37 protein-coding genes (2 of these 37 only partly in view) are annotated in these 57,671 nt (G+C 67.6%); 23 read left to right on the top strand and 14 right to left on the bottom strand.

Going from position 1 to position 57,671, the window contains the following annotated elements; genetic code table 11:
• Positions 1-830, top strand: the 3' portion of a protein-coding gene (locus BS329_RS15910) for a methyltransferase domain-containing protein (protein WP_076161465.1). It extends 397 nt beyond the left edge of the window; the window shows 830 of its 1,227 coding nt (coding positions 398-1,227); the start codon falls outside the window, past its left edge; the stop codon is at positions 828-830.
• Between the two features lie 128 nt (positions 831-958).
• Here the strand turns inward: BS329_RS15910 and BS329_RS43385 are convergent, their stop codons facing one another.
• The 3 genes from BS329_RS43385 to BS329_RS42585 form a co-directional block, all read right to left on the bottom strand.
• Positions 959-1,591, bottom strand: a complete 633-nt coding sequence (locus BS329_RS43385) for a DUF3558 family protein (protein ID WP_158075795.1) — start codon at positions 1,589-1,591, stop codon at positions 959-961.
• The gene (locus BS329_RS43380) at positions 1,588-1,725 is read right to left on the bottom strand and encodes a hypothetical protein (protein ID WP_158075794.1); all 138 of its coding nucleotides are present in this window, start codon (positions 1,723-1,725) and stop codon (positions 1,588-1,590) included. Before BS329_RS43380 ends, BS329_RS43385 begins: the two co-directional genes overlap by 4 nt.
• A 132-nt stretch (positions 1,726-1,857) precedes the next feature.
• Positions 1,858-2,217, bottom strand: a complete 360-nt coding sequence (locus tag BS329_RS42585) for a hypothetical protein (RefSeq protein ID WP_076161463.1) — start codon at positions 2,215-2,217, stop codon at positions 1,858-1,860.
• 1,282 nt (positions 2,218-3,499) lie between these two features.
• Here BS329_RS42585 and BS329_RS15895 point away from each other — a divergent pair.
• Entirely contained in the window at positions 3,500-4,885 is a 1,386-nt protein-coding gene (locus BS329_RS15895) for an NsdA family TPR-like regulatory protein (protein ID WP_143253067.1), read from the top strand.
• Here BS329_RS15895 and BS329_RS15890 read toward each other — a convergent pair.
• Positions 4,882-5,547 (bottom strand): HAD family hydrolase, encoded by a 666-nt coding sequence (locus BS329_RS15890; RefSeq protein ID WP_076161459.1) that lies wholly within the window; start codon positions 5,545-5,547, stop codon positions 4,882-4,884. The genes BS329_RS15895 and BS329_RS15890 overlap by 4 nt on opposite strands.
• A gap of 330 nt (positions 5,548-5,877) precedes the next feature.
• On the opposite strand from BS329_RS15890, the gene BS329_RS15885 reads away from it, so the two are divergent.
• The 19 genes from BS329_RS15885 to BS329_RS15795 all read left to right on the top strand — a co-directional run bounded on the left by BS329_RS15885 (position 5,878) and on the right by BS329_RS15795 (position 25,811).
• Positions 5,878-7,101 carry a helix-turn-helix domain-containing protein gene (locus tag BS329_RS15885; protein ID WP_076161491.1) on the top strand — a complete coding sequence of 408 codons (1,224 nt, stop codon included), beginning with the start codon at positions 5,878-5,880 and terminating at the stop codon, positions 7,099-7,101.
• Positions 7,102-7,634: 533 nt separating this feature from the next.
• Complete coding sequence (locus tag BS329_RS15880; protein WP_076161457.1) at positions 7,635-8,540, top strand: SAM-dependent methyltransferase; 906 nt, start codon at positions 7,635-7,637, stop codon at positions 8,538-8,540.
• Positions 8,541-8,649: 109 nt separating this feature from the next.
• The gene (locus tag BS329_RS15875; protein ID WP_076161455.1) at positions 8,650-9,285 is read left to right on the top strand and encodes a hypothetical protein; all 636 of its coding nucleotides are present in this window, start codon (positions 8,650-8,652) and stop codon (positions 9,283-9,285) included.
• A gap of 21 nt (positions 9,286-9,306) precedes the next feature.
• Complete coding sequence (locus BS329_RS15870) at positions 9,307-10,305, top strand: ABC transporter substrate-binding protein (protein ID WP_076161453.1); 999 nt, start codon at positions 9,307-9,309, stop codon at positions 10,303-10,305.
• Between the two features lie 319 nt (positions 10,306-10,624).
• Positions 10,625-12,505, top strand: a complete 1,881-nt coding sequence (locus BS329_RS15865; protein ID WP_208619218.1) for a S9 family peptidase — start codon at positions 10,625-10,627, stop codon at positions 12,503-12,505.
• A gap of 371 nt (positions 12,506-12,876) precedes the next feature.
• Positions 12,877-13,677 (top strand): SAM-dependent methyltransferase, encoded by an 801-nt coding sequence (locus BS329_RS15860; protein ID WP_076161449.1) that lies wholly within the window; start codon positions 12,877-12,879, stop codon positions 13,675-13,677.
• A 213-nt stretch (positions 13,678-13,890) separates the two neighbouring features.
• Positions 13,891-14,763, top strand: a complete 873-nt coding sequence (locus BS329_RS15855; protein WP_158075793.1) for an SAM-dependent methyltransferase — start codon at positions 13,891-13,893, stop codon at positions 14,761-14,763.
• Positions 14,760-15,185 (top strand): hypothetical protein, encoded by a 426-nt coding sequence (locus BS329_RS15850; RefSeq protein WP_076161445.1) that lies wholly within the window; start codon positions 14,760-14,762, stop codon positions 15,183-15,185. Before BS329_RS15855 ends, BS329_RS15850 begins: the two co-directional genes overlap by 4 nt.
• A gap of 54 nt (positions 15,186-15,239) precedes the next feature.
• Positions 15,240-16,235 carry a S1 family peptidase gene (locus tag BS329_RS15845; protein ID WP_143253064.1) on the top strand — a complete coding sequence of 332 codons (996 nt, stop codon included), beginning with the start codon at positions 15,240-15,242 and terminating at the stop codon, positions 16,233-16,235.
• Positions 16,236-16,381: 146 nt separating this feature from the next.
• A complete protein-coding gene (locus BS329_RS15840) occupies positions 16,382-17,197 on the top strand; it encodes a trypsin-like serine protease (RefSeq protein ID WP_076161441.1) in 816 nt (271 codons plus the stop codon).
• A complete protein-coding gene (locus BS329_RS41885; protein ID WP_084749796.1) occupies positions 17,191-17,838 on the top strand; it encodes an HAD hydrolase-like protein in 648 nt (215 codons plus the stop codon). Before BS329_RS15840 ends, BS329_RS41885 begins: the two co-directional genes overlap by 7 nt.
• On the top strand, positions 17,835-18,863 hold the full coding sequence (locus BS329_RS15830; protein WP_084749794.1) for an SAM-dependent methyltransferase: 1,029 nt from the start codon (positions 17,835-17,837) through the stop codon (positions 18,861-18,863). Before BS329_RS41885 ends, BS329_RS15830 begins: the two co-directional genes overlap by 4 nt.
• Positions 18,864-19,311: 448 nt before the next feature.
• Positions 19,312-19,896: a helix-turn-helix domain-containing protein gene (locus tag BS329_RS15825; protein ID WP_076161437.1), complete on the top strand. Its 585-nt coding sequence runs from the start codon at positions 19,312-19,314 to the stop codon at positions 19,894-19,896.
• Positions 19,897-20,050: 154 nt separating this feature from the next.
• Positions 20,051-20,890: a hypothetical protein gene (locus BS329_RS42580; protein WP_076161435.1), complete on the top strand. Its 840-nt coding sequence runs from the start codon at positions 20,051-20,053 to the stop codon at positions 20,888-20,890.
• Between the two features lie 752 nt (positions 20,891-21,642).
• Positions 21,643-22,236 (top strand): M48 family metalloprotease, encoded by a 594-nt coding sequence (locus BS329_RS15815; RefSeq protein WP_076161433.1) that lies wholly within the window; start codon positions 21,643-21,645, stop codon positions 22,234-22,236.
• Positions 22,233-23,363, top strand: a complete 1,131-nt coding sequence (locus BS329_RS15810) for an MAB_1171c family putative transporter (RefSeq protein WP_076161431.1) — start codon at positions 22,233-22,235, stop codon at positions 23,361-23,363. Before BS329_RS15815 ends, BS329_RS15810 begins: the two co-directional genes overlap by 4 nt.
• 19 nt (positions 23,364-23,382) lie before the next feature.
• Positions 23,383-24,645, top strand: coding sequence for a cytochrome P450 (locus BS329_RS15805; RefSeq protein WP_084749792.1), 1,263 nt, complete (start codon positions 23,383-23,385; stop codon positions 24,643-24,645).
• Positions 24,646-25,134: 489 nt separating this feature from the next.
• Positions 25,135-25,422, top strand: coding sequence for a hypothetical protein (locus BS329_RS15800; protein ID WP_143253063.1), 288 nt, complete (start codon positions 25,135-25,137; stop codon positions 25,420-25,422).
• Positions 25,419-25,811, top strand: a complete 393-nt coding sequence (locus BS329_RS15795; RefSeq protein WP_076161427.1) for a PIN domain-containing protein — start codon at positions 25,419-25,421, stop codon at positions 25,809-25,811. Before BS329_RS15800 ends, BS329_RS15795 begins: the two co-directional genes overlap by 4 nt.
• A 695-nt stretch (positions 25,812-26,506) precedes the next feature.
• On the opposite strand, the gene BS329_RS15790 is transcribed toward BS329_RS15795, so the two are convergent.
• Positions 26,507-27,076 carry a hypothetical protein gene (locus tag BS329_RS15790; RefSeq protein WP_076161425.1) on the bottom strand — a complete coding sequence of 190 codons (570 nt, stop codon included), beginning with the start codon at positions 27,074-27,076 and terminating at the stop codon, positions 26,507-26,509.
• A 529-nt stretch (positions 27,077-27,605) separates the two neighbouring features.
• A complete protein-coding gene (locus BS329_RS45510) occupies positions 27,606-27,995 on the bottom strand; it encodes a hypothetical protein (RefSeq protein ID WP_076161423.1) in 390 nt (129 codons plus the stop codon).
• A 37-nt stretch (positions 27,996-28,032) separates the two neighbouring features.
• On the opposite strand from BS329_RS45510, the gene BS329_RS15780 reads away from it, so the two are divergent.
• Positions 28,033-29,217, top strand: coding sequence for a DnaB-like helicase N-terminal domain-containing protein (locus BS329_RS15780; protein WP_158075791.1), 1,185 nt, complete (start codon positions 28,033-28,035; stop codon positions 29,215-29,217).
• A gap of 156 nt (positions 29,218-29,373) precedes the next feature.
• The gene (locus tag BS329_RS15775; protein ID WP_076161417.1) at positions 29,374-30,132 is read left to right on the top strand and encodes a GntR family transcriptional regulator; all 759 of its coding nucleotides are present in this window, start codon (positions 29,374-29,376) and stop codon (positions 30,130-30,132) included.
• Between the two features lie 264 nt (positions 30,133-30,396).
• Here BS329_RS15775 and BS329_RS45180 read toward each other — a convergent pair whose 3' ends face one another.
• The 8 genes from BS329_RS45180 to BS329_RS15735 all read right to left on the bottom strand — a co-directional run.
• On the bottom strand, positions 30,397-31,467 hold the full coding sequence (locus BS329_RS45180; protein ID WP_076161415.1) for a C40 family peptidase: 1,071 nt from the start codon (positions 31,465-31,467) through the stop codon (positions 30,397-30,399).
• Positions 31,464-31,970: a hypothetical protein gene (locus tag BS329_RS15765; RefSeq protein ID WP_143253061.1), complete on the bottom strand. Its 507-nt coding sequence runs from the start codon at positions 31,968-31,970 to the stop codon at positions 31,464-31,466. The genes BS329_RS45180 and BS329_RS15765 overlap by 4 nt, the downstream gene beginning before the upstream one ends.
• 202 nt (positions 31,971-32,172) lie before the next feature.
• Positions 32,173-52,980, bottom strand: a complete 20,808-nt coding sequence (locus BS329_RS15760; RefSeq protein ID WP_076161410.1) for a DEAD/DEAH box helicase family protein — start codon at positions 52,978-52,980, stop codon at positions 32,173-32,175.
• A gap of 467 nt (positions 52,981-53,447) precedes the next feature.
• Complete coding sequence (locus BS329_RS15755; RefSeq protein WP_143253060.1) at positions 53,448-53,729, bottom strand: hypothetical protein; 282 nt, start codon at positions 53,727-53,729, stop codon at positions 53,448-53,450.
• Positions 53,730-53,837: 108 nt separating this feature from the next.
• A complete protein-coding gene (locus tag BS329_RS15750) occupies positions 53,838-55,451 on the bottom strand; it encodes a dermokine domain-containing protein (protein WP_143253059.1) in 1,614 nt (537 codons plus the stop codon).
• A gap of 103 nt (positions 55,452-55,554) precedes the next feature.
• Entirely contained in the window at positions 55,555-56,763 is a 1,209-nt protein-coding gene (locus tag BS329_RS15745) for a hypothetical protein (RefSeq protein ID WP_143253058.1), read from the bottom strand.
• Positions 56,760-57,533, bottom strand: a complete 774-nt coding sequence (locus tag BS329_RS15740; protein WP_143253057.1) for a DUF4913 domain-containing protein — start codon at positions 57,531-57,533, stop codon at positions 56,760-56,762. Before BS329_RS15740 ends, BS329_RS15745 begins: the two co-directional genes overlap by 4 nt.
• A protein-coding gene (locus tag BS329_RS15735; RefSeq protein ID WP_076161485.1) for a type IV secretory system conjugative DNA transfer family protein crosses the window boundary here: on the bottom strand, positions 57,530-57,671 show its end. The gene runs 1,742 nt beyond the window's last position; 142 of the gene's 1,884 nt are visible here — the last part of the coding sequence; its start codon lies off the right edge, out of view; the stop codon is at positions 57,530-57,532. Before BS329_RS15735 ends, BS329_RS15740 begins: the two co-directional genes overlap by 4 nt.

The raw sequence follows: 57,671 nt of genomic DNA, 5'->3' as shown, positions 1-57,671 counted from the left end.
GCCTCAACGCCGCCTGGCTAACCCACCGCCTCGGCGAGAAGCACGTGTACTCCATCGACATCGAACCCGACCTCGTCGACACCGCCCGTGCCCGGCTCGCCCAGCTCGGCTACCGGCCGACCCTCGTCACCGGTGACGGATCCGCCGGACTGCCCGAGCACGCTCCCTTCCACCGGATCATCGCGACCTGCTCCGTGCCGTCCATCCCCTGGTCCTGGGTCGAGCAGACGCGCATCGGCGGCCGCATCCTCGTTGACGTCCGGGCCGGAACCAACGCGGGCAACCTCGTCCACCTCACCCGCACCGCGCAAGACCGCGCCGACGGTAATTTCGATGCCACCGGCGCGACCTTCATGGGCCTGCGCCACAACCCCGGCGCGGACAGTCGCATCCCCTACACGCGGACCAGCGCAGACCTTCCCGCCACCACCTCCACCACAACCCGCGACCCGCGGACACCGTGGACCCAGCCAGTCGTGTGGTTCCTCACCGCGATGCGCCTCGGCAGCAGCTACCGCATCGGGTACGCCGGCGACCCTCAGAACGGACCCCGCGCGGTCACCATCACCACTCCCGACGGCTCTCGGGCCGAAATCGCCCTCGCCACAGACGATCACGGCCACCACACCGTCCGTGAAACCGGACCCGTCCGGCTATGGCAGCACGTCGAACACGCCCACCAGATCTGGGACCAAGCTGGCCAGCCGCCCTGGCAGAGCCTCGGCCTGCTCGTCACGCCTGACACACAGACGATCTACGCCGACACCATCGACACACCTCTGGCAACGATCCCGTCGGCACAGCAAACCCAGAAGGGCAACCGCGCTTAGGCCAGCACGCAGATGCAGAAATCCCCTACGGCGCCGGGCGGGAGGCCCTCGTCGAGTAGACAGCCTCCGACGACCGGCCGACGCGGCTCCTGTGTCGCGCCACGCCTCATCTGGCGGCATCGTCGCCGTCACCGGCCGGCTCTCTTCCGCAACGTAGCGACGACCAGCTCAGCGGTCTGCCCTGTCAACGTGCACTGGTCACCGCTGCTGGCGGTGCGGGTGACCATCGAGACCTCCACCGCCACGTCGTCGGCCAGACCGACCACGACCGTGCAGTACCAGGGCTGATCTGGCTCTGGTGTCGTGGCGACCGCCGGGAACCCAGCTACCCGCAGCTCCCGCCACACCCACCCCTCGTCCGGGGACCGTGCCGGATACACCGCGCTCAACCCCTGGCGGTGCCTCGTCGCGAAGGCAACCCTGATGATCGTTCCGGTCGACCGGTTCTCCCACAGGCACGTCCGTCCCGGCGACTCCTCGCGGTCGATCTTCCCCATAACCTCGGCGCCCAGCACCTGCCGGACCTGCCCAGGCGTGAGAGCCGTCGTGCACGGCTCACCGGACACCACCGTGACCGGCAACGGATCGCGCACCGCCGGGGCCCCCGCATACGGCGGCACCCTGGTCGTGGCCCCGATCGTCCGGGTCGTCGTCGGCGACGGCACCGGCGGCTGCGGATAAGGGCCACACCCGCCCAGCATCACCGCGACCGCGGACAAGCACACTCCCCGCCACAGCACCCGCCGGGTCCGCGCGGTCATGCCGCCGCCTCGACGATGATGGTCCCGCTGACCAGCAGGTGGTCGTTCTTCTCCGCGCCTGTGCTGAGAAGCGGAAGTCCGTGGACCGCGTAGGTGCCGGGGTCGAAGTGGGCCGGGGAGCGCTGCGAAAGCATGATGCGGTCGATCCGCGGCGCGGTCCCGGGCTCGGTCGTCGTGACCGGGAAGTCCTTGGCGACCTGGCCCGCATCCCACCACCGCCCGTTTCAGGTTCGCTGTCACGACCCGGAGCCGCAGATTCGTGTCCGTCATGAGTGTTCTCCCCCGCTCACCTGTCGCCGCACCGCGACCGCTTCCCGTTCTTTCCTTGCCTCGACCGTGTTTCTGCGCAGCCATGACCACACCCTCGCCTCCGGCACACCCAGCAGAGCCGCGATATCGGCGACCGGGATCGCGTGCGCTCGCCACTCCAGAACGGCCCACAACCGATCCGGCGACCGCTCAAAACGGGGAATCCACCGCACGAACACCCCGCTGCCCTCGCCCGAACCGGACCAGTCAGGATCCGGCGGATCGTCGCCGTGTGCCTGGATGACCTGCTCACCGATCGTCAGCAATTCGTGGGTGGTCAGGGTGAGCTGGCGGATTGCCTCTTCGTAGATCGTCACCAGCCTCCGCAGGTCGGTGTTCTCGCGGCGAACTCGTTGCAGGGCCTCACTGTGAGCCCGGGGCGCGGAGGTTCGTCGCCGCACTGGCGTCGACCAGTGCGCGGTGAGTGGTGACGCCGGAGCCATCGCTGCGCTCACCGCGGGACAGGACATCAGAAGGGGAGTACGGCGGGTCATCCCACCGCCCCGCAGCTGGCACGGGAGACGATCCTGAATCTGAACAATGCCCGGCCGTCTCCATTCCTGGAGACCAGCGACCGCCCTCGCTCCGGGTCTGCGACGAGAGGGCCGCGATCGCGGCTACCACTCGCTCTCGGGAACGGAGATCCTCCGGAATTGTCAGGACACCGCGCTGCGCTACTACGTCGTTGTCGACGAGTACCTCGTGCGGGTGACGCTGGAGCCACACCGAGCAGGACTCGCACGCATCGAAACAGTTTCCCAGATCAGGAAAGTTGACCGGGCCGATCAACTGGGTCACATGCGCGAGGCCGTACCCCAGTACGGGAGTACACACCGGATGAACCAGGTAGTAACCCCGGCGAGCCAGATCCACCGCCAGATAGGCGTGACGACGACCATCACCGCTATAGACGCGCAGCACCACCCTTTGCCGGACCCCTGCGGTCGCCCCAGTGGGGTTTGCCCCGGCTGGGGGCTCACGGTCAGGATTCAGGCCCAGCAACGGCGTAGCGCTCCTCCCAGGCGATCGCAGGGCGAATAGTGGTGTGCTCGAATGGCGCGGCGGTCCGTGCACGTCTTGTCACCGAACTGACGCTAAGAGGCATCGAGTAGGGCGATGGGTACGATTCCTACCTTCACTCGATCGGTCTAAGCAATCAGGTCGACTCGTCTGCAGAATTCCGGGCCTCGGGCCAACTGCTCACGCGGGAGAGCACGGGTGCCGCGACGATTCCGCCCCGGGAGGGCACGAACTTCCGCAGCCACGTCCTCGGGCGACCTGCTCCAGAGTAGGATTCGCTTGCTCCAGTGAGGATCGGCGGAAAGCAGCGCTGCACGCGGGCACCAGGTGCAGGGGAGGAAGTCGAATGTGGATCCAAGTGGCCGGTTGGCCTCGCGGGTCCGTAAGCACGCTGCAACGACCTGGCAGAGTCTCCGAATCGATTGACGGCTGACTGCCTATATCCAGTCCATCGCGTCGACAACGCCACGGTAGTTTGGTCGAAGCGAGGATTCTGTTACAAGATTCGATGAACGGCGGGCTGGGCACCCGCCGAGCGGAATGCGAAAGAGATGTTCTGCCCGGGGCGGGAGGGCCACAGTGACGGGAACGCGGGACGGTAGGAAGAACACGCGTCTGCAGTGGCACCGGGCGAATCGCGGATGGAGTCGCAGCGAACTCGCCCGCCAGGTGACTCGCAGTATCGCGGTCGAGCAGGATAAGGATTTCGTGCCCAGCCCCGAGGTCACCGAGGACATGGTCAAGGCGTGGGAGACCCGGCACGGTACCGACAAGGCCTACGCCAAACACCTCTGCTTGCTTTTCGAGCGCACCGCGCAGGAACTCGGCCTGCTGACCGACGCAGAGTTGGCCTTGGAGCCACCGCCTGCCCAGCATCCGGGCTCTGAACGTCGATCTGGCATGGTGGATCGCAGGGTGAGTTTCGAAGTTCAGGAGGTCGTGACCGTAATGCGGGGTAGGCCGGAGGCAGGGTGGGGAGCGGCGCTCCAGGCAGCACGCGTGCCCGTGAAGCCTGAGCACAAGGAAGCGTTGGAGAGTTGCCACAGCCGCCGCGCCAGCGCAGACCCGAAAGCGGTCCAGGCCTATATCGAGATCGTCGCGGCTCAGCGCAGCCTGTACTGGTCCACAGCTCCCACACTGCTGCTCGGCGCCGCGCGAGCTCACCTCGACCTGGGAACCACCCTGCTGGCCTCCGATCCCGCCGACAGGCCGGAGTTGGCCAGCGCTGTCGCCGAGTGCGCATTGCTGGTCGCGCGACTGGCGTTCTTCGACCTCGAGGGGCACGACGAGCTGGCCCTGGAGGCTTTCAGTGTGGCCGAGGCGGGGGTGACGCGAGCCCAGGACCACTCCCTGGCCGTCGCTGTGGCGGCGCATCAAGCGTTCGTACCCGGGTTCGATCGCCGATTGGCCGATGCGCGCCCATTCCTCGTGTCGGCGGAACGTCAGTGGCGTAACTCCGGTCAGAATCCGCTGGTCAGGGCGTGGGTGCACTGTGTCTATGCCGAGGTCTGTGCCCGCGGCGACCACATCTCCGAGAGCCAACATCACCTCACCCGAGCACAGGAGTTTCTCGCTAAGTCCGACGGGGCGGCACCGCTGTGGCTGGACTTCTTCGACAGCACACGATTCGCCGGATTCGCCGGTAGCACCGCACTCCTGGCCGGTGAATTCGACGCGGCCATCGACTGGTTGCAGCAGTCACTGGACGGTCTCGGCACCGACGACGGCAAGCAGCGCGCGGTGCTCCTGCTCGACCTCGCCGCCGCCCACGCGGCCGATTCGCCGGAACATGCGGTCGACCTGGCCATTCAGGCCTGCGAGATCCTGGAGCGAGACTACTACCAGGCAGCTGTCGATCGAATCCCGACGGTACGTGCGTCACTCTCCACCGCGCCGGCCGCAACCCGGCTGTACGATCGTGCTTACCACCTTCTGCACATCCAGGGACCCGTGAACCGGATTTAGGATCGGCTGGCGTTGTAGGCCTGGATCCGGTCCGGCAGTTCAGCGAGCGAGTCGAGCGCGAACACGCATCCCTTCTCCACGGGCGAATCCGGGTCCCGAAGCACGTGGCCCCAGATCCCTCGCCGGATGACCGCGGTCTTCATCCCTACGTCCTGGGCCGGGGCGACATCATTGTCGAGACGGTCACCCACATACAGAATCTCCCCGGCCGGAACCCCCGCTTCAGCGATAACGCGCTCGAAGAACGCGGTAGAGGGCTTCTCCACACCCCACGTATCCGACGTTCCCAGGATGTCGTGCGGCAGGCCCAGGCCGCGCAGAAGGCCTTCGGCGCGGGCAGTCTGGTTCCCGGAGATACCCACTACCAGGCCGAGATCACGCAGGCGAGACAGGCACGGCCGAACATCCGGATAGAGGTCATCCTCGCCGAACCATTCCGGCTGGCCGGCCGCCGCACGCTTCTCCCGCTCCTCAGCCAGATCGAACCCCGGCTTGAAAACTTGAAACGTCTCACGATAGTCACGCCCAGTCGCGACGATCGAACCGAAGACGCCGGAGAAGGTATGCCGGGACACGCCGAGCCAATCCGCCCACGTCCCATACTCGCGGGCCTCGTCGACCAGTACCTCACCCACATCGAAGAACACCGTACTGATCCGCATCGCCGGGCTGCACCTTCCCGTCTCGTGCCCGCCACGGGCACGCTCGACATCCTGCCGAGTCAGGATACGGATCTTCCTCCCTGGCCACCGCCCAGCGGCATAGACGACGACCAGGACCTCACACGGCTATCCGGCCGGGGACGGGGTGTTCGACGCGATCAGCTGATGGAGCCCAGCATGAATGAGCGAACTTGCGAGGCCGCGGATCGCGGCGGGCTCTGCTGTTCGCGCAGCCGCCAGTAGACTGATGCTGTACCTCCTCGCAGAGGATCGCCCCGGGTAGCTCCCGGGGCACGCGACGAGGTCGACTCTGCGAACGGGGTGGTCGTGATGATCGATTTTCCTGCTGACGCGCCCATCGGTGCGCGCATCCGGTACTACCGTGACAAGCGCGGCATGTCCCGTCCGGTCCTGGGTGGGCTCGTCGGGAAGTCCGCCGAGTGGGTCAAATCAGTCGAAACCGGGAAGCAGCACGCGCCCCGGTTGGACACTCTGCTGCGAGTTGCCCAAGCCCTCGACATCCCTGATCTCGCCATGCTGACGGGAAACGGGCACGCCGTCCCGGTGTCGGTGTTCGCCGGACCGCGGCATTCCGCATTGTCGGAGGTCCGCGCCGCGTTGACGGAATACCGCGTAGCGCTGCGGCCTGAACCGGTGTCGGTGTCACACTTGGCCGCGCGCTTGCGAGCTGCGTGGCTGGTGCGCCACTCGTCTTCGGATCATCGAACGCAACTCGGTTCGCTGCTGCCGGGCTTGATCCGCGATGCACAGGTCGCGGTCCGTATGCTGCTAGGAGAGGAACGGCGTGCCGCTCGTCGGGTCCTGGCAGGGGTGTATCAGCTGGCCGACTTCTATGTTGCGTACCAACCCGCTCCCGAACTCGTCTGGCTTGTAGCGGATCGCGCTGTCGCAGAAGCACAAGAAGCGGACGATCCATACCTGATCGCGGGCGGCGTATGGGCGATGGTGCAGGCGATGCGCGATGACAGCCGGTGGGGTGAGGCAATCGACCTCGCGACCGGAGCACGGGACGCCCTCGCGCGGCATCTCGACGGAGCCCCACCCGACTGGCACGGTATGGTCGGCGCGCTCAATGCCGAGATTGCCTACGTCTACGCACGTCGGGGGCGGCATGGGCAAGCGTGGGCGCACTGGGAGAAGGCCGACGAGGTTTCGCGGAAGCTGGGCCCGGATTACCGGCACGTGCAAAGCAGTTTCTCCCAGAGCGTGATGTCCGCGCACGCTGTAACCCTGGCGGTAGAGCTGCGCCGCACTGGTGAGGCCCTTCGAGCGGCGAATGGTTTCGATCCGGTCGCTATCCCCTCCCTTGCCCGGCGTGGTCGGCACTTGATCGAAGTCGCCCGGGCGCATTCGCTCACGGGTGACCGCAGCTCAGTACTGACGCTGCTCGATCGCTCCCAGCATGTCGCGTCGGAGACGATCAGCTACAACGGGTTTGCACGGGACATGCTGCGCGACCTTCAGAAGAACCCGCCTACCGGGCGTTCGGCCGAAGTCCGGGAGTTGTGCCTTCGAGTCGGCGTGGCTGCTTAGACCGATCGGGTGAGGGTAGGAATCGTACCCATCGCCCTCCTTGATGACTCTTAGCTTATCTCCGTGACAAGACGGGGATGGTGCAGTCAACGTGTATCGCACTTGGCAAATCCGAATAAAGCGCTTGTTGACGAGGTCGTCGGCCTTACCAAGGACCGAGACGGCGATCCGCATCGCGCCACCGGTATCGGTGACGCGCCGAGCGCGGCTCTGATCGAGTCCACTGCCGCCACATTGGCGACGTCCATGGACGAGTCCACCACGGACCTCGAGTGTTGTCAGGGCGTCCGTGATTGTCGCGCTCACCCCCCTCTTGCCCCCCTTAGCCCCCCCCTGTGCCCCCTGATAATTCGGCGCGGGCGATGGTCAACTACTGCCGTGTCACAGTCAGGTGAGAATGCCGGCCCATTGCCGACCTCGCGCCCGTCACCAAAGTCCCGGACGCAGTGGAGCAACCCCTCATGTTCGCGGCAGTGCACGGCCGGTAGTCGTGGTGAGAAGTTCCAGCGCTGGGGGGCCGTCCTGTGCCTGTGATGGTGAGAACGGCCGCGACCTACCGCGGCGTCTACGACGCTCTGGGCGAACGCAAGGACTGCTCCACCGAAGACCGCCACGTTGCTGATCAGCTCGCGGATGTTCTTCCCGGAGGGGCTGCCGGGGCAAAAGCGCTCTCCGGCCTGCTTCGAGGTTTCGTGAAGCGAGCCGGTCGCATGATGATCGACGCGGAGGTGGATCAGTTCCTGGAGTGCGGGGTGGACCTGTCGCTGCGGGAACCACTCCACGATTTTCTGCAGCGCTGCTCCGGACCGAGTCGCGACACACCGCGGGTGATCTACCTGGACGACGATCCAGCCGCTACCGCCCACGCGCGCACCAGTATCGGGGCCGGGAATTCTTCTACCCGCGCGGCCCTGGTCGACCATCGCGACCCGCTTTCCGCCATGACAGCGCCAGTCGATGGGAACAGGGAGCCAGATTCCGGGAAGGAGACTGTCCGCGACTGCCTGAAGAGTGAATGGCCGATCGGGCTGATCCATTGTGGACTGCTGCCGCACCTTGGCGACCGCTCGGCGCCCGCGATGATGGCGGATCTCCTGCGGCGCTGGGATGTGCTGCTTCCTCAGGGGTCGTTCATCGCGTTGTCTCATTTCTGTGTTCCCCCATCGAACCCGCCGTTGGCCGCGGTGGCCGCGAAGGTGGAAGAGATCTTCACTGAGAGTGCGCTGGGCGCCGGTGTGTTCCTGACACCGGAGCAGTTCGCCGATCTGTTCCGCGGTCACGCGCTGGTCCAGCCGGCACCGGGTCACCTCCGGGAAGTCGTTCCCGTGGACCGGTTCTGGCCGGACGGTCCTGCACTGGACCGGCATTCGGCTGCGGTCGCGCCCGTGCTCTGGGGCGGTGTCGCCAGAAAAGGAGCGCCGTTCGGGTTGCTCGGATAGCCATCGTTCTTCGTCGCCAAGGAGGCCCGACGGCCTTCCACTCAAGGGGAGATTCGTGCGCAATCAATTGGTTTCCGAGGTGGCGAGGCGGTATGAGGGGCCTACGTCGTTGACGATCCTGGTGCGGCTGGCCTGCGAGGACCGGGACACGCGGTCGGGCTGGAGTCACCGGCGCAGATCCCGGCAGGCGGTCGCTGTCGCGCTGCTGGCCGACCTCGAGCGGGCGGGTGCCGTGGCGGTGATCGACAGTCACCTGCATCTCGTGGACGCCGATACCGTGGCCGCCCGGCTCGCGTCCCGCCACGCGCCCGCCGTGGTGCATGCCCTCACCGCGGCGCGACCGCTCACCCTGGCAGGCTCGATCGCTGCCATGGAAGGTCCTGCCGACAGGGTGTCGTGGGATCTGCTGATCCGCGATGGGGACGCCCGCGATCGGCGCCGTCCGGGCTGTGAACTCACCAACACCAGCGCTACGCACTGGTGGCGGATGATCCTGGCCACCGCGCCCCGCAACACCAGGTTGTGGCCGGTCGCGGTCGCGCTGTGGGCGATCCTCGCGGAAGCCGGGCTGCACGAAGGCCTGTGCGAGGACGTGCAGAAGGCCTACCGCGACACCATGCCGCCCGGCGTGGTCCTGGAGCTGCTGCTTCCCCTGCATCGGTCCTGGGCCCGTGTGCTCCCCCGGCGGCATGCTCGCGCCACACCCCGTCCCCTCCCGTTCGCCGCGGCCCGCCGACGGCGCTGACACCCACTGGAGAACAGTTCGATGAGCACTCGCCGCATGTTTCGTGGTTCCCGCCGCGCCTCTGGTCGCGCGCTGGCGGGCGCGGGCGTCCTGGTCCTCGCCTCCGGGTGCGGCCTGCTGGGCGCCGACTCCGATCCGGCTCCGGGTCCGCAAACACCGGTCAAGGTCGCCGCGCTGGCACTGACCGACGTCGCACCCCTGCACCTGGCGACCAGCCACGGCCTCTTCGCAGCTGAAGACCTGGCGGTCACGCTGGTTCCCTCCTCCAGTGGGCAGGACGCGATCACCAAACTGATGAGCGGTGACGCCGACATCGCCTACGCCGGTGACATCGCCATCGTCACCGCCGTGCGCCGCGGGCTGCCGTTGAAGATCATCGCCGAGGCCGCGGTCGCGAGACCCGAGAGCATGCGGATCATGACCCGCAACGACGGTTCGGTGCCGTCGGTCGCCGCCCTGGCCGGGAAGAAACTCGGACGCAACGCACCGAACGGCGTGAGTGACACGCTCACCAAGTCCCTCATGTTCGATCACGGCGCCGACCCCAACTCGGTCACGTGGCTGAACCTGGACTGGCAGCTGATGATCCCCGCGCTGCACCGGGGTGACATCGACGCCGCGTTGCTGCCCGAGCCCGTCCTGACGAAGGCGAAGAAAGAGAACCTGTATCCGCTGATCGACCCGGCGGGACCGGCGACCTCAGCGCATGACTTCCCGACAGGCAGCTACGCCGTCACCCAGGACCGGGCGGCCGGGCTCGGCGCCGCGATCGCGGGATTCCAGCGGGCCATGCGCACCGCCGCCGACCTCGCCAACACAAACCCGGTCGAGGTCGAGACAATCGCGACCAGACACCTGAATATCGACGCCGGCACCGCGGCGCTGATGACGGTCCCTTACTTCCGCAGTGATCCCTCCCTGCCGGAGCTGCAGCGCGTGCCCGACCTGATGCAGCGCTACGGCGCGCTCGACCGGCGCATCGAGATGGCGACGCTGATCATCGCGCCCCCGCGACCGTAATCGCCGGCAGCCGCCGCCTCCCCGCCGGACCGTCCCTTCCGGACACGACACCCTCCGCAGCCCGACCACAATCCCCTGGAAACACGCTGCGGCGGCTCAGAACAGGGCTTCCCCAGCTAGGTCACTGCCTCGGCGGACAGACCACACGTCAGTCGTCGACGCAGCCACCCAGTTCCTACGCCACACCAACACCCGGTTCGACTTCCGGCACACCAACCATCGCTGTCACCGAGGCGCGCCACACGTGCGGCGGCGCTCTCGTCTTCCGCGACTGGTCGAGCTGACCTGCCCGCGACACAGACCCGAATATCCAACCAAGATGGGAACTCGTAACGTGACCAGTACGGCCCAGCACCCGAAGATGGGTGCAGGAAACGTCATTCCGCGTGTCGATCTGTTCGGCAACCCTGAGCACACAACGCCGTCGATCTCGCCGGATGGCCGGTGGCTGGCGTGGGTCGCCCCGCACGAGGGCGTGCTCAACCTGTGGGTGAGGCCAGTCGACACCGACGGCGATGCCCGGCCGGTCACGGCCGATCGCGACCGAGGCATCCGCGAGTACGCGTGGGCGCCGGACAGCGACCACCTCCTCTACCTGCGCGATCAGGGCGGCGACGAAAACTCGCGCCTCTACGCCGTAGCGGTGCGTAGCGGCGAGGTTCGGGACCTGACACCGTTCGACGGTGTCAAAGCAGTAGTGCTTGCCCAGGACCTCGAGATCACCGACCGAGTGCTGGTCGGACTCAACAAGACCGATCCCCGTCTGCACGATGTCTACGAGCTGAACGTGGCGACCGGCGACTTGGTCAAGGTCCTCGACAACCCGGGGTTTCTCGGTTTCGTGGCCGACAGCCGGCTGAACGTGCGGGCCGGCGTCCGGTCGGACCAGGATGGCGGCCGGACGATCATGGTGCGTGAGGTCGACGGCGAGTGGCGACCCGTGCTGACGGTTGACATGATCGACGCTCCGAGCACCGAGCCGCTCGGGTTCGACGGTGACGGTCGCCGGCTGCTCGTGAAGACGTCAGCGGACGTCAACGCCACACGGTTGGTCTGGATCGACGTGGAATCCGGCGAGCGAGAGGTCGTCGCCGACGACCCGACCTACGACGTTGGTTCAGTCCTCGTCGATGACTCGACGAAACTGCCGGTCCTGGTGTCGTTCCAGCGTGACCGCTTGCACACACAGGCCCTGACCCCCGAGATCCAGCGCGACCTGGACACGCTGTCCGCTGTCGATGACGGAGACCTGCACGTCGTCTCCACCGACCGCGCGAACAACTCATGGGTCGTGTCCTTCGTCCATGCCGACGGACCGACCGCCAGCTACGTGTACGACCGGGCCACCAGCCGAGCACAATTTCTGTTCCATGACCGCCCCCGTCTCGCTACCAGGCTGAACACCGTCAAGCCGTTCTCCTTCACCGCCCGCGATGGCCTGGAGATCCACGGATACCTGACTTTCCCGGCCGGAAACGCCGAGAAGCTCCCGGCCGTGCTCCTGGTGCATGGTGGACCGGGTGCGCGGGACACGTGGCGGCTGAACCCGGAAGCCCAGTGGCTGGCCGACCGTGGCTACCTGTGCATTCAGGTCAACTTCCGCGGCTCGACCGGCTACGGCAAGGCGTTCACCGCCGCCGGTCACCGCGAATGGGGCGCCAAGATGCACGACGACCTCCTGGACGCCCTCAGCTTCGCCGTGGAGTCCGGATATGCGGACCCGGACAAGATCGGAATCTACGGCGCCTCCTACGGCGGATACGCGGCCCTGGCCGCCGCGGCGTTCACCCCCGAGGTATTTCGCTGCGCCATCTCCCTGTGCGGGCCGAGCAACCTCGAGACGCTCCTGCGTGCGATACCGCCCTACTGGGCCCCGATGACCGCCCAGATGTACGCGCAGGTGGGCAACCCGGACACCGAGCCCGAATTCCTGCGGTCGCGATCGCCGTACTTCAACGCCGGCACCATGACGATCCCGATGCTGATCGCGCAGGGAGCCAACGATGTTCGGGTCCCGCAAGCTGAAAGCGACCAGATCGTCGCTGCGCTGCGGGACAACGGCGTACCTCCCGAGTACCTGCTGTTCGACGACGAAGGCCATGGGCTGGAGAAACCCGCAAACAGGCTGACGTTCTATGCCAGGGCGGAGCGGTTCCTGGCCGAGCACCTCGGCGGCCAGTACGAACCCGAATCCGCGTAATCCGTGCGGCGGCGCATACAGTCCCGGCTCGATGCGGGGCTGTATGCCCGTACCTGGACCCGGAATCCATTCCCTGCAACGGGCTTGCGGTCTCTCCGATGCTGCGCAATCCCGGTGACCGAGTCGTCCTCCCTAGCGGACATACAGGTCCTCGCGCGAACGCGGGTCACGCCACACCCCGCCGGGCCCGTTCGCCGCGGTACGCCGCAGACGCTGACACCCCACCGGAGAAAGCTCCCTGATCGCCCCCGGGCCCGTAACCGCTCACCGCCGCTGTCGGACGCGAGACCCCGCCGCCGACCACAATCTCCTGGAAAGCACGACCTGTCATGGCTGACCGCTACCTCCACCTACCGCCCCTGTCCTCCCCTATGGATGTCCCCGACTCCCGCGCGAAGCCGAGTTTCGCCGAGGTCCGCGCCGGGCTGATCACCGGCGTGCCCAGTGCGACGGCCACGGATGCCGTCGCCGGCATCCGTGGGGTCGAGCCTGGTTTCCCGGCGACCATCGCGGCCGAGGACGACTACCGCGACACCGTCATCGGCTCCGCCACCCGCTCGGGAACACGGCACTTCGTCGTGGTCGAACCGGGCCTGGCGCCCTCGGATCTCGCGCACGACGTCGTCCGGAACGCTCTCCCCGACGGGCAGGACTTCCGTGTCCTGTACATCACCGGGGATGCGGGTGTGCGGGCCCGGCTCGCCGCGGCCTGCACGGGCCGCGACCAGGTGATGTGGTTGGATCCGGCGGGCGCGGGAATCGATGGGTGCGTTCTCGCCGCCCGCCACGACCGGTTCTTCGGCTTCGACGAGCCCGTCTGCGTGCTGCTGGGTTCCACGCTGCAGCACGCCTACTACCCCGAGCACGTGATCATCGACCTGTGGGGATACCTTCCCCACGGAAGCCAGATGTCGATCACCCAGGTCGTCGCCCCCCGGCCCGCCTCCAGGGCTGCGAGCCGGCTGCAATCGGTCGGCCACCTGCTCGTGGCCTACACCTGGACACCGCTGCTGCCGCGCTCAGTGGCGAAGACGAAAAAACTGTTCGCCCACTGGGAGATCGTCGAACACCACCTCGCGACACCCGTGCTCCCCGGGCAGGATCCCGACGTCACTCGTCCGGTTCCGGTCATCAACCTGACTGCGCGCACCACGCTCTCCGCCGGCATCTAAGACCCGGTCCTCAACGTGCACTGCCACACAGGACACGGCGGGACCGGCACAGACCCGTCCACTGTGGACGGCGCGCTGGGGATGGCCGCCGTGCTCGGTCAACCACCAGCCACGAATAACGCCGGGCGATCCTGTCGATCCCCGGAGCTTTCCTTGTTTCCTCGACAGAAACCGGCCACCGTCATGTCTTCGGCACACCGCCACGATTTCCTCATGCCTCGCGGGTTCGTCCCCGGTCTCGATGACGAGGAGCGGCGCCCCACCCCGACCCGGGTCAACGCCGCACTGCTCGAACGTCATCAGGTGGACCTTTCGCAGACGGGAGGTCACTTCCTGATCGACCAGGAACTGGCCCGGCGGATCGACCGTGAAGCACCCGGCTATGTCGCGTTCCTGCGGGCGCAGCGCCTGTTCCGGGACCGGGTCATCGCGGACGCGGCGGGCACGAAGGGCATCACCCAGTTCGCCGACGTCGGGGCACAGCTGCCCGCCGGGCCGCACCTGATCACCGCGCACACCATCGCCCGCCGCCACACGACCGCGGCGAGAACCGTGCTGGTCCCCCGCGACGTCTACGTCAGCGCGCACCTGCAGGTCGCCCTCGAAGCGAACGCCACCACCGGCGAACCCGGGCGCGCCGCCGTGGTCCCGGCAGCGATTCACGACGTCCTCACGCCACTGCTGGCCGAACACGGTGACGACCGCTGGTCCCTGAACCTCGCGGAACCGGTGTGCGTCACGATCGGTGACCTCTCGCATTGGCCGGGCAGACCGGAGGACATGATCCGCGCCTACCACGACGCGGTCGCGGTCGGCAGCGTGATCGCGGTCAACTTCCTCGGCACCGCCCCGGCGGGCACGGCGGAAGCCGCCGAGCTGGGGGCTCTGCGACGGTTCTTCCGGCAGACCGTGGAACCCGAGCTCGTGCTACGCGACGGCGATGACATCGCAACCTGGTTCCCCGGCTGGAGAATCCTGCCTCCAGCTGTGACCACCCTGTTCAGCCGGCTCACGTCACAACACGGCACCACACCGGAGCCACGGTTTCCGACGTGGTGCGTGGTCGCGGAAAAGGTCATCTCGTGACGCCCCCGGCGTCCCCGGCGCCGGTGACCCTTCCCGGCAGCAGCGCCGCGGGTGGTGGTCGCTTCCTCGTGAACGTAGTCGACGGAGCCCTCACCGCGCTGCTGACCCGCCCGCTGACCACGGTCACCTACCTCACCGCACTGGACCGCGACGACGCCGGAGACCGGCTGTCCACCGCGCTGGGGCGGCCGATCGTGCAACGCAGCTCGGACCGCGAACGGATCTTCGTCGACGTCACCACGCGATCCGCCGTACGGATCGTGATGGCACCCGGACTCCGCGACGACGAGGGGACCCCCCAAGCGCTCATGGCCGAATCCATCACCCCCGGCACCGAACCGGATCTCTACCAGCGGCTCGCCGACGCGGCCGTCACACCCTTACCAGTCAGCCACCGACCCTGTCCGGGGGCCGCGATGTGATCGCGCCCCGGAATCCACTGAGGGCGCGGGAAACCCTGATATAGAAAGGAAACAGTGACACACACGACATCGAGACGTCACCGCCGAGGCGTGGTCCGCGGCGCCGTGCTCGCGCTGGCGGGCATCTCCATCGCGGGGCTCGGCGCCGCGCCGGCCGCCGCGGCCGACGCCGGACATGACGGTGACGTCTCGCCCATGATCGTCGGCGGCGAACCGGCTCCGGTCGCCTACGCCGGAATCGGGTCGCTCCAGAAGCCGACGAAAGGCTTTCCGGACTGGCACACCTGTGGTGTCGCGCGGATCAGCGAGAAGTTCGCGCTCACCGCGGCGCATTGCGTCTCCACACCGCCCGCCGCAGCCCTCGATCGGGCAGGCAAGCAGGGCGACGCGGCGTGGCGTGCGCTGCAGATGTCCGCGCCGACCGCGCGCGGTGACCAGCAGTCACAGCCCGACCCGTCGGACCCGGCGCAATATCGGATCCGGTTCGAGTCGACCAACCGGTTCTTCGGCGGGGTGACCCGAGGTGTCCGGACGATCACGCTCCCGCAGAAGTGGGGGTGGGGCGAGCCGGACAAGGACGGCAAGATCTGGGACATCGCGTTGCTCGAACTGGACCGTCCGGTGAAAACCGGGCGCCCCGGACTGGTCGGTATTCCGCGTGACGGCACCCCCGCCCTCGAAATCGGGTGGGGCATGCACACGCCGAACCCGGCCGACTGGGGTGCCCCGACACCGGCGCAGCTGATGCAGCTCAGGGTCCCGATCACCACCCCGGCCGACTGTGCCGCGGCGGGGATCGGCGCGGCCGAGATCTGCCTCGGCACCGCACCGAACGGCGGGACCGCATGCGTCGGAGACAGTGGCAGCGGCGCCATCCAGCGGTATGGACGGGAGTGGGTCGTGGTCGCCCTGGCCTCACGTTCTCTCACCCAGGCATGCGTCAGCCCCACCGTCTACACCGAGATCGCCCCGTACGGCGGCTGGATCATCCGCGAAGCGCTCAAACGCGGCGAGTGGATCGCCCAGGCTGATCTGACTGTCGCGCAATAGCTCCACAGTGGATCGGTGACCGTCCAGCTCAGGCGGTCACCGATCCACCGCTCCCCTCTCGCTCTCGCTTCGACAACCCGGCGCGGCGGCTCGATTCCGCGATCACCAGCGGTGACCCGTATGCCCGGACCAATCTCAAGGACGTCATGGTGCTCAAGTTTCTCCGCAAGGCCGTCGCCGGTGGCGACGGCGCCCGTATCTATCAGGCCTCCCTCGACGCGCTGACCGACCGGCCAGCCCTCGGTCCCCTGACCGTCGAGGTTCCCTGGTCGGTCGCCTTCTACTACGACGCTCCGAATCGTAAGAACCGCCTCGGCGGCGGCGGTGTCCTGATCTCGGACCGCTGGGTCCTCACGTGCGCGCACCTGTTCAGCGACATCGGGCGCAAGCGCGACGAGCCGCCGGTGGCCGAGAAGAACTTCTACGCCCGGATCGGCGGGCGCGACCTGCACTCCGGCACCGTGCGCCGCATCAACACCCCGCTACCCGGGCCCTTCCGGCCTTTCCGGCTGGGGAAGGCCCCCGGCGCGGTCGGCGACATCTGCCTCGTCGAACTCGCCGACCCCGTCGACGGGCCCCCGATCCGGGTCGCGACGACCCCGGCTCAGGTGGGCCAGACCGTGCGGACCTTCGGCTGGCACAAGGGCAACGAGGGTGCCGGGCCCCTCAGCCAGCTCGACACCACGATCGTCGATCCGCGCGGCGGCATGCGCCTCGGCGTCGGCGCGGGTGAGCTGTGCGCCGCGGTCCCCGACGACGTCCTGCCCGGACACGGCTTCTCCGGGCACCCCGTCATCACGCTGCCGGGCACCACGCAGACAGGCACGCCCGAGGTGGCGGCTCTTATCTGCCGCGGTCAGGCTGCGGAACTCCACTTCAAGGTTCCGATGGTCCTCACCGACGTCACCGCGCACCTGGCCTGGATCACCGCCACCACCTCCGGTGCGGTGACCGCGTGCTGATCACCGTCGACGTCGGGCACACCCTCGGCACGTTCGACCGGCCGGGAACCGCCGACGTGCTCCGCGAGATCGCCGCCGCGCCGACGCATGCCGCCGAGATCGACCGCGCCCTCCTGCACGTCACGCCTGAGCTGACAGCCGGGGTCGCCCGGCAGGTGCGGGAGCTGCTGCTCATCCCGGATCACGCCTGGCCCACGACCTGGGACACCGGAGGCTTCACCCCCTACCCGGGCACGCTCACCGCCTTGCCGCGGCTGGCCGCGATCGCCCCCGTGGTGGCCTTGACCAACGTGTCCTGCATCGCGGGGCCACGACGACTCGCGGACCTCGAACTCCGCTGTGGACAACACCTGGCCGGGATGTTCGCGAGTTTCCAGCTCGGCGCACGGAAACCCCAGCCACACGGCTGGAACACCATCGCCGCCACCCACGGCATCAGCGTGGGCGACATCGTGCACATCGGTGACCGCGTCGACGACGACATCCGCGGCGCGCTCGCCGCCGGCTGCGCCGCGGCGATCCTGGTCACCACCCGCGAATCCCTGCCCGCCGACCTGCGCGGCAACCCCCGGGTCACCTCGGTACCCGATCTCGCCGGTGCCGTCACCGCGATCTCGGCCATGGCGGGTGAGGCCGCGTGAGTCCAGCACTCCCGCGCTCGCCTGTGCTAGCGCTGCCGGACTTGGACCTGGCTGCATGGCTTCAGCATTGCATCTGCCGTACCACCTGCGGGTGCTTCGCGCTGCACACCTCCTCCGGGCGGGCCACGGCACAGCGGACCTGGGCCAGCCTGCGGCAGGCCTGCGCACACCATCCGCAGGCCGCGCGGATCGAGAACACCTACCGTGACGGCAAGCGGGCCTGGGAACGCGACAAGCTGATCGCCGCGACGCTGAGCCGGATCGCGCCCCACACCCGGACGGCGGTGCGGATCCGGGACGCGTTCACCACGCGCGTGGTCAGCGAGGCGCTGGCACACGGCGTCGACCAGTTCCTCGACCTGGGATCCGGCCACGTTTACACCAGCGCCGCTCACACCGTCGTCACCCGCGCGAAGGTCGACCCCGCCCCGAGGATCGTGATGGTCGACAACGACGAAGTCGTCCACGCCAACAACATCATCCATCTTGAGCGTACGAACAGTGACGTGTGGAGCCGCACGTTCTCGTTGCGGCGGAACGCGTTCGCCGTCGGGCGCCTGCTGAACTATCTCGACCACCACGAGGTCCTCGACCTCCAGCGACCGGTCTGCGTGCTGCTGATCGACCTGCTGCACTACCTCGAGCCCGGCCTCGACACCAGCAGCGTGACGCGGCGGTTCATCCGGCGCCTGGCGCCGGGAAGCTGGCTGGCGATATCCGTCCTGACCGACACGCCGCTGCTGGCCCCTGCCCGCGCCGGCATGCGGACCGCTCTGCGGGAGACCACCGCCCAGTGGTGCCAAGCCCACGCACAGACTCTGCCTCCGCTCCCCACACCCCGTCGCCACGCCGAGGTCGAACGCATGCTCACCGGCCTGGACCTCTATCCGGCGGGGACGGGGATCACCACCCCCCGACGGTGGCCCTTACCGGACAACACCCGCACCCCGCGCGCGCCGTTCAGCATCGCCGCGGTCGGACACGTTCCCGCACGGCCCACCCCCATCGCGCAGGCGATCGCGTGAACAACCACGCCAACACCCCGGCCGCTCGCCCCGGGCACATGCTGATCCTCGCAGCCGCAGTGCTGAGCGTGACCCTCTGCGCGCTGGCGGGAAAAACCCGGCACCGCCGGAACCCCTCCGAACCTCCCACCGTTTCACCTCACCCCGCGTCTCCAATCGCCTCACGCTAACTGTCGGGCAAAGCACGAAACTAGCTCCCCGATCTCCACACCACTCCGACGCCTCGACACCCGAGTCGCCGCCCCCACGTCCCTAGGAGAAATCATGACCGCGGTCGCGAGCAACCCAGAAATGCAGGAGCTGCAGGAGCCCTTCGACCGCTATCAGCAGGCACCGAAAGAGATTACGAGTGAGCCACAGGTGAACACTGCCACCGGCGAATGACCCCCGGATTCCCACTCGGACAGAACTCGCAGGCCGCGAGCGAGAAAACCATCAGGAGACGTCGATGCCCAGACCACGGGTCACCGATCAGGACCGGCGCCTGATCCAAATCCTGCACGACCGCGACGGGCTGACGTTCCACACCATCGGCCGTCGCCTCGACCGCACCCCCAAGACGATCGAGAAGCACTACCTGCACGACAGGATGGACCCGGAGTTCGCCTACCACCCCGACAACCCGCCACCGCCGCTCGAACGGACATTCGTCTTGTGCACTCGGGCCGCCGTCCGGCGGCGGCAGGTTGGAATGATCCTGCACGAACTCGACCTTGCCGGTCTCGACCTCGTTCGCTGCGACCGCGCGGTCGTCACCGGCGCGGCTCTCATCGACCGGTGCCACCCCGACCTTCTCCCTGGTCACGGCCCGCCAGGCGTGGGCGCCGCCGACGCGGCAGAGAGGAGTGGACCGGTGATCGTCTCGGTGTGGGAGGGCCTTGACGCGATCGCGGCCGCCCGCAACCTCATCGGCCCGGCGTTTCCCGCCTACGCGGCACCGGACGATCACGCCGCCCGCCGTCAGATCCGCCTGTGGTTCGCGGACTCGCTAGACGAGCTCCACAGTCGGCGCGACCCGGCGTTGCCGGGATGACACACGCCAGCCGAGTCCGGTCAGACCGCGGCTGCGCGTCACCATCGGTTCCGCACCGGGAAACCCATCGTCACTATCGCGCGCCTCTCGACTCGGTTCAGGACGGCCTTTCCGCGCTCACATCCCACCGTCAGTCTCGACAGCGCCAGGAACTATGAGCATCACGAAGACGGAGATGGAGAAGCCGGTGGGGCTGACGCAATCCGATTACGCGTCCGGGATAGATCCAGCATTCTTTCCTCCCCTGCACCTGCTTATTGCAGCCACATTCATGGACCGCACGTGGCATGAATATGCCAGCCTTCGCGTCGCAATGCACACCGGCGCGGAACACCTGTCCGGTGGTTTAGCGAAACTTCGCGCCCGTGGATATCTTGAATACAAGAGGATCGGCCAGCACACCCACTGGCGGATGACAAGGCTGGGAGAGGAAAAGCTAGCCGAGCACCTCGATGCCACTCGTAGGATTTTCGTGATGGCGGAAGAGCTGAGGGCGGCAAGTCATCGCATCAGTATCGACCTGAACGACATCGGGAAGAAACTCGCGAGAGACTATCGCGCGGGTGCGACGATCACGCAGATCGCCGAAGTCCGGAATATGACCTACTACGGGACGCGGCTGCGCCTCCTCCGATACGGTGTCCAGCTCCGGCAGACCGGTCCGGCGGCGGCGCCTGCCTCGCGTGGAATGGTGAGGCAGTACCGAAAAGGTGCCAGCATCACCGAAGTAGCCGAGGAACAAGGCCTCACCTACGGAACCGCCCGGCGCAAGCTCATCAAGGCGCGGGCAGGGGTGCGACCCCAGGGGGGCCGGGGCACGGCGCAGACGAAGATCGTGGTCGCAACCGGCTATGCCCAGCAGCGCTGGCCGGCGGCCATGGTGAGACCGAGGTCGGGTCGGCTTCAGGCGCTGGTCGACGCCGGACCTCGTGACCGGTCGCGCGAAGCGCTGAGTGAGTGGGTTGGTGAGGTGCTGGTCGCCGCGGCTGAATGAGTCCAGCCGAGCCACGTGACCGTGAGGACCTCGACACGGTCCTGGTCGTCGAGGACCAGGTGGACCACCGGGTCGCGACCACCGGCTAACGGCTGCACCCGCATGGGGCTCTTCGGTCTGGCCGCGTGGTAGGGCGGGTCCGCCCAGGGCGCGAGATCAAGGAAGTCGTACACGGCCGCCAGCTCGGGCAGCGCGTCACCGGGCCGGGTCTTGATCTGGGACAGGACGCGCGGGTCCGGCTCGACGCGGTACGCCACCGGGCTACGAGCTCCGTAGTCGCCTCACCGTGGTCAGGTCATCCCGCACCCGAGCAGACAACAGCCACGACCCGGCGAGTCACGCCAGCGAATTCGACCATTCGGTACCGGCCCCTCGCAGGGTGATTTAGGCCACTTCGATCCCGTCCGGTGTGCCCTCCGTCGGCGCGTCCAAGCCCGTGGCAACACAGGGCGCACCCGTCGGGGCGTCGCCTGCCAGCCTGTCCATGAAGTGCCCATATCTCCTGCTAGACGACATTGTCGGTGCCAGCGGTGCCGCTCCGTGGCGTAGGGATCACCACCAGTGCGCGACGTCCGAATCGTCTGCCTCGGATCGTGTGCTCGGACGAGGGCAGCCCGTCGTGATCGTGCGGGATCTCGTGAATACGTTTCCGGCCCGCAGGTTCGCTGGTTAGTCTCCTCGGGATCATCTGGCCCTGAAACCGCTGGCAGGACGCTGTGCCATCTCCCCCGACGAGACATCACGAACACCCCGTGAAGGGATCCACCGGCTCCTGGTGGAAGCGCCTTCTGCACTACCGGCAGGTCCGGAAGGCGATCGCGTACCTCCTCCGGGAGATCGGAGCGCCCCATCCGCTCGACACCGACACGGTGTGGGACCTGGCCACCTTCTGCGATGCGGTCGCCGAGCACCGTGGTCGGCCGATCGAACTGATCCCTTACGACCTGCCGAACGCGGGGCCGCTCGGGATCTTCCAGCCGATGCAGTCCGTCGACGTCATCATTTTCGACCGGAACACGACCAAACTGCACGAGGAACAGATCGTGTTGCACGAGCTGGGCCACATCCTGCTCGGCCACAAAGGGGTGGATCTCGCCGGCGCGGTCTCGCCCGCGTTGGCCGTCACTCTGGGCATCACGCCCGGCACCGATGACTCCGGTCTGGCGGCGCCGTTGCACCGTGACACCTACAGCGATCGCCAGGAACTCGAGGCGGAATACGCCGCCTCCCTCCTGTCCCGCCACTTCGGCCGTCGGCCACTGGCCCCGCCGCGAGTACTGCGCGGACCGGACGCCGACACCGTCGACCGTCTCGCCATCACCTTGGAGCGGGCCAGAATCCAATGAGCCTCACACACATCCTGATCGCGATCTGCACCGCCATGGTGCTCTACCGTCTGCTGGAGCTGATCCGTTCGCCACGGCGACCCGCGAAGTGGGCCGTCCTGATCGGCATGATCGGGCTCACGCTGTCGCTGGCGGCGGGGCTGCCCGGCATTCTTCCGCTGGGGCTGGCCGCCCTGTATCTCGTGCAACACCTGCTGATCCTCGGCGCACTGATCGCGTTCGAAGCGTTCTTCTGGCTGTCGGTCTATCCGGCAGGGAATCCCCGCCCGTCGCTCGTGCGCTACTTCGGGCCCATCATCGGGTTCACCGTCGCGATGACGATCGCGTGGGTTGTGACCGAGGTCGTCGAGGCCCCGGACTTCAGCGACGTCCAGTACCAGGACCAGCCCTGGGCCACGGCGACCGTCCTGGCCTACAGCGGCGGGCTCGTGGCGGCCTTCCTCACCATGTCCCAGCTGGCCTGGCGCTATTCCCGTACCGCCGACAAACCGTGGCTCCGGCGCGGTCTGGCCACCTTGACGGTCGGATCGTGGATCGCACTGGCCTACGGCGTTCATCACTTCGCCTACATCCTGGTACTCGCGCAGGGCTACAACCCTTATCACCAGGCGCGAGTGGAGCTCTATCCCATCCTCGCGGCCGTCCTACTCATTCTCGTCGGGCTGAGCCTTCCGGCTTTCGGGCCGGGGCTGTCGGCGGTCATCCAGTGGATCCGGCACGCTCAGGCATGGTGGACGCTACGTCCACTATGGATGGCGTTCACCGAACCGATGCCGCACATCCGGCTACCCAGGCCGCTTCCGCTGTGGGACATGGAAGGCGCCGTCCGGCGGCGGGTGGTGGAAATCTGGGACGGCCGCAGCCAGGTCCGCAGCTACATGCGGCCGGAAGTCGCCGCCCGCGCACTGGAGATCGGCCGCGAGCGAGGCCTCACCGAGGGAGACCTCGCCGCCTTCGTCGACGCCGTGGCATGGCGGGACGCACTGGACCGCCACAGCCGGGGCGAGACCCCCGATCGCACCGACGTCGTCATCGCGCCTGAGGCAGGTGACACCCTGCCCGCTTCGGTAGCGTGGCTGAAACGGGTCGCGCGTCTCATGAAGCGGCCCTCCGCCCTTCCCAGCTGACAAGGAAGCACACCACCTGATGCCCGACACGCCCGACGCCGCGCCCAACCCGATCCAGGCGGCGATGGCCGCCCTGGTCAGCCCGCAGGTCCGGGCGAACCCCTACCCGCTGTTCGGGCAGATGCGGGAAGGGGCGCGGGTCGCGAAACTCACCGAGACCTTCGCGTTGGTCACCGGCTTCGCCGAGGCAACCCAGTTGCTGGGCAGCCAGGACTTCGGGCACCCGGAACCAGAGAAGATCGTCCACGGTGACCCCGCCCAGCACGACGATCCCGACCATCCCGTCGACGCGCAGGGCCGCGTCGTGCGGGCGTTCCTCTCGCTCAACCCGCCCGACCACACCCGGCTGCGGGGACTGGTCGCGAAGGCCTTCAACAGGCGAGTGGTCGAAGGGCTCACGCCCCGCATCGAGGAGCTGGTCGCAGACTCGATCGGGCAGGCGATCGAGCAGGGCGAAGCCGACCTGATGAGCGCGCTCGCCGTGCCGCTGCCGGTCGCGGTGATCAGTGAAATGCTCGGGGTCCCGCTCGCCGACCGCGAGCGTTTCGCGGCCTGGTCCACTGCCATGGCCCGCGCGCTCGACCCCGCCGCGCTGCTGCCGCCGGAGGTCGCCGAAGCGATCGCCGGACCGGCCCAGGCCGCACGCCGGGAATTCATCGCCTACTTCCGGGACCTCGCGGCCGAACGCCGCCGGAACCCGGCCGACGATCTCCTCTCCCGGCTGGTGACCGTCTCCGACGAGGACGGCGACCGGCTCAGCGAGGGCGAACTGCTGGTCACCCTGACCATGCTGCTGGTCGCCGGGCACGAGACCACCACCAACCTCATCGGCAACGGCGTCCTCGCCCTGCTGCGCCACCCCGACCAGTACACGGCACTCGCCCGCGACGAAACCCTGATCGACGGTGCCATCGAGGAAACGCTTCGCTACGACCCGCCCGTCCAGCTCACCCAGCGCACCGTCCTGACCGACACCACACTCGGCGGCGTGGACCTGCCCGCCGGCGCGTCGGCCATCGTGCTGATCGGCGCGGCCAACCGCGACCCGCAGGCCCACCCCGACCCGGACACCTTCGACATCACCCGAACACCCAACCGGCACCTCGCGTTCGGCCACGGCGTGCACTTTTGCCTCGGCGCACCACTCGCCCGCCTCGAAGCCCGGATCGCGCTGCGGGAACTGGCCCGCCGCGCACCGAAACTCACGCTCGCCGGCGACCCGGACTGGGCGAGAACGGTGACCCTGCGCGGCCTCGCGTCCCTCCCGGTGACCCTGAATTGATCCCACCGGATCGGGGACGGCCGATCAGCCGGGCCAGTACGCTCGCAGCCTCATGAGCGCACGAACTGCTGGCCGCACGGCGGCCAGCAGACCTGTGGCGGTTCAAGAAGGCCGTGCTCGTCCTCGTAGCGGTGCTGCCACTGGCCTGGGCCATATGTGCAACAGACGAGGGAAGATCGCTGACGAAACACCGACCTGACCGAGGTTCTGCGGCGATTCACGGCGGACGGCTCCGACCCGCCGGCCCCGAATCCAGGAGCTGCTGCGCCTGAGGTGGCTGTTCCTTGTGGTCGTCGTTCTGCTCGCGGTGCCGCTATTGCTACGCCATGTCGGCCAGGGAACAGTGTGTCGCCCGGCCCCTGTGTGTCACCTCTCCCGCTGGCCACTGTCGGTACTGCTCTCTGTACTGACACGCTGTAACGGGGGCGCGGGACAGGTCAGCGTGCGTTGCGCTCGTGTTCCCCGCGCTGAGGAGATATCCTTGGGAGCATGGATTCGAACAACGCGGCTCGTAAAGTCGAGCGTGAGGCAGCAGACACAGTGCCTGCCTCGCAGCGACTGGCCGCGTTGGCGGCTGAACGGCACCAGACGAGCGCCGAGGTCATCGCCGCAGAGCCTGGAATGATGGATGCGCTTGCTGAACAGACCCGGCGCACGTTGGTGAGAATCGGGTACCGCCCGTTCACCGACGAGGACGTTCGTCTCGGACTGCAATGCCTGAACGCGCTTGATGCGGGCGACCCCAGTGCTCTGGAAGCCGCAGCGAAGATCGCGTGACAAGACAGTACGTTCTGGACCGTGGATCCATCGAAGCACTTGGCATCGGCAATGTCGTGCTCGCACGCATGCTGTTCGGCATCGCGCATGATGTCGACAACGTCGTCCGGATCCTTGATCGCCAGCCCCGATTCCTGGTTCCCGCCTTGTCGCTGCTGCGTGCGGGCCGACAGCGGTACGGCTTAGCTGACCATATCGCTGACCTGCAAGTCCTCAGCATCGTTCCCTTGGCCGCCGACGCTGTCCGCGCCGCGTGTGGGCGCTTATCCGACCTAGCCGACGACGCAGCGCACGCGGTGTACATCGCGTCCACACGGAACGCGTCGATCATCACGCCGGAACCAAAGATCTACCCGGAATCGTCGCCGACTATCTTGCTGCCGACCTAAAAGCGAGGAAGCCGCAAAGATCGGCGCCGTAGGTGTTTCCACGTTGTATTCGTGATGGTTGGCGCGGCAAGTATTTGGGGGCTTCTGATCGTGACTCCATCGACAGCTTCAGCGGCATCGAAGACGCAGTGCAATGCCCAGTTCTGCAACACCACTTACGGTAGCCGCACGAGCCTGAGGCTCGTCAAAGCCACCAGGCAGCCCCCCTGAGGGGCGTCGTCGGATAGTTCAACGTATACGGACAGCACGGCTATCAGCACGCGAACGGGCCGACAAATAGGGCAGACCACGAATTTCATGTGAACTGGGACATAGACAGCGGCAGGTGGGTTTGCCTTCGATTCTTCGCCAGAACGGCGGGGGGTGGGCCGAAATAGGTTCAGCCCAGTGCACCAAGTCGCCATACTAGCAACGGGGTTGACTCATTGCCCTACGCGAAACCATGCAGTCACCACGGCCCGATAGAGTCTTAAATTCCGCCGCATTCCACACAGATTGCATGAATATCGCCTAAAGTGTCTGCCATCTGATCACGCTATCTGTCACCTGAGAGCGCGGAACGGTCGCGTTTTCGCTGCTGCGACCGCACAGGTGACCACCTGTGCTGAACGTGAGGCCGTCGACCAGCCAGGACAGGCGTCCTTGGCGGCGAACCGACGAGATCGCCCGCGTCGTCAGTTCTGCTCTTTCGCCCGTCAGACGCTGGTCGTCTTGGATGGTCGCCCGCCGCCCTTGCCCCGGCCAACCATCGACCTGGCCACGCGCACTACGTCGCATCCGTTGATGATCTTCGCCCCGGTCTCCACATCTCGGGAGATGATGCCGATCTCGCCTGACCGCTCGGCGATCCAGCGGCGCGCGCTGTCGGCGCTGGCCAAGCCGCGATACTCGGCGACGTCCACCATCGTCCAACCCCACGCCGGACAGCCGCCGCAGCCGGCCGAGTAGTCCGGCAGGTCATCCGGTGTCTTCCCGGCAATCAGCCGCTCAGTGTTGGGGTTGCCGCGGCTGACGATCACGGCGTCGTCGCTCGTCCAGCCCGCGATAACTTCGTCTCCGTCGTACGCCTCGTACTCCCAGCGGGTCAGGTACTTCTCGTCGGAGCCCCAGTGGGCCACATAGAGCCAGATGAGTTCCCGGATGCCGCGACGTTCTCGCTCCCAGGTGCGGGTGTAGATGTCGCCGATCGTGTGGTCGGGATCAAGATTTGCCTCCCGACTGGACACGGTGGGGGCAGTGGTCGTTTCGGTCCAGATGATCGTCATACCTGGATACTACCGTTCGAGTCGCACGGAAGTATCTATCTGACCGACGCGCCGGATCGTCAACGACCTCTTGGTGACAGCTGGCGTGGTCAGCCGGTGACAGCAACCGTGATCCGCTTCAGGCGAACCTGCAGGATCAGACCCGCCGGAGGGGACAGATAGCGTGGATCGTCACAGTGACTTCCCCAGCCGCGAGTTGACTTGCCTTCGAATTTCATCGAACATGAGTTCGAAATAGGAAACCCTCGGTGGCGTAGGACCCGGTGGACCGTGCCTTCCCCGCATGGCCCCCTGGAGAGCCTTGCGAGGGGTTTGATCTGCGGGGAGGTGTGTCGTGACGACTACGTCAGCCGACGCGATCGCACGCCTCACCGCGCTGCCCGGGATCAGCACCGCCCGGGTCCTTGCCGACGCGAAGAGCGCCGCCCTCGCCTCCGGCGACACGCTACCTGTCGCCGCACCGCTTGCGGAGATCGCCGCACTACGTCGGGGGACGACCGTCGCGGTTCACGGCTCGACCTCGCTGCTGCTAGCGCTGCTGGCCGAGGCAACGAGCACAGGATCGTGGGCCGCCGTGGCGGGCATGCCAGGTCTGGGGCTCGCGGCCGCCGCCGAGCTCGGTGTCGACCTGACCAGGCTCGCGTTGTTGCCCCGGCCCCGCGCCACCGAGCTGCCGACGGTGCTCGGCGCCCTGCTCGATGGCGTCGATCTCGTCGTGCTCGGGCCCGCGGTGTGCCGGGACGCCTCCCCCGCGCTCGCGCGGCGGCTTTCCCAGCGCGCCCGCAACCGCGGCGCGGTCCTGCTCACCACCGGAACCTGGCCCGCCGTCGACCTCGAGTTGCGGGCCGACGCCGGGCACTGGTCCGGCGGCGCGCCGGACGGGCACGGCCGCCTCACCCACCGCGACACCGTCCTCCATCGGCGCGGCCGTGGCGACGCCGACTTCGCCGGTCCCGGTGAGCGGTGCGACCCGGCTGGCAGAGCGGGCGGTCGTCGGCGCCCTGCTCAACCGCCCGGACCGGCTGGCCGACGTGCAGGCCTGGTTGCAGCCACACGACTTCGCCGATCCGGACCTGCGGGCGGTGTACTCGGCGCTGCAGGGGTTGCACCGTCAGGGGCGGCTGCGGTCCGTGTCGGAAAGCGAGCTGGTTGGCGCGGATCGCTCACCGGACACACGCGACGCGATCATCCACAACGTCTTCGAGATCAAGGTCGGTGTCCTTGAAGGCGCTGAAGCGCATGCGGCGCGATTCTCCAGTCTGCTGACGGAGCTGTACCGCGCGACGCCACCGAGCGCGACGCCACAGCACGCCCGCTACGGCCGGATGGTGCTGGAGAGCTCAGCTCGGCGCCAGATCGAACAGTGGTCACTCCAGATGCAGTCAGTGGTCGCCACCGGAGAGAACGTATCCGGAACCTCGACCGTCGCAGCGCTCCAGCAATCCGACATAGCACTTCGAGAAGATCTCTCCGGGATCAGAGCTCAGATGGACCGCCACGCCGGACGAGGGCGGCTCGACACCGTCGATCCGGTCCAACCACGGCAGACACCGGCCCCACCGGCTGTCCCGCCGCCGCCCACCCTGGTCGAACGGTCCGAGTTGCGCATGATCGGCGCCGCGCTGAGAGAGCCGCGCCCAGAATTGCTCGAGCGGTTCGAGCCGCAGGACTTCACGAGTTCGCCGGCGCATGCCAACACCTGGCGCGCGATTCTGGCCCTCGCCTCCACACGACCACCGACGCCGATCGACCCCATCACCGTGGCCTGGGAAACAGAAAAGCTGTCGGCCCGGTTCGGAGAAGGCCTACCGGGCGACGATCTCATGATCTTGGCCAGCCACCCGCCTGGCGCCGTTAACGACAGCACGATCTCCGTGGTGATTCAAGCCTCCCTCTATCAGCGAGCGCAAGAGGCCAGCGCAGTGATGCGAGCAGCGGCACAGGACCGCGGGCAGCACCTCGATGACGTTCTCCGCACGGCCCAACTCGCCTCCGGCAGCGTCCGCGCGGAGGCAGAACGGCTGATCACTCCGGCAGCGTCCGGGCAGTCCCTCATCACCCGGGGGCTCGACGGACCGCCCACCACGCGCACTCACCACGCTCCGGCACCCGATACGCAACCACGAGGACGCCCGCGGTAGCCGGGATGAACTGATCGTGACTCACGTTCGGGCAAACCCGCGTGGCGGAGCTCGCCAGGGACCCGATGCTCGCCTCCGCTTTCGAGGAAGCATAGAGTTGGACAAAGCTAGGTTTATCGCTTTGCCCGACAGAGCGGGATACGGGAGGGATGGAGCGTGCCACCGTTTAGGGAGATCGCGGCCACGATCAGTCGGCAGATCCACCAGGACGTGTATCCCGAAGGCTCTATGCTTCCTAAACGATCCATTCTCGCCGACGCGTTCGGTGTAGACGAGAACACGATTTCGCGCGCTCTCGATGTACTTCAGTCCCAAGGTCTAGTCAGGGGACTAAGACGTCATGGGACGATCGTCCTGAAACCGTTAGCCCATGAGCTGATCGACCTCGGCTCGATTGTGGAATTCGACGGCAGTTCCTATCGGCTGAGCAAGGTGTTCAAGACCTTCCGGCCTGAGCCGACGATTGTCGGGCGTCGGCGAGCCCCGGCGGATGTCGCGCGGCTGCTCGGTGTCGACGTCGACGACCTCGTGCTGGTCCGCGAGTGCCTGATGCTCGATCCAGCTGACGACTCCCGTCGGATGCTCGCGTCCACCTATCTGCCGTTGAGTCTGGTGGAAGAGATCCCGGTGCTCCGCGCCGGCGACATCGGTGACGGCGGGACTTACGGACGCTTGGAGGAACACGGGCACAGTCCGCTGAGCTGGACTCGTGAGGCCGGAGCGCGCGTTGCCACGCCGGAGGAAACCGAGCAGCTGGCGATGCCGTTGGGCGTGCCGGTCATTGGTCTCCTGTATACGGCCACGGACCCGCAGGGCCGTGTTTGTGACGTCACCTCCATCGTCATGAGCGGAACGCGCTTTCGGATCGTCGACAAGCTCGCACGGAACGAACGCGCGAAGGAAGCAGCCCCCTAGAAGACCGCGATCCTCGGGCACGTCGGCTACAGGACGTGTACATTCCGCTTGAACTTGACCATTTCGCATCAGCCGACCTGCGGTTTCCGCGCCACTTGATCACCTCGCAGCGCCGATCCTCCCAGGCTTCGTAAGCATCGGTACCTCCTCCCGTGCAGCCTTGGGTGCCACCGCGAGCCATTGACCTGGCTTTTTCCGGACTACTTGATCAGATGATCATGCGGTGGTCATCTGTCGCGGAAAGTGTTCAAATGGGCGCGGAAACTACAGGACGGCCGACTCCAGCACTCGCGTAGCCCCGAGATAGTCGCCGCCGGACGTCCGTGCCTGGGTTTCCCGCAGCTTCTTTCCCGACTCCGGGGCCTCGATCATCTTGCCGTCGCCGATGTACAGCGCGACGTGGTGGATTGAGCCGGGTGTCTTGCCCCAGAACAGCAGGTCTCCGGGCTGGAGCTGATCTACCGGCACGGCGCGGCCTTGCGTCGCCTTGTACTGCTCTCTCGACGTGCGGGGAAGGGTGACTTTGCCGTTGGTGCCTTGATAGTAGGCGTAGCGGGCGAGGCTTGAGCAGTCGAAGCCGACGACCCCGACGTCCGGGGCGGAGCCGCCGCTGGGGCCGTTGAGAGACCCGCCTCCCCAGGCGTAGGGAAGGCCGATCTGGGATCGGGCGGCTTCGATGACGGGTCCGGCCGCGCCGGCGACGGCAGGACCGGCGCCTCCGCCTGTCCCTCCGCCCGGTTTGGGGGTGCCGTATTTCGTGGTGGCGAGCTTGTTGATTTTGGCGACATAGTTGATGGTCTCGGTGAACGGCGGAATCCCCCGGTACCGCTTCACGTTGCCCGGTCCCGCGTTGTAGGAGGCCAGCGCCAGGTCGGTCACGCCGCCGGAGAGTCCGGGCTGTCCCTTGACGAAGTCGGCCAGGTAGCACATGTATCCGGCCTGGGACTTGATCGCGTCAGCGGGATTGCGGGGATCAGCGCGGCCGTCACCGTCGCCGTCGAGGCCCCACTGTGCCCAGGTCGCGGGCATGAACTGCGCCAGCCCGTCGGCCCCAGAAGCGTTGTGGGCGTTAGGGTTCCACTGGCTCTCGGCCTCGATCTGCGCCGCCAGGATCGGCGCGGTGATCTCCGGGCAGGTCGAGGCGGCTGCGGTGATCGGGCCTTGCGCCCACTGTGGAACGGACTCGGCGCTGAAGTCCAGGCTGATTCCGCCGGAGGCCTTGTTGATCTGGGTGTTGTTGGCTCCCGCTCCGCCGAAGACCAGCAGGACAGTCAACACCAGTACGAGCAACGGGGCGCAGGCCGCGGCGATGACGATGGTGGCCTTTTTGCTCATCCGCCAGCTCCGTGCTCGGCGGCATCGGAGAGCGTGAGGCCGGAGACTTTCCATTCCGAGCCGGTGCGACGCAGCGAGCAGTAGGCGACCAGCGGGTCGAGTTCCTGGCGCCATTCCCCGGCGATCGCGACCCTGGTGATCTTGACCCCCGCCCCGGTCTGGTCGTCCCGGACAGGGGGCGGATCGTCGCCCACAGGTTCGGTCGTGACCTGGACGTGTGCGCGGTGCGTGGCGAGCAGGTTCCAGGTGTTGTCCCGCCCTTCGCCGCCGAGCTGCTCCGCCAGGCCTGTGACGCCGAATTGGTTGGCGGCGCGTACGCGTGCGTCCCCGGGGCCGGAGTCGGCGCCCGCGTCGACGGACAGGGCCGCGGTCACGAACTGGGCGCAGGCCTGCCCTGCGGCGGACGGCGCGGGCGCCGGCGCGATGGTCGTGGCCTCTGCGCCCGACGCTGGATCGGTCCTGTCGGGCTGCGGTCGCGCGCACGCGCCGGACACGACCGTCACCGCCACTAGCAGCGTCGAAAGGGCGACAATCCGACGCGATGAGATTCGTGCTGATGTGCCCTGGTCAGGGCGTAGTTCCCCCATTGGTGATCCCCCATGACGGCCTCGATCCCCATCGAGGCCTCGCTGTGTGCTCTGCGCCGCGCCAGGCACACCTCCCCAGGCGTCCTAGCGCGGCCGAATCAGGCGATGCGTCCGAACGTCACCGCCTTCCGTTTCGGCGCCCGAAGCCCAAGGCACCGAAAGCACGCCCCACGGCTCCCCCGATTCCCCGCGCGGCCGGAGTGCGGGTGACGAAGGCGCCCGTCGGCCGCTCTCCGGCTTTGGCCGGACGTTGTTGAAGTCGGGGCTCGGGCTGGGTTCCCCGCTCCGGCGGCGGAGACGGTGATGGCTGTGCCGGGGCGGGATCCGGCCGGGCGGGCGCGGCGTCGACGGCCGCCGGGGCGTGCTCGATCGGGAGTGCCGGGGTGGGCGCAGGTTGGTCGGGCAGGGCGGGAATCTCGCCTTCCCAGCCGAGCTCGGCTAGCAGTTGGTCGAACACCGGGTGATCGGAGGGAACTGGCACGGCCTGCGGCGGTGCGACGCGCGCCTGCACGACAACGCCGGACCGCTGTTCCTCGGTTTCACGGGCCGGGTTGTCCTGCAAGGATGGCTGGCGGTCGGCGAAGGCGGGTTCGCGGTGAACAGGTCCGCTTGGCCAGGTCTCGGGGACGTGCAGCGGAGGTTCGGTCCGGTTCAGCTTGGTGAGAAGGTCGTCGAACAGCGGATGGCCCGAGGTAACGGGGATGCTGTCCGCGCCCGCGGGAACCACCTGCACCACACGGTCCTGCTGCACGTGCGGCGTCGGGTCTTCCTGCGAGGGGGGTGGCTCGGTCGCGCTCGGCGAAGCCGGAGGTGTTCGCACGCTCGGCTGGTCCTGCTCCCGCAGACTCTCCTGAGGGGCGGTCGCGGTGGCGGAGACCACTCCGCTGACTTCGCCGACTTTCAAGGCCAGGGCCACGACCCGCTCGACAGGCTGGGCGACTCCGATCTGGATGACCTTGGCGGTCCAGTCCACTGTGGTCACGCCTTCGTAGGAGTTCCGCACTCCGAAACCGAGCGTGCTGGCCTGCGCGACCAGATCTGCCCACTGGGACGCGACCGGATCCGGTGCACGCCGTTCCCGCTCGGGCGACCGCGGCGGACGTCCCGCTCCGTGGCTGTTCTCCGTGCGAGCGGGAGCACTGCGAGACCCGCGCGGGGCGCGAGGCACTTCGGCAGCCTGCGGCTCCTGGGTGGGGGCGCTTCGCGATTCTGCTCGTGCCGCAGGATGCTCGGCGTTCGACGCGGCCTCATCGCCGTTGACGACGTCGGACCCGGTGCCGTCGGGCGCGATCGGCGTGGGAGGCGTAGCGGCCTCCGCGAGCCGTTGCCGGGCCGCAGGAACGTCGATCTCCCAGAAGGTGCTGACGTCGTTTTCCTGGGCGCTGCAAACACTGCACTGGGCGACGTCCAGCTGGCATCCGGCGAGGTGGGCTTCGATCTCCTCGGCCTCGCGCACCATGGCCCTGGCCTGCTCGACAGTCATCCCGGCCGCGGCTTCGGCTCGCTCGGCCCTGAGCCGCGCGTAGTGTTCGTCGATCTCTGGATCCATCTCGTCGATGGATCCGGTGTCCTGCCCAGCTGAGACGTCATGGCCGACAGGTCCATCGGCGGACGTGGCGTGTGCGGGTGCTGCTTCCGGTGTGCTGCGGTCGGCGGGTGTCGTCGAGACGTCGTCCCCGGCCAGGTACTCCTCGTAGGCTTTCAGATCCTCGTCGACGACGGGGTCGTCGACTGCGGCGGCCGGGTCGGTGGTCGAGGGACCCTCATCGGCGGAGGCGGTGGTCTCGGTGTCCGCTGGCGCTGTCCCTTCGGTCGGCGCCTGCGCTTGCGCGAGCCCGTCCCGGGTAGTCGCCGTGGCCGCGTCGTCGGTGACGGTGGGGGGGCTTGGGTCCTCGAGTTGGGTACCCGGGGTGGCCGACGGTGCGTCAGTGCGGCGTTGCTCGGGCTCGCGCCCCGGCTCCGCAAGGCCGGCGAGGTATTCGTCGTAGGCCGCCAAATCCTCGTCGGACTCGCTGTCGTCGACCGCGGCGGCTGGGGCGTCGTCCGTGGGCAGCACATCGGCGGATTCGGTGGATTCCGCCTCCGACGGCACCGTGTCCTCGGTCAGCGTGTCGCGGGGAGCGTCCGGTGGGGCGTCCGGGACGTGCGTCTCTGGCGTGCGCGGTGCTGCTGGCGCTGGTGTGCCTGGATCCGTGGTCGCCGACGGCTCCGACAAGGACTCCGCGATGGGCGTGGCCGCCGGAGCTTGTTCGGCAGGTTCACCTGGTTCAGTCGGGCCCGGGGCCACAGGTTCGTCGGCTGGTTGAGCCGTCTCGCCCTCGGCGGGCCCTTCTTGGGCGGCATCGGGTGATGACGGGTCGAGCCTTGTCGCCGGGGTCGTGTCTGCGGTTGCGGGCGTCGGCGGCGGGTTGCGCAGAAGCGCGATGACTTCGGATGTGAGCTGGTCCTGTTGGACGTCCTTGTCGAAGATCAGCGGAATGGTGATGGTGCGAAGAGCGTGGTCGGTGGACGGTTCGGTCACGTGGCGTTGAAGGACAACGGTGTAGTTGGCCTCCTGCGCCATTTCTTCGAGCTGCTCCCAGCTCAGCTGGAGGTCGGACAGCACGTCGGTTGTCGAGACAGTGGCGTCCTCAGCCGCCGGCTTCTCGGACGCTGTGCCGGGGTCAGCGGCCGCGTCCGGCCCGGGTGGCGCGTCAGGTGGCGGAGTGGTGGGAAGTCCGAGACGGGTCAGCAGCTGCTGGCGGGCCTGGTCGAGCGCGGTGATCAGTCGCAGGTCACTTCCGGGGACCTGGTCGGGCAGTGTGCTGCGGGTGATCCGGTCGGCCAGCCGGAGGAGTTGCTGTGCCGCCTCTGCTGCCTCGGTGGTGCTGCTGGCGACGTTCGCGAGCCAGGTGACGTGCATGGCCAGTGCGGTGGTCGGCTGCTGCACGATCCGTGTCGCAGCGACGAAGGCCAGCCGGGAGGGTTCGTGCAGCTTCACCGGGTCGGGCATCTGCATGGACGTCAACTGCTCGGCCGCACCGGGGCCGCTCGGATCGAACGTGATGGCGTCGAGCGGCCCTGCCGGAACGGCAGGATCCACAGTGGAGCGATCTGGGCGGGGGTTCTCGTTTGCTGCTTCCTCAGCTGGTGCGTTGGAACCCATCGGCCCAGCCGGTGAGGACTCGGCTGGCTTCGGGGTCTGGGAAGCCGTGCTCGTCGCCGCGGTGGACGGCTCACCCCGGCCGGGCGCGCCGTCGGGGGCCTTGGGGTCACTCACCGAGCTGTCGGGAATGGCTGAGGTCAGGTCGTTGATGGTGGCGAGTGTCGCCTGCTGGGCTTCGGTCAGCTGGCCATCGGAGGCAGGGCGCAGCAAAGGATCGCGGCCTCGCCCCCGCCACGGCGCGGGTGCGGTGTCGGCCTGGTGGTTGCGGAGGGCGCGGTCGATGATGCTGGCCGCTGCCCGATCGCGAACCTCGGCCACCTCATCGAGACCAGAGCGAAGACGTTCGGTGTCCTTTGTGGACTCACGCCGATTCAGGTAGGCGGTCAGCTGATCGTGCGCGGTGGACGCGTCGGTGAGCATCCTGAGGTCGGCACCCGCCAGGCCCGCGCGCAGCCATTCGTTGAGTGCCTTCCAGCTCAAGCGGCCGGTGCGCAGTTCGGTGCTGGTCTCGACTCGGATCTCCATCGCTCGGGCGGCCACGTCGACCTGTTCGAGCGCCCCGGCGTCCGGCTCGTCGTCTGAGCGTCGAACCTGATGCCCCTGAACGCTGGGCCGGTTCCGTGCGGCGCCGGGAGTGTTCATCGCCTTCAGGAAGTCGGCCAAGCGCTCGCCGTGCGTGCGCCGGAGTGCCAGCGCGATGTCCTCGGGGGTCAGCGGTGCGCGGGATAGCTCGCCGGCGGAGCGCCCTTCCGTCGTTGCGGGCGCCGTGGTATCGCCGGACTGCGAGGGTGTGCCGGGGGTGGCCAGGTCGAACAGGCCGGGCTGGACGTCCGATGAGGAGCTGGGCTGCTGTCCGCTCGGTGCGGCGTCGGCATGAGAGGAAGGCTCGGTTTCGGGGTCGCCGGGATCGGGCTCGCTCTCGTTCCCGGGTTCGGGATCCGGCTCTGTGGTCGTCTCCGGTGCCGCAGTATCGGCGGCGGTCGGGGCGGTGGCTTCGCGGTCAGGGGCCGGTTGTGCCGGTGCTTCGAACGCGGCGATCGTGGCGAGCGCGGTGTTGGTGCGGTCGATCACGTCCTGCTCGGCATTGGCCACGGCGCTGTAGAGCGCGGCTGTCACTCCCTCGGGTGTGAACTGCTCGCGTGTCAGCGGGACCGTCAGCAGCCATCCCCCTTGGCCGTTGGTCTCGCAGAAGACCAGTTCGAGCTCGCCTTCCTTCGTGTGTTCGGTGTAGACGCGGAGGCCGCGCCACCAGAGGTGTTCGCTTTCCTGGCCGACCGTGTCCCGGACGGCGGCCGTGGCCAGCACCTCGCCCGGGTCGGCGGCGTCGAATTCCAGGAAGCTGAAGCTGAAGGCGTCTTCGTCGCCGGGCGGGCGACCATGATCCAGCTCATTGAGCTGAGCGAGCGCCCATGTCCACAGGAGTTCGATGTGGGATTCGATCTTCTGTATCTCGTAGTAGAGCGGTTGCTTTCCCGGCATTGCGGTCGACGGGAGGGCGAGGAGCCGGGCTTGAGCCTGGGCCAGAGGAGAGAGGCCGTTCTCGTGCAGGCTCTCGTGGATCCAATGCCGGGCGAGGATCGCCTGCGCTTTCGCGCCGTAGGTCGCCGCCCACAGCGTGTCCCCGATCGGATCGTGCGTCGCCTCCAGGGAGTACTTGGTGTCAAAGGGGAGTCTGTGGGTCACTTCGAAGTCGCCGGTATCCGGGTCGGCTATCGCGATCTGAGCGATGGCAGCGCCGCCCAGTTCGACGGTGATCCGGATGCGTCCCCAGCGGACGCTCGATTCCGGATCCCGTTCCTCGACGAGTGCGTCGAAGGTCGACGTCCACGTTTCGCGGTCGAGCGCGGGGACGTCCTGTGCCGGGCTTTTGCGGAAGTCGGGCCGCAGCGGTTCGGATGCTTCCTGCGCTTCGCGGACGGCCTCGGCCAGCAGGTTGAACCGGTAGGAGTCCTGCACCTGCGTGGCCACTTGACCTCGCGTGCGGTCGCCGAAGACGGCGATGGTGTCCGGGGTGAGCAGGTCGATCAGGCGGTTGTGTACAGCCGCGACGGACTCCGGCACGCCGGACGCTCCGACACCGGCCCGAGGGTGCCGCCACCGGTCGAGTTCCAGGAAGATCTGCTCCACACCGAGGTCGGCGAGGTCTGGGGGCAGAATTTCGGTGTCTTCGTCGATGGGTTCCGGCGGCAGCGTGATCTCGCCGAGCTCCGGTTCCGGCGCTGTGGTGGCGGGTGGTTCGAGCTGTGGCACCACGGCGTCCCGGACCGCCTCCAGGGCGTCGCCGAGCTGCCATTCGGTTCCGGGGATGAGGTCCGACAGGCCGCTGGCCCGGATGACGGTGGCAAGGTTCCGCAGCTGCCGGGTGGCGTCGGCGGCGTACGGAGCGTTCGCGGAGCTGAGCAGCCAGCGGGCATCGTCCTCAGGCGAGGGTGCTTTGATCAGCCGCTGGGCGACAGTGACGGCGAGCTGCGCGGACGGCTGTTCCTCAACAGCGGCGGGCAGATCGATGTCCTGCAGTTGCTCGCACACGTCACCCCAGGCCGGAATGAACGTGATCGAATCCATGGGCCCGGAAACTGAGGTCTTCTCCGACGGGGACGGGCTCGGAGAGTCCAGAACCGCTTCCAGCGGTGCGAGGTGTCGCTGCGCGGCGTCCAGGGCGCCGTCGACGGTGACGTGCCTGAAGGTCACCGCCTCGAAGCCGGAGCCGGAGACGACGCCGTCCTGATCGATCCGTTGCAGCGCCCACCACCACGGATTCCTGTCCCCTGTGTCGGCGTAGTTCCTGCCGATGATCAGACGGAACCTGCCGGGCTCGGTCCGGACGTACGCCTCTTCCGCGATCGTGAAGTGCCGGGGTAGCTGATCGGGCCCGGGGTCGAGTACATGGGTGAGCTCGCGACCGTCGGATAGCCGCAAGACCGCACCGTCTTCCGTCGGTGCTTCACGGGGAGAGGTGGCCTCCTCCGCAGGACGTTCACGGGGCTCGCCGGGACTCTCGGGAGCTGCTGTGTCCCCTGTGGTCGGTTCGGGCGTGCCCGGTTCCAGGCTCTGTTCTTCGGTCTCGGTGACCGGCGGCGTCGCCGCGCTCCTGGCTTCCCGCTCCTCAACGGTGGGGCGGGTGGCCAGATTCAGGACCGTCAAGGTGTCGTCGACGTCGACAACCGCGGACATGCGCAGCGTGCCGTCGGCGGCGGGCACATCACGATCGATGGTCACCGTCAGCTGGCCCGTGGCGCCGCGAAGATCACCGATCTCGCTGACGATCCCGCGAACAGGCACAAGCCGGTCCGCGTCAGGCCCCCGCGTACCTTCCTGAAGTTCGATGTACTGGCCGAGCGCGTTGAGCGGCAGGGCTGGATCGCCTTCTGCCAGCCGCACCAGCGCTTCCTGGGCACGCGCGTAGTCGAAGGTGTCCCCGCGGTATCGCCTGCCCGCGCTCGCGGTGAACGCACGCCGATAGATTTCGGGATCCTGATCGCGCAGCTGGCGGAGGGCGGTCGAGGGATAGACCCCCTTGCGGACGCGCCCGGAGAGCGAGATCGACACCAGATTCCGGATCTCGTCCTCGTTGTGGCGGTCGCCCAGGACGTAGGTGAGCAGACTCTTCCGATCGGTCACCGGCACTATCGGCAGTGGCGGCGCCAGGGGCGCCGGCTTCCCGTCATCGGCGAATGACCACGCGGGATCCCTCGTGTCGGCTTGGCGGGTCACCAGCCGCAGGCCGTCGGCGTTCTTCGCCGCGGCGCGCGCGTTCTCGGCGAGGTCGAAGTTCCCGACCCGCCACAGGCCGGGCAGCCGCGCCGGGCGCGCCAGGCCGTGCAGCCCGGTCTGTTCGACCAGATCCCGGAGGCTTTGTGCTGAGGTGAACTCGATTTCCTCCCAGTCCGGTGACTCGAACGGTCCGTGTCGGCGGAACACGGTGCTCAGGACCCGATCGTCGGGGGTGAGACTCACTGCCACCGAGACGTCGTGCCGGGCCCAGTGCTCCGACCACATTCCGCCGATCTCGACAAGCTGCGTCTCCTGCAGAACCCAGTGGTTGTCGACGAACAGCTGGCTGATCCCGTGCATGCCGTCGACGAAGTGGAACCCGGCCTCGTCGTACTCCACGTCGAAGTCCGGTTCGGGCTCGTCCGGTTCCGCCGCCGTCTGGGGCGGAACTGTTTCCGGGGCCGTGGCAGGCCCGGTGAGCGCGGGCGCTGCGGGGATGGTGAATCCGCCGTGAATGCCCATCTGCTTGGCCACGGTGATCAGATCCCACGCGACCTCGTCGACCCGGGTCTTGGCCAGTGCACGCCCGAGTGGATCGTCGGCGTCGCGGCGGGCCAGGAACTCGGTGGCGAGCGCGTGCAGCGCCGTGGCCGTCGGCACGCCGAGTCCCGACTTCACCGCGAGCTGGGCACGCGGATCAGGCTCGAAGCCGGTCCCCCGGGTCGTGCCATACAGGACGTCGCTGGCGATCTTCCCGGCCGGACGTTCCAGCAGCGCGGTATTGCCGATGTCCAGGCCGCGCCAGATCATTTCGAGCGCGGCTTCACTTGCCTGAAGCTCATCGAGTTCCTGCGTGGCGGTGGACAGGTAGCCGACGTCGATGCCATCGAGCAGTGCCCGGATGTTCGTGCGGGCGGCGTCCACAATGCCCTCGGCTGGCTGGGTAGCAGCGTCCGAGGTGTCCTGGACTGTGGCGTCGGCGGGAGCGGGCGTGGTGCCGCCGGGGCTCACCTCGGCCTGCTCGCCGCCGTCTCGTACCGGGCCAGCCAGCAGGTCGGCCCGCTGAGTCGCCTCACCGGCGAAGGCCCTTTCCGCCCGGCGGGTCAGCGCCTCGAGTTCAGGCGCCGTGGTCGGCAGGGGATCACCGGAGTCGATGACCGCCCAATGGCCGGCGGCGACGTGGTAGAGCTGGTCTTGCGCCCAGGTGCGCTCGGAGCTGTGGTCCGGCTGGGCGTGGTCGTAGCTGACCCAAATACGCCGGGAGATCTCGTGTGGCGCGACGTGCAGGACGCCGTGCACGGGCCCGGCATCATCGAGCCGGTCGACAGGGATCGTGGCACGCCAGCCACCGATGGACGAGTCAGGGCGGCGTTGCGCGGGGCCGGTGATGACCCAGGTCGCGCCGACGCCGGGCGAGCCGGTGGCGGCGGTGGCCACCAGGTGATCGCCCGGGGAGGCGGCCAGGAGTTGTTCGAGTTCGGTTTCGACCGGGCTGAACAGTTCCGCGACAGCGGTGGCGAGATGGCGGAGCCGGTTCGAGCTGTAGCGGTAAGGGCGCGCCTCGTCGCTCGGAGCCAGTGTCTCCGCCCGGTCGAGCAGAAGGTCCACCGCCTCGCGCGGGCGCCCGCCGAACGCGTGCGCCGCGGCGAGCCGGACGACAGCGTAGGTGGTCTGGTCCTGTTCCCGGATCCGGAGCTTGCGATGCTGGCGGATGTCCTCCAGCGCGGGTCCATCCGCGCTGAACTGGGTCGCTGTCGTGGTGAAGTCGTCGACGACGTCCCCGGCGATACGGCTGCCCCACACCGCATTGCGGGAAGGCAGAATCACGTGCAGCGCCGAGGCGAATGCCGGGGCCCCGCCGACGGCATGGGGGTGCTTCGTCGCGGCGAACAGGAGCGCGGCGGCGTGGACTTCCCGCAATCCCACGGTGGCCGGGTCGCCACCGAGAGTCAGGCGGGTCGCCGACCCGGCGAGTCGCCAGGGCTCGGCGGTCCGGAGCACTGAGGCGTGGTCGGTCCAGTCGATCTGGTTACCGTCCGGGTCCAGGCCTCGTTCCAGCGCGGCCAGGTAATGCGGAACAGCCGCCTCCGGCAGCTCCATCACGGTGTATCTGCTTGCCGCCTGCGGCGTGCTCTGCCGTGGGATGTCGATCTGGGCCCTGTTCAGGACCGGATGTCCGGTGGCGACCTGGACAACGCTCCAGACCGATTTGCGGCCGGGCACCTTGTACGCCAGCAGCGCGCCGCCCGGCGAGGGCCGACTGGCGCGGCTGCGTTCGACTTCGTTGACCAGCGCTGTGCGGCCACGTTCCCAAGCCTCGGCCTCGGGCGCCCCGTCCGGATGCGGGTTGGCCATCGCGCCCCAGTGGGCGATCGTCTCCTCGCGACTGAGCCGAGCACCGCCGAGCACCGTGTCCGCCAGACGCACCACGCCGTTCTGGCTGTCCTGATCGGACACTTCAGAAACAGCAGACGGTTCGACGGCCGCCGCATCTGGATCGGAGGCATGCGGGGCCACTGCCACGTCTTCGGCGTCAGCTTCGGCGGCGGGCTCGGGGCGTTCCGTGTCTGTCGCCTCGGTCTCGGTCGAGGTGGCTTCCGCCGCGCTGGAGGCCGGGGTGACCTGGTCGAGTGCACTTTGCCTCGCGGCGTCTGCGCGGGCCCCGAGACCGGCGACGTGTTCCTCGAACGCGGCCCGGATCGCCTGTCCTGCGGTGTCCTTCCTCAGATCCAGCTGGCCCAGGAGGATCTCGTCCCGCGCGCGGGAGTCCGGGGTGCTGATCGACAGAACAACGCCGGTGTCGCCGTGGGGGGCGAATTCCAGGGTGAGGTCGTGCCAGGCCATCCCGGTCGTGCGCGGCCCGACCACGATGTTCTTGCCCTTGAGCGCCTTCTCCAGGCTGATGTTGTTCCGGGCAGCACGGGCGAAGCCGAGCAGGGCGGTCTCGATCTGGCCGTCGTTGAGCTGCTGGGAGATGAACGACTTCGTCGGGATGACGTACCGGCGATTCTCCTCCGTGGCGTTGGCGACAGCGTCACCGAGCCTGTCGAGAGTCCAGGCCAGCCCGGTGAACTCCCCGACCGCGAGCGCCTGCGCCTCATCGGCCACCGGGATGGCTTGTGCTTTCTCGGCGAGTTGCTGGCGGTAGTGCCGCACCTGGTCAGTGAGCAGGATCAGGCAGCGCATCTCCTGCTCGCGCGGCTGGTCCGGGTCGGTGGTGACAGTGCGCGCGACGACGTCGACGACACCAGGTACACCGACACCGGCCTCCTGCACGTGGGTGAAGGACGACACGGTCAGGCGGGTCAGCAGCTCGTCGTGTGTCCGGAGCAGGTGCGCCTTTTGCCGGGCGGTGAGGTCGGGGAGGTCGACTGGCTGGGTCTGCTCCGCGTCGGATCGGGGCTCGGTCACGGTGTCCGGGGGTTCGGCCTCGGCAGCCGTTTCGGGTACCGTGTCCGCGCTGTCGTCCTCACGATCGGCCTCCGGGGGGCTCGCTGGGTCGGCTGTGAAGATGTCGAGCTGATCGGCTTCGGTTTCCGGCGATGCGGTCTCGGCCTGATCGGCGACGGTGTCCTCGCTCGCTGCGATCGCGATGCTGGAGTTGGGGTCCTGTTCGGCCAGTGCCGTGAGTCCGGCGGCGAACGCTCCGGCGCGCTGGACGACGAGCGCGAGCCGCTCCATCATTTTCGGCGCGTTCTTCCGCTCGGCGACGAGGTTGTCGTGCATCACCGCCGCCGCGCGGTAGAGAGCCGTGTACACCTTCGCGCCCTCGGTGAGTCCGTCATCGAGCCGGTGTATCGAGACTTCCCGACGGGCCTCCTTCAGAGCTTCGGCGTCGGGGCGATCGGAGCCGTAGTTCATCAGGCGTCGACCGGCCGCGGTGTCCTGGAACGACCAATACGCCTGTGTCACCGCGCGTTCCGCGTCACGCAGCTGTTTTCCCGTGGTGTAGATCTCTGCGGCCGGGAGTGGAGGCGCCGCTGTGTCGGCCGTCGGAGCGGTTTCTTCTTCCCACAGCTCGTAACCGCGCCCCGCCTTCTCCAGATCTTTGGAGAGACCCCGCACGTGAACGTTGCGTGTGGTGTACAGCCATTGCCTGGGAAGAAACCAGAATTCTTTCCGCTTGGAGTACTTGAACTTGTTGGTGTGCAACAGGTTGTGCAGGGCACGGTCTTCTCTGCTGGAGCCGTGCAGGACGGTCCCGGAACCGTTGTGCTCGATGATCAGGGTGTTGTTCTCGGCCGCGTGAGCACGGGCGGCCGCGGTCTGCTCGGCGGCTGCTTCGGCCTGTTTCTGCTCTTGGCGTTCCGGCGCGTCGAGTGCCTTCCCGGCCGCGCGCAGCTCGCTGAGCGCGATCCGTTCGGCGTTGGCGACCGTGCGGCGCAGGAACTCCACGATCCGGTCGGGCTGGTCGCCTGTGATCCACGCGGGGTCCAGCTGGAACATCAGCGGGGTGCGCCGATCGCTGCCCGACGCCCCGACCGGCGCGACGGCCACGAATAGCAGCGGCTTGTCCTGTCCTGGTGCCCATCGGGTGCTGACTTCCAGACCTCGCCAGCGCAGCACCTTGGAGTGGTGCGGCTGATCCGGACCGGTGCCGATCTGCGCGAGTACAGTGCCCGCGTCTTGCACCGGTTGGCCTGCGAGGGTGAACTCAGCAGCGGGATCGATCGCGGGGAAGGCGGACGCGGAGGCGAAGTGGTGGAGCAGGTCCACCCGCGCCAGCTGCGCCCCGATCCGCTGGGTCTGCTCGGGACCGAGCTTGCCCGCGAGGGTCTTGAGCCGGGCCCGCAGCTGGGCGGCTTCGCCGACGCCCTGCACGGCGAACCTGGCGTTGAGTGCTCCCCGGGCCATCACCGCGCGGCTGCGCGCGCTGCGGATCTGGGCTTGGACTTGCTCGCGGACGGCACCGACGGCGTCGGCCTGCACATCGGCCGGGAGCAGACGGACGCGGTCTCCCCACGGCTGTTCGTCCTCCGAGCGCCAGACAGTGGGCTCGATGTAGACGAAGGGCCCGATGCGGTCGGTTCCGGAGCGAAACACCAGGTCGCCGCACTGCAAGGCCAACGAGGACCCGGGTCGCTGCGCGAGCAACAGGAACGCCGCATCGACCTGGTCAGGCTCGACCTGCTGTTCGCCGTTGTCCCCGTGGATCAGAATCACGGGCTCGTGTTCGGCCCGCTCGGCGGCTTGCGCGATCGCCTCGAAGCGGTCGGCTTGGAGCAGCAAGTCCAGAGTCTCGTGTGCTCCGACCTCGGCCATCTGGTCGAGAGCCTTTCCGGCGACGACCGCTGCGAGCGCGTCGAAGGCGGCGTCGGCGTTGTCCGCGCGCTGCGATCGGGACAGGGGCGTGTGCTCGTCGAGATACCGCGCAACGGGAGCCAGCAGCCACGAGCCGTCTTCGGGAGCGGCCTGGTCGTCCGCCGCCGTGGCTTCCTCGGTCGGCTCCCCCGGCGAGGGGTCGTCCGGCTGCGGCGCGGGGGTGTCCTCCTGGGTGTGATCGTGTTGCGGCGGACCGGTGTCGTCGTTATGCCGCTCGGCTTCCTCCGCCTCGGCGGCGACGTCGGGCTCGACGTTCTCCGGTGCCCGGGACTCGGAGCTGAGTACCGGCCGCTCGGGTTTCTCCTCAAGGCGGACCGTGCGGGCTTCGGCGATGAACTGGGCCAGGTGCTCGGGGTCGATGTGGATCCGGGTCGCGGTCGCCAGGGCGAGGTCGGTGATGCGATCGGGTTCGACGAGAGCGAGCACCTGAGCGACTTTCCGAGCCGCCGCGATACTTGCTTCCACCTCGAACTGCTCGCCCAGCCGGTCCGCGTACGGCTCTATGCGCAGGTCGACCAGAACGTCCAAGGCGGGGCGGGTGTAGGGGGCGCCCAGGTAGGCACCGATGAGCCGCTCAGGCTCGGCATTTTCGGCGAACTTGGCGGGGTCGAGACCGTTGGGCAGGATTGTGGCTTCCACGTTCGGGTAGCGGCGGATTCCCGTCTCGATCAGTTTGGGCAACGCCCGCAAACCGCCCGCGTCGCCGTCGAGCGCGTACACGCGGCGCCGCTCGATCGGCACCACCTGGTCGACCGCATCGAGGTGGCCGATGGTGAGGCTGGTTCCGCACGGCGCCAGCGGCAACAGCGGATGGTCGGGAGGCGCGGCCACCATCAGGGCGGCGACGTCCAAGGGACCCTCGACGAACACCGGGTCGGCGTCGGCGGCGAACCCGCGCTGCTCGTACAGCCCGAGCACCAGACGGCTCTTGTCGTACAGGACCGTGGCCTCGGTGTTGAGGTATTTGGGGATGGGAGGATCCCCGTCCAGGATGTCGTCGGCGTGAAGGGTGCGTCCGGTGAACCCGGCGATCCTGCCGTCCTGGTCGTGGACGGCGAACATCAGGCGGTAGCGGAACCGATCGATCAGCTGGTCCCGGCTGGAGAGCTTCGCGACACCGGCGTCAATGAGGTCCTGATCCCGGAAGCCTTTGCTGCGCAGGTGATCCACGAGCCCGGTCCAGGATTGCGGGGCGTAACCGATGGTCAGCTTGCCCTGGTTCTCGTTGCCGCGGGCGCGGACGCGGTCGACTGCCGCCTGCCCGCCGAGGCGGTAGCGTAGGTACTCCTGGGCGCTGGCGCTGGCGTCGAGTTGCTGGTCAAAGTAGGCGGCGGTCGCCGCGTTGATCTCGGCGTGCAGCCTGATCTGGTAGTCCGGTGTCTCCAAGGTCGGATCCGCCGCCGCTCCCGCCGCGGTGGGCAGCCCTGCCCGATCCGGTGTGGACTCCTCCGCCTCCGTGGTCGCTTCCGCGACAACGTCGCTCGCCGGTGCCGGGGTCGACGGCTGCTCGGGGTGACCGTCGCGTTCAGCGATGCCGGCCCTGACACGATCGCGCAACTGCGCCAACCGGTCACGGCCGTCCGGATACGCGAGCTCAGCCGCGTCAAGCAGTTCCAGAGACCGCTCGAAGTCCTCGTCTTTGAACAGCCGGGCTGCGTCACGGGTGAGCCGCAGCCCGGCCTCCACCGCCTTGTCACGTTCCGCAGCGTCGCGGTCCCGGATACGCTCCTGGGGAGGAAGGCCGTCGAGAACCTCAGGGTGCGCGGCGATGTAGGTGTCGATCCAGGTCCACTCCGCCCAAGTACTGGCACCGATGTGCGACTCGTGGATGTAGCGCCCTGGGTCTCCACTGATCTTGTATCCGGACGCCAGGTCGGTGATCGCGCGGACGATCTGGCGTTCCCGTGCCGGGGGCAAAGTGAGCGGCCCAGCGGCGATTTCGGCACGCCGCATCGCCGCGTCGGCCTCGATCGGCATGCCACGATCAACCAGGTGGGCCGCTTCGTCAAGAGCGTCCCGGACCTGCGGCGAGTAGAGATCGCCCAGCAGCAGATGAGGGGCGAGCTGGCCCACTCTGCGCGGCCAATCACGGACCGTGGTGGCGACGGTAAACAGCCGTACGTCCACGGTCTCCCGATAGACCCTCAGGTGGTCGCCGATCGAGCCGATCGGGAACGGACGTCCGGCTCCGTCCATGACGGACGAGCGGTCGGCGGGAAAGGTCAGCACCGGCTGGGACGGCGCGTTCGGCTCGTGCACGGTGACGAACACGTCGGTACCTACCCGTACGACGGTGACGTCGAGCGAGTGCACCGCAGCGAGTTCCCGAAGTTCAGTCAGCGTCGGCAGGGCCGCGTCTTCGGCCAACGACGAAGGCCGCTCGGCATCGGTGGGAAGCTGCGGGGTTGGATGTTCAGTGTCCGGGGTCGGCTCCGCCGTTTCGTCTGGATCAGCTTGACCAGCTGGTTCGACGTCCTCGGTCTGTCCGTCCCCGGGGACGGGAGCTAACTCAGTGGGTTCGTTCGATGCCAGAGGATCGTCAGCCTTGGCATCCAGGGCAGAACTCGCCGCAGCAAGTTCGGGCTCGACGTCGTCAATCGCGTCGTCGGCCAGCGGTGTCGGCAACGGATCACGTTCGAGGGGAGCCGGAAGCGGTCGTACCCGAGCGAGCGCCCCGATGAGCCTGGCTCGCAGTTCCTCCGCCAGAGCGGGCGCGTCTGTGATGGTCGCGGTGATCGCGTCGAGAAGATCGGTCCGATCGCCGGCGTGGTCGGCCGGGAGGCGCTTCCAGTGGGAGTCGTGCTGGTCACCTCGGGCGGTGAAGACGGCAGTGAGCCCTGCTGGATTCCGCAGCACCACGACGTCCACATCACCGTATGTCATGGGGCTGCGCTCATAGTCGATCCACGGCAAGAGGTCGGCATCGCTGGTGATCTCGTTGCCGTTGGGAGCTCGCAGAAGCGCGTCTGGGGTGGCGGCCGCCGCCGCGCTGATGGCTTGCAGTGCGACTGTGTTGATCAGTACATCCGCGCCCCACGAGGCCGCCCGGCCCCGCAGCCCGGACTGGGTGATCAGGCGGATGAACTCGCGGCGCTGGTTCGCATCGCGGGCGATCTCGGTGTCGAGCAGGGTCGCGATCGTGTGGGTAGCGCTGTCGGTGTTGAAGCGCACCCGCAACGTCTCGACATGGGCGGCCAGCGAGAGCAGTTCCTGCTCGGGGTTTTGCCCTGGGTCAGTGATCACCTGCCGGTTGTCGTCGTCGATGCGGCCAGGTCCGGCGCCGTCGCGACGCTCGTGGCGGTAGCCGAGCAACGCGAGGTCCGCACACAGCTCTATCCATTGCTGTCCCGGCTCGCTCGTGTTCAAGGAATCGAGCACGATCTGGCCCGCCTCGTCGGCCGGATCCGAGCCGTCCGCGTGTGTGCCCTCGGTTGTCTGGCTGGGGTCGCGGGGTGTGCTTGTCACAGGGCGTCGCACCGGTGGGGCTCCGGTGCCGCTGACGAGAGACGACGACTCGACAGGGCTGGGCGCCGGATCGTCGGGCTCGCCCTCCGGGTCGGGCGGAAGCGGTTCGCTGATGGCAGGGGTGGGCACGAGCTCGGCCGCGGCGGGGCGTGGTGTCGCGCCCATGGGGCTGAGGAGGGTGCGGTCTTCGGATCCGGGTTTGCCGATGCTGAGCCACACGTCGATGGCCTGCTCGATCGAGGGGCGCTGCTCGTCGGTGACGCTGTGGGCGATCGCGGTGTACCAGGTGCCGAAGCGACTGGCCTCGGCCCGCACGAGGCCAACGAGTTCGGCGGTCTCGACAGCGGACGAGAACATGTTGCGACGCGCTTCGGCGCGCGCTTCCGCGCGTTCCTTGCGGGCCTTGGCTTCCGGGGAGTCGGGATCCTCGTTCCGATCGTAGTCGGCCTCGTCCAGGTCGCTGAGCTGTGCGATCAACTCATTGCGACGGAGCGCGACTTCGGCCTGACGCACTGCGCCGGGGAATGGTTTCCCGACCGCGGCACGTGCCTGCTCGATGCTGGCGCGCTCCTGAGTGACCTCGTCTCGGCTTCGATCCCCCGCGGCCGCGATCGTCTTCAGCTGGTTCTCCAGCCGGGTGATCACGCCGATGCCGCCGGGAAAGTCCTTGGCATTGAGGTAAAACCCGGAGGTGTTCTCTGCGGCGTCGGGGAACTTGATCTGGATGCCGAGGTCGGGACGGTTGAGCGGTCGCAGGGTCGCGACGATGTCGAACCCGCCGAGGGATCCGATCGGAACCGTGTGTCCTTCGTGGGTCAGCGGCGCTGCCGCCATCGCCGAGAACAGCCGGTCCCGCACTTCATTCGCGGCGTCGGGCCGTTTGGTGTAAGTGCGTTTGCCGACTCGCATGGAGAACTTGCTGCGCTCGGTGCTGACCAGCTTCTTCGCGACTTCGTCCTGGCGTTCGGCGCGGGCCTGCAGCTGGGGGATGCGTTCGGTGCTGTGAGCGATGGACAGCTTCAGTGCCTGCTGGGTGCGGCCGTGGCTGGACTGCTGCCGGTTCAGAGTCTTGAACTCCGCGTCGAGTTCGGCCTTCTCCTTGTAGCGGGGGTCGCCTGTGGCGGCGGCCATGACGTCGGCGAGGCTGTCGCCTTCCTCGGTGGCCAGTTCGCGGCTGCGCTCGGGCGGCTGGCTGAGGTAGAGCGGCTCGAACTGTTTGTGTTTCTGGGCGGTGATCTCCCACTTCTTGGCGTCCATGGACGGTGCGAGCACGACTCGTTTCCAAAAGTATTCTTCGTTCTGGTTTCCTTGCCGTTTGGCGCGGCCGATTGCCTGAGCGGTGATGTCGGGCCGCCACTGGCCGGTGATCTCGTAGCCGCCTAGGGCGCGGTCCTGGACGTTGAGGCCAGCGCCCATCTTCATCGTGGAGCCGACCAGGACGCTGATCGCGCCTTCGCGTGCGGCGGCGAGCATGTCCGCTTTTCGTTGCGGCGATCCGGCCTCGTGAATGAACCGGACGGAGTTCTCCTCCATGCCGAGCGTGACCAGCTGGCTGCGCAGTTCGGTGTAGAAGTTCCAGTGTTTCGAGGGTGTGCTTTCGTCGCAGAAGACGAGGATCAGGCCGCCGCGTACCGGGTGTTCGGTGCCGTCGCTGCGCAGATAGACGTTGTCTTTGGCGGCGTACCACTCGTCGTAGATGTCGGCGGCGATCACGTCGACCTTCTGCGGTTCGGGGGTGGAGATCCCGACCGTGCGCAGGTCGAGTGCCGCCAGCTGGCCGTCGTGGGCGATGACCAGGTGGTTGTCGGCGCCCTTCTCTGGCGGGCCGCTGAGGTTCCGTTCCCGTCGCGCGAGGTCGAGGGTGAAGATCCGGGCCTGGGCGGAGGCGGGGACCTCGATGATCTGAATCCGCTCGTCGCGCAGGCGAGGGACCTTGAGTTTGAGGTCCTCCTGCATCTTGATGTCGGATGTCAGGCGAAGGGACCGCCACAGGTCCGGCTCGTTGATGGGGCGCCGGGGGCGGATCTTGGATCGCAGGGAGCCGCCCGGCGTCATTTCCATGAACGTTTCGAGCGTGATGTAGGTGCGGGCCCACTGATCGAAGCGGGGCATCGTGTGACCAAGGCGACGCTGCCACAGGTACACCTCGGAGTACTTGCCTGTCCAAGGTGTCGCGGTCGCGAGAACGACCCGGGCGGTACCGAAGCGTTCCTGGAGGTATCCCAGCTTCATATCGAGGTCGATGGCCCGGTTGGAACCTTCGATGACGAGATCCGGGATCGCGGAGATGACGAGACCGTTCTTGTAATTCTGGGCTTCGTCGATGACGACGAAGTCGAATCCGGCCTCGACGAAGCTCATCCCGGCGGTGTCGCGCTCGATGTCGTCCATGCGCTTTTTCAGGCGCTCTTCGGCATTGTCCATGGCGCTTTCGATGCGTTTGGTCATCGACTCGCTCATGGCATCGGCGTGGGCCTGCTTTTCTTTGCGCAGGTCGTCGAGTTCGGTCTGGAGGAACCTTTCCTGGATCTCCGGGGGCAGCGGTATCCGCTGGAAGGACTCCTTGGTCATGATCACTGCGTCCCAGTCGCCGGTGGCGACTCGGGCGACGAATTCCGCGCGGCCGTTCTTGCCCTTTTTCTTGTCGTTGGCCAGGTCGGAACTCATACCGGTGAGCAACCGGGCGCCGGGATAGGCTTGGAGCCACTCGCGTTCGAACTGTTCGGCGATGGAGTCGTTCGGGACCGCGATGACCGGTTTGGACGCGAGCCCGCGGCGTTTGCGTTCCATGACGCCGACGATCATCTCCAGCGTTTTGCCCGCGCCGACGTCGTGGACCAGGCCGGTGCCGCCTTGGTGGATGACGCGGGCGACGGCGATCTTCTGGTGCTCACGCAGTTCGAAGGCTTGCGAGAGTCCGGGGAGGGACAGCTCGATGCCGGAGTAGTCGACGGGGATTTCGGCGTTGAAGGTGTCGTTATAGACGCGCATCACCGTCTGTGCGCGCTCGGTGTTCTCCCAGACCCAGTCCGCGAAGCGATCCGAGATCTCGGTGGCTTTGTCGGTGGCCTCCTCGGTGGCTTCCGGATCGAGCACGTCCCGCTCGACGAGCTCACCGCTGGAATTGAGCACTTGGATGGTCTTGGTCACCCGGATCGGCGCGCCGACCAGCAGCCGCTCGGTGATTTGATACGCGCTCAGCCCACCGCCTGCCCAGATCTCGTCCGATGCGAGCCGGGAAGCCTTGCTGAGCTTGGTTTTGTCGGTGTCGACCAACCACAGGCCGGCGACGCTTTCGACGAGAACGTTCTCGTCGTCGAGCAGTTCGCGGAGAAACGCCTGTACGTATTCCGGCCCGATCCAAGATCCCAGCCGGACTTCGATCTCCTCGGGGCCGAGGTCTTCGGGGATGACCTGTTCCAGCGCGGCGACGTGTGCCTCGAACTTCGGGTCGTCTTCGGCGGCGAGCTGGGCGCGGGCCAGCTTCTGGCGCACGTTCCCGGCCAGATAGAACGGCTTCCAGACCGGTTCGGCCGTGTCCGGGTCCTCGAAAATCAGGTCGGCCAGGGCGGCGAGTGCTTCGTCCTCGCCGGGCAGGCCGAGCAGGCGCGCGATCTCGGGTAGATCGATCCGGGAGTGGGTGTCCATGCAGATGGACAGGGCCTCTTCCGGGGTGTCGGCGCCCAGCCGTGTGCGCGGCGGGTTGACCACCCGTTTCGTGAAGATGTCCGCTTTGCGGGCGGTTTGCGTGGTGGGGTCGAACTTCTCCAGCGCTCGGGCGACGTTGCTGAACGGATCCATCCGGAACCCGCCCTGCGGCGGACGAACGATGATCGTGTTGCGTAGGCCGAGTTCGTCGAGGTCCAGATCCGGGTCGGTCTTCTCCGGTGCTTCGTCGATGATCCGCTGGCCGGCGGCCACCACAGTAGGCCTCAGGCGGGGGTCGGGAATGGCGGCCAGGCCAAGCAGGCTCTCCGGCCGCATCTCCTTGAGCAGTGCCTTCTCGACGTTCGCGATGTCCAGGTCCGGTTTCCTCGTGACTCGATCGGACGCCACCCTCTTCGCGGCCCTTTTCACCGCCTTGCCGAAGGCGGTCTCGTAGTTTTTGACCAGCGATTCGAGGTGACGTTTCAGCTGGTCCTGGCCGAGGCCGTGCTGTCGCAGCTCGGTGAGATAGGCAAGAATCGCCTCGGGCGGGGCGGTGGCCTTCTCGTGGTTGTTGCGGTCGCACCAGTCTCCGAACACGTGCCAGCCCTGGCGAAGCTGGCGTCGCTCGGTGAACCGGTTGAGCGGCTTGAACTCGGCGACGTAGCCGTCGTAGACGGTGTTGAGGTGTGCGCGCAGCTCCCGGATGTGCGGGGTGTCGTCGACCGAGGCCTGCTCCGCGCGAATCAGTGCCATCGCGGCATCGCGCACCCCGAGGAGTGCGCGCAGTTCGGCGGCCTGGCTGGCCACGGGTGCGTAGGGCTGGTGCGTCTCCCCGACACGGCGGGTGAAAGTGCCGTCCGGCTTGGCGGTGAGGAATCCCTGGAATCGCGCGGCCTCGGGGTCGATGACGCTCACTGTGGTCGCTGGCCGCGTGATGGTCTCGCCGCGTGGGCTCATCGTGAGGCCGCGGTTGACGGCGTCATCGGTGATCCGGATCAGGGCGTCGGTGAACTGCTGAGGCAGGGTGTCGAGGTCACCTCGGACTTTCAGGTCCTCGGCGTTGTACATGCCGTGTTCCAGCTCGAACTCGCCGAGAACGTTCTCGGGGTGGTCGAGGAAGTACCGGTTGATCTTGACCAGTTGCCCGTCTTCGCCGAGTTCCGTGGGCAGTGCTTTCTCCCAGGACGAAAACGCGACAGCGGGGTCGGCGTCGTCCTCGCGGCGGCGCAGGATCAACAGATCGGTGACCGCTGGTGTGCCGGCGGCCCGTTGGTGCGCGTTGGTCGGCAACCGAATTGCGCCCACCAGATCTGCCAGCAGCGCCATTTCGGCGCGGGCGGCGGGGTTAAGCGCATCCATGGTGAAGCGCGACGTCAGCAGAGCGACCATCCCGCCCGGTCGGGTCAGGCGCAGAGACTTGAGGATGAAGTGGTTGTGGATACTGTGCTGGCGGCCGGGATTGTGCTTGTCGTCGCGCAGTCGCACTTTGGCGAACGGCACGTTTCCGATTGCCGCGTCGAACGCGCCTTCGTTCGCGTTCATCTCGGCGAACGACCCGGGAACGATGGTGGCCTGCGGGTAGAGTGCGGCCGCGATCGCAGCGCTGACCGGTTCGCGCTCGATACCGGTCATGTGCGCGGTGTCCGGGGCCAGGCCGATGAAGTGGCCGGATCCGCAGCCGGGTTCGAGGACGTCGCCGCCGGTGAAACCCAGGCGCCCCAGACCGTCCCAAATCGCCGAGACGAGGGAGGCGTCGGTGTAGTGGGCGTTCTGTGTGGAGCGGCGCGCGGCCGCGTACTCCTCGTCGGTCAGCAGTTGCTGCAGTTCGGCCCGCTGGCGGGCGAACTCGTCGCGGTCGAACAGTTGCGGAACGGCGCCCCAGCCGGACCACCGGGCCAGCGTCGCCCGGACCTCGTCGCTGACGCGGGGTTGCCCGGCGTCAGCGACGACCGGTGTCGTACCGTCGGCGTCTGTCGGCGAGGATGCGGACGGATCGTCACGCAGCTGGGCGAGCGTCCGCAGGGCGGCGAGGTTGGCCTCGATCCGCGCTTTTTGCCCCGAGGGCGCGAAGTCTTCCTGCCCTCGGGGCCGGAACCGTGCTACATCGTCGTTCCCGGCTCGGTGAACGCCATCTCGCGCATCACGTCGTCCCTGACCGTCATCGCCACGTTGTTCAGCCCGGCCAGGTTCGCCATGAAGTCTTCCGACTGGCCTGCCTTCTGCTGGCGCTCCTGCTCGTTCGTCCGGCGCTCGATCTCGGCCGCGATCCGCTCCCCCAGCTCCGTGAAGTACCTCGTCGGATCCTCGATCAGGGCGTACTCTTCCGCCCTGATCCCCTTCCAGTGTTTCTCGGCGTCCGCGCCGAATTGATTCATCGTCATGCCCTCCATTGTGGTCTACGTTCTCCGGTTCTGGCATGTCGTCCCCCTGAAAGACAATCTGTTCAAAGTGCGGATTCGCCCGTGGTCAGTGGTGCACAGGTGTGGTCGTCATCGGCCACGGGCCGTGCCGGGTGAGCGGGCCGCGGCGCTATGCCGGGCGGCTGCGGTTCCCGGCCGCGCCGGAACCGGCGGACGGGATGTCCGCTGTACCTGTGAGCTGGGCCGAAGCGGTATCGACCGCGTGGAGTCCGTCGGCGGCCGAAGCGCTTGCTGCCGTGTCGTTCGTGGTCTCCTGGAAGAGCAAGTCCGCGGCGCGCTGTACGGCGTCGTCCCGGTCGAAGCGGTACTTGGTCGGGTTGTCGGAGTCCCGACGGCCCAGTTGCTGTCGAATTCGCTGGTGTCGGGGTTGAACACGTCACCATCCGAGCCGCGCCGGATGATCCACTGGGCGCTTCCGCGTCGCTCGACGTGCAGCACCAACCACGGGCGATACTGCGGATCCCCGACCGGGACAGTGTTGGCGTCGAAGGTGAATCGGCTCGCTCGCGCGGCCAGCATGTACGGATCCAGCGCATCGTCCGATGCCTGCTCTTGTGGTTGCGGGCCTTGCACTTGCCGGGTTGCCGCGGAACCGAGGGTGGAGAACCAACTGCTGTCGTCAATGCGGGTGCGTACGGTGTCGAGGTTGCGTACGAGTCCTGCCTGGACGGTGGGTAGCAGGTCCGCTAGGGACTGATCGTGCTGGTGGAACTCGGCAAGCCGGTCGATCAGTTCGCTGATCGCGGTGCGATCGTTCCCTTGTGCTGCGGGGTGAAGCAGGTGGGCGGCTAGTTTGTCGGCCGCGTCGGTGAATGTGGCCGGGAAGATCCCGGGCTTCTCCTCGCCGGCTTCGTGCGCGGGCGGCGATGCTTGCCCCTTGCCTTGGTGTTGGCGTGTTGCCGACTCCGGCAGGAGGGAGTGCACGACCTGGGCACGGTCGGCCGGGAGCCTGGCCACCAGGTGGGGATTCCGCGTGTCCAGCACGGCGATCCGGGCGACGAGGCGTTCGCTTTCGGCGCGTTGTTCGGTGCCACCGGCCGAGTGCAGGTACGGCAGACTTTGGTGCAGGCTGTACCGATCGATGGCGGCACTGAGTTCGCTCAAGTCGGCACGATCGCGGATCGCCTGCTCACGCTCGCGATCTTCTCGCTCCAGTCGCGCAGGTAGTGGGATCCCGGCCTTGCGGGCATAGCCCCGGATGAGGCGATCGAGTTCCGCGAGCAAGGTCGACACGTCCTCAGCCGGAGGATCACCGGCTACATCGCGATGCCAGGCGACCCCCTGCTCCAGGTCCCTGCTGTAGAACAGATCCTTCGGTTCCGTCCCATTCGCTACCCTGATGAGCTGGTCCACTCGGGCATCCAGCCGATAGCAAAGTCCTAGGGCGTAATCGGAAGTGCTGTAGTCGTACAAACCCCATTCAGGGAAATCGTCCCGGAACAGGTCAAACCGGTCGATCTCGGCTTCCACGTCGAACTCGCGGCCCGCCCCCTTTCGCAGTCCTGTGGCCACGTGAATGGCGAGGGAGTCGGCGTGAGTTGTGCCGACCGTTTCGAAGTACTCGCGGATCTGATCAGTTTGATCTTCTGGGTCGAATCCCAGTTCCAGGATCTCAATGGGCGGCGAAAGCACCGGCCAGGACGAGACTCCTAGGAACACCGGGTATTGATCTGGTTCGGTCACGGGAGCACTCCTTCGGCGTCGTGTGCGAGGCTGTAGGAGGCCGGGCGTGCCTCGTCACTGCCTTCCGGCCGGCGGTCTGGTCGAAAGGTCGTTGGAGGGTTTGTCATCGGCCCTTGCCTGGTCCGGGCGTGTTGGCTGCCGAGCCGTGCCGAGTTGCTGCTGTCCCGGGGCGAGCCGCCGCCGACAGTCGCGGTCTCGTTGGGGCCTGAGCGGTTCGCTCCGTCTGCGCGGGAGCCGACTTGACTGCCGTCGGGGAGCTGTTGTTCTCGGCCGCGCGAGGATGGGCGGCGTCCACGCTGCGCACGAGTCCTGCCTGGAGCGGTGGCAAAGACGCCACCAGCTCGGGATGTTCCTTGCACAGCTCGGAAACCTTGATGGCCAATGGGCCGACAGCGGGGTGATCGACTCCCGCCGCAGGGTGCAGAAGCGTGCCGAGCAGTTCGTCGGTGGCCTTGGTGAGGGACCGCAGCAGCACCTCGTTCGGAGCGTGCGTCTGCGGCAATAGGCCGGGCCGGCCGTGTTGTCGGGTCGCTGACTCCGGCAGAAGGGTGTGCACGATCTGGGCCCGGTCGGCGGGCAGGCTGGCGAGCAGGTGCGGGTTCTTCGTGTCCAGGACCGCGATCCGGGCCACGAGACGGTTGTGTTCCGCAGCCTGCTCAGCGTTGCTGGACGAGTGCAGAGAAGGCAGTCTGAGATGAAGGCTGTACCGGTCGATGGCGGTACTGAACTCTCTTAGTTCGGCCCGATCCTGTGCTTCCTGCTGTTTCTCGCGGTCAGCGACGGCGAGGCGATGTGGGAGAGCCGTGCGGCTCGTGTGTGCGAGCGCTCGGGCGAGGTTGTCAAGTTCCGTTGCTACAGCGCTGACGTCGTCGACTGGCAGATCGCGGACGATGGTCTGGTACCACGCGACGTCCCGCGCGCGCTCCTCGGTGTAGCCGGCCACCGACGTGGTTTCCGACTCGTGCTGCAGGGATCGGAGCCGCTCGGCGTCGTGGGCAAGCTGGTTGGTGAGGCCTTTGGTGTAGTCCCCGGCTGGGTAGTCGAGTTCCCCGCCGTAGTGGACCTCCGGGTTGGGGTTGAAACGATCGACCTCGGTTTGCAGGTCGAAGGGCCGAAAGTCCGGGATTCGCCGCATCGTGATCAGCTGGTTCACGATATGGTCCGCGTGGGCTCTGCCGATCCCGGCGAAGTATTCGTCAGTTTCCCCGTATTGCCCCGCAGCCGGGTCGTACACCAGGACCTCGCGCGGGGGCACGGGTACAGGTCGGGAAGCGAATCCCAGGAACGCCGGGTCTTCTTCTGGCTGCGTCATGGGAGTTCCCCTGTGCTGTCGTCAGTGCTGTGAGGCGGAGTGTCTGCGGGGCGTTCGGCATGGCCGAGCTCGGCGACGGTGGTGGAGTGCCTGTTGGGGGTGCAGGCGTGGAACGGTCCGGCGGGGCTGGTGAGCGTGCTCAGGTGCGGGTCGAGGTGATCGCGGAGATAGACCGAGAGCCAGGACGGCTCGCCGGAGTCCGACAGCTCTTCGTGGGCCAGGTGCAGGGCGGTGAAGCGTTCGACCGCGTCGTGGTGGTGCCACCACTGGCGGCACCAGCGGATCCCGCCGCCTTCGCCGGTGGTGGTGGTTTTGCGGACCATCGGGGCGATGTGTTCGGTGACCCAGGCGTGCACCGTGCTCAGCGAGGGCCGCTGTACCTGGTCGTCGTCCTCGGCGCCGTCCGGGTGGCTGTTCTCGCCTGGCTCTGCCGCGTCCGCGGTGTCGGCTTCCGGGGGGTTCTCGTCCCATAGCGGCGGACCTGTGGCCTGCATCTGGGTGTAGAGATTGCCGAACTGGTGGGAGATGTCGGCCAGGCCGACTTCGAGCGTGTCGAGCCCGTTTTGTGCGAGTTCAACCGCGCGCTTGATCTGGTGCAGTTCGTTGCTTACCTGGAACTGCTCGGTTTCCATGCCGCGCAGCCATTGGCTGACTCTCTGTTCCAGGGCGCGAAGTTGTCCGGCGGTTACCCAAGTAGCGTCGGTGCCGGGCGGGGTGTTTCCGGCTGTGCGCTCGGGTTCTTGCGGTTCCGCGTGCGGTGGCGTGGTCACGACCGGCCTCCTGCCGGTGTGGCGGTGTCCGGCGGGCGCAGGGATCGCGCCACGGGATTGTCCGGTCCGAGGTAGGTGATCGCCGACTGCTGGATCTGGCCGGTGGCCTCTTTGGACAGTGCGATGAGGTCACGCTTT

Source organism: Amycolatopsis coloradensis (assembly GCF_001953865.1).
Classification (GTDB): Bacteria; Actinomycetota; Actinomycetes; order Mycobacteriales; family Pseudonocardiaceae; genus Amycolatopsis; species Amycolatopsis coloradensis.
The sequence above is the reverse complement of the archived record's forward strand: the minus strand, read 5'-3'. Positions and strand labels throughout refer to the sequence as shown.

Coding starts and splice junctions, on each gene's coding strand:
- BS329_RS15890 (WP_076161459.1), bottom strand. CDS start 5,547: ATGCGGATCAGTACGGTGTTCTTCGATGTGGGTGAGGTACTGGTCGAC.
- BS329_RS15860 (WP_076161449.1), top strand. CDS start 12,877: ATGGATGTCCCCGACTCCCGCGCGAAGCCGAGTTTCGCCGAGGTCCGC.
- BS329_RS15790 (WP_076161425.1), bottom strand. CDS start 27,076: ATGACGATCATCTGGACCGAAACGACCACTGCCCCCACCGTGTCCAGT.
- BS329_RS15745 (WP_143253058.1), bottom strand. CDS start 56,763: ATGACGCAGCCAGAAGAAGACCCGGCGTTCCTGGGATTCGCTTCCCGA.
- BS329_RS15865 (WP_208619218.1), top strand. CDS start 10,625: ATGGGAACTCGTAACGTGACCAGTACGGCCCAGCACCCGAAGATGGGT.
- BS329_RS42580 (WP_076161435.1), top strand. CDS start 20,051: ATGAGCATCACGAAGACGGAGATGGAGAAGCCGGTGGGGCTGACGCAA.
- BS329_RS15755 (WP_143253060.1), bottom strand. CDS start 53,729: ATGACGATGAATCAATTCGGCGCGGACGCCGAGAAACACTGGAAGGGG.
- BS329_RS15810 (WP_076161431.1), top strand. CDS start 22,233: ATGAGCCTCACACACATCCTGATCGCGATCTGCACCGCCATGGTGCTC.
- BS329_RS15870 (WP_076161453.1), top strand. CDS start 9,307: ATGAGCACTCGCCGCATGTTTCGTGGTTCCCGCCGCGCCTCTGGTCGC.
- BS329_RS43380 (WP_158075794.1), bottom strand. CDS start 1,725: ATGCTTTCGCAGCGCTCCCCGGCCCACTTCGACCCCGGCACCTACGCG.
- BS329_RS15805 (WP_084749792.1), top strand. CDS start 23,383: ATGCCCGACACGCCCGACGCCGCGCCCAACCCGATCCAGGCGGCGATG.
- BS329_RS45180 (WP_076161415.1), bottom strand. CDS start 31,467: ATGAGCAAAAAGGCCACCATCGTCATCGCCGCGGCCTGCGCCCCGTTG.
- BS329_RS15880 (WP_076161457.1), top strand. CDS start 7,635: ATGGTGAGAACGGCCGCGACCTACCGCGGCGTCTACGACGCTCTGGGC.
- BS329_RS15855 (WP_158075793.1), top strand. CDS start 13,891: ATGCCTCGCGGGTTCGTCCCCGGTCTCGATGACGAGGAGCGGCGCCCC.
- BS329_RS15800 (WP_143253063.1), top strand. CDS start 25,135: ATGGATTCGAACAACGCGGCTCGTAAAGTCGAGCGTGAGGCAGCAGAC.
- BS329_RS15760 (WP_076161410.1), bottom strand. CDS start 52,980: ATGACCGGTATCGAGCGCGAACCGGTCAGCGCTGCGATCGCGGCCGCA.
- BS329_RS15840 (WP_076161441.1), top strand. CDS start 16,382: ATGGTGCTCAAGTTTCTCCGCAAGGCCGTCGCCGGTGGCGACGGCGCC.
- BS329_RS45510 (WP_076161423.1), bottom strand. CDS start 27,995: ATGGAGGACGGTGTCGCGGTGGGTGAGGCGGCCGTGCCCGTCCGGCGC.
- BS329_RS43385 (WP_158075795.1), bottom strand. CDS start 1,591: ATGACCGCGCGGACCCGGCGGGTGCTGTGGCGGGGAGTGTGCTTGTCC.
- BS329_RS15825 (WP_076161437.1), top strand. CDS start 19,312: ATGCCCAGACCACGGGTCACCGATCAGGACCGGCGCCTGATCCAAATC.
- BS329_RS15885 (WP_076161491.1), top strand. CDS start 5,878: ATGATCGATTTTCCTGCTGACGCGCCCATCGGTGCGCGCATCCGGTAC.